This is a genomic window from Acetobacteroides hydrogenigenes (assembly GCF_004340205.1).
In the GTDB taxonomy this organism is placed as follows: domain Bacteria; phylum Bacteroidota; class Bacteroidia; order Bacteroidales; family ZOR0009; genus Acetobacteroides; species Acetobacteroides hydrogenigenes.
This window is the reverse complement of sequence record NZ_SLWB01000009.1, coordinates 1-57,671: the sequence shown is the minus strand read 5'-3', so window position 1 is coordinate 57,671 and position 57,671 is coordinate 1. Positions and strand designations below refer to the sequence as shown.

Annotated in this window: 25 protein-coding genes (1 of these 25 running past the window's edge); 12 read left to right on the top strand and 13 right to left on the bottom strand. The window is 45.7% G+C overall.

What is annotated here, in order from left to right; all coding sequences use genetic code 11:
- The 3 genes in view from CLV25_RS10080 to CLV25_RS10070 are tightly spaced (at most 22 nt apart) and all read right to left on the bottom strand, a layout consistent with a single transcriptional unit that may run on beyond the window.
- Positions 1–187: the beginning of a hypothetical protein gene (locus CLV25_RS10080; protein ID WP_131839525.1), read on the bottom strand. The gene continues 410 nt to the left of window position 1, outside the view; only the first 187 of its 597 coding nucleotides appear in the window; the start codon lies at positions 185–187; the stop codon falls past the left edge of the window.
- Positions 188–209: 22 nt separating this feature from the next.
- The gene (locus CLV25_RS10075) at positions 210–704 is read right to left on the bottom strand and encodes an RNA polymerase sigma factor (protein ID WP_131839524.1); all 495 of its coding nucleotides are present in this window, start codon (positions 702–704) and stop codon (positions 210–212) included.
- 7 nt (positions 705–711) lie between these two features.
- Positions 712–1,557, bottom strand: coding sequence for an alpha/beta fold hydrolase (locus CLV25_RS10070; RefSeq protein ID WP_131839523.1), 846 nt, complete (start codon positions 1,555–1,557; stop codon positions 712–714).
- 875 nt (positions 1,558–2,432) lie between these two features.
- On the opposite strand from CLV25_RS10070, the gene CLV25_RS10065 reads away from it, so the two are divergent.
- Positions 2,433–3,137, top strand: a complete 705-nt coding sequence (locus tag CLV25_RS10065) for a hypothetical protein (RefSeq protein WP_131839522.1) — start codon at positions 2,433–2,435, stop codon at positions 3,135–3,137.
- A 150-nt stretch (positions 3,138–3,287) separates the two neighbouring features.
- Here CLV25_RS10065 and CLV25_RS10060 read toward each other — a convergent pair whose 3' ends face one another.
- The 5 genes from CLV25_RS10060 to CLV25_RS10040 all read right to left on the bottom strand — a co-directional run bounded on the left by CLV25_RS10060 (position 3,288) and on the right by CLV25_RS10040 (position 10,768).
- Positions 3,288–4,070, bottom strand: a complete 783-nt coding sequence (locus CLV25_RS10060) for a LytR/AlgR family response regulator transcription factor (RefSeq protein WP_165877058.1) — start codon at positions 4,068–4,070, stop codon at positions 3,288–3,290.
- A complete protein-coding gene (locus CLV25_RS10055) occupies positions 4,063–5,109 on the bottom strand; it encodes a sensor histidine kinase (protein WP_131839521.1) in 1,047 nt (348 codons plus the stop codon). The genes CLV25_RS10060 and CLV25_RS10055 overlap by 8 nt, the downstream gene beginning before the upstream one ends.
- A 91-nt stretch (positions 5,110–5,200) precedes the next feature.
- Positions 5,201–6,496, bottom strand: a complete 1,296-nt coding sequence (locus tag CLV25_RS10050) for a TolC family protein (RefSeq protein WP_131839520.1) — start codon at positions 6,494–6,496, stop codon at positions 5,201–5,203.
- Positions 6,497–6,502: 6 nt separating this feature from the next.
- Positions 6,503–9,529 carry an efflux RND transporter permease subunit gene (locus CLV25_RS10045; protein ID WP_131839519.1) on the bottom strand — a complete coding sequence of 1,009 codons (3,027 nt, stop codon included), beginning with the start codon at positions 9,527–9,529 and terminating at the stop codon, positions 6,503–6,505.
- A 117-nt stretch (positions 9,530–9,646) separates the two neighbouring features.
- Positions 9,647–10,768, bottom strand: a complete 1,122-nt coding sequence (locus CLV25_RS10040) for an efflux RND transporter periplasmic adaptor subunit (RefSeq protein ID WP_243649624.1) — start codon at positions 10,766–10,768, stop codon at positions 9,647–9,649.
- Positions 10,769–11,331: 563 nt separating this feature from the next.
- Between CLV25_RS10040 and CLV25_RS10035 the strand changes: the two genes are divergently transcribed.
- The 6 genes from CLV25_RS10035 to CLV25_RS10010 all read left to right on the top strand — a co-directional run bounded on the left by CLV25_RS10035 (position 11,332) and on the right by CLV25_RS10010 (position 25,272).
- Positions 11,332–11,682 (top strand): helix-turn-helix domain-containing protein, encoded by a 351-nt coding sequence (locus tag CLV25_RS10035; RefSeq protein WP_131839518.1) that lies wholly within the window; start codon positions 11,332–11,334, stop codon positions 11,680–11,682.
- Between the two features lie 158 nt (positions 11,683–11,840).
- Positions 11,841–12,176, top strand: coding sequence for a 30S ribosome-binding factor RbfA (gene rbfA, locus CLV25_RS10030; protein ID WP_131839517.1), 336 nt, complete (start codon positions 11,841–11,843; stop codon positions 12,174–12,176).
- Between the two features lie 30 nt (positions 12,177–12,206).
- Positions 12,207–12,980: a class I SAM-dependent methyltransferase gene (locus tag CLV25_RS10025; protein WP_131839516.1), complete on the top strand. Its 774-nt coding sequence runs from the start codon at positions 12,207–12,209 to the stop codon at positions 12,978–12,980.
- Positions 12,981–13,001: 21 nt separating this feature from the next.
- Positions 13,002–14,210: an ABC transporter permease gene (locus CLV25_RS10020; protein WP_131839515.1), complete on the top strand. Its 1,209-nt coding sequence runs from the start codon at positions 13,002–13,004 to the stop codon at positions 14,208–14,210.
- Between the two features lie 179 nt (positions 14,211–14,389).
- A complete protein-coding gene (locus CLV25_RS10015) occupies positions 14,390–24,298 on the top strand; it encodes a T9SS type B sorting domain-containing protein (protein ID WP_131839514.1) in 9,909 nt (3,302 codons plus the stop codon).
- Between the two features lie 11 nt (positions 24,299–24,309).
- A complete protein-coding gene (locus CLV25_RS10010) occupies positions 24,310–25,272 on the top strand; it encodes a PorP/SprF family type IX secretion system membrane protein (protein WP_131839513.1) in 963 nt (320 codons plus the stop codon).
- 63 nt (positions 25,273–25,335) lie between these two features.
- Here CLV25_RS10010 and CLV25_RS10005 read toward each other — a convergent pair whose 3' ends face one another.
- The gene (locus CLV25_RS10005) at positions 25,336–26,715 is read right to left on the bottom strand and encodes an aminopeptidase P family protein (RefSeq protein ID WP_131839512.1); all 1,380 of its coding nucleotides are present in this window, start codon (positions 26,713–26,715) and stop codon (positions 25,336–25,338) included.
- A 594-nt stretch (positions 26,716–27,309) separates the two neighbouring features.
- On the opposite strand from CLV25_RS10005, the gene CLV25_RS10000 reads away from it, so the two are divergent.
- From CLV25_RS10000 to CLV25_RS09985, 4 genes are all read left to right on the top strand, one after another.
- Positions 27,310–27,903 (top strand): hypothetical protein, encoded by a 594-nt coding sequence (locus CLV25_RS10000; RefSeq protein WP_131839511.1) that lies wholly within the window; start codon positions 27,310–27,312, stop codon positions 27,901–27,903.
- A 638-nt stretch (positions 27,904–28,541) separates the two neighbouring features.
- Positions 28,542–29,468 carry a DUF6261 family protein gene (locus CLV25_RS09995; protein ID WP_131839510.1) on the top strand — a complete coding sequence of 309 codons (927 nt, stop codon included), beginning with the start codon at positions 28,542–28,544 and terminating at the stop codon, positions 29,466–29,468.
- A gap of 435 nt (positions 29,469–29,903) precedes the next feature.
- A complete protein-coding gene (locus CLV25_RS09990; protein WP_131839509.1) occupies positions 29,904–39,716 on the top strand; it encodes a beta strand repeat-containing protein in 9,813 nt (3,270 codons plus the stop codon).
- Positions 39,717–40,217: 501 nt separating this feature from the next.
- Positions 40,218–51,107 (top strand): hypothetical protein, encoded by a 10,890-nt coding sequence (locus CLV25_RS09985; RefSeq protein ID WP_131839508.1) that lies wholly within the window; start codon positions 40,218–40,220, stop codon positions 51,105–51,107.
- Between the two features lie 62 nt (positions 51,108–51,169).
- Here the strand turns inward: CLV25_RS09985 and CLV25_RS09980 are convergent, their stop codons facing one another.
- The 4 genes from CLV25_RS09980 to CLV25_RS09965 all read right to left on the bottom strand — a co-directional run bounded on the left by CLV25_RS09980 (position 51,170) and on the right by CLV25_RS09965 (position 55,158).
- Complete coding sequence (locus CLV25_RS09980; RefSeq protein ID WP_131839507.1) at positions 51,170–52,222, bottom strand: hypothetical protein; 1,053 nt, start codon at positions 52,220–52,222, stop codon at positions 51,170–51,172.
- A 44-nt stretch (positions 52,223–52,266) separates the two neighbouring features.
- Positions 52,267–53,214, bottom strand: coding sequence for a hypothetical protein (locus CLV25_RS09975; protein WP_131839506.1), 948 nt, complete (start codon positions 53,212–53,214; stop codon positions 52,267–52,269).
- A gap of 78 nt (positions 53,215–53,292) precedes the next feature.
- Positions 53,293–53,775, bottom strand: coding sequence for a hypothetical protein (locus CLV25_RS09970; RefSeq protein WP_131839505.1), 483 nt, complete (start codon positions 53,773–53,775; stop codon positions 53,293–53,295).
- Positions 53,776–53,880: 105 nt separating this feature from the next.
- A complete protein-coding gene (locus CLV25_RS09965; protein ID WP_131839504.1) occupies positions 53,881–55,158 on the bottom strand; it encodes an OmpA family protein in 1,278 nt (425 codons plus the stop codon).
- A gap of 326 nt (positions 55,159–55,484) precedes the next feature.
- Here CLV25_RS09965 and CLV25_RS09960 point away from each other — a divergent pair, with 326 nt between their 5' ends.
- Positions 55,485–57,065, top strand: coding sequence for a beta-N-acetylhexosaminidase (locus CLV25_RS09960; RefSeq protein ID WP_131839503.1), 1,581 nt, complete (start codon positions 55,485–55,487; stop codon positions 57,063–57,065).
- The last annotated feature ends 606 nt before the right edge of the window (positions 57,066–57,671 follow it).

Here is a 57,671-nt window from a genome sequence, read left to right as displayed (position 1 = left end):
TGGTTATTAGGGCGAATGCGACCAGCACTATCAGGGTAATTCCTAACACCATGATGGTGGCAGCATGCTTTTGGCGCGAGCTCTTCACTCTCTTTTTTGCAATGCCTGCAACTGCGGTTGCGCTATTTTTGGGGGTTGGTACGGCTTGTTTCTTCCAGCCCGATACCATATCTTCAAATTCGTTCATCTTCGTTTCTTTTAAATTGATCTTAAACGTTCTGGGCAACCTTGGTTTGGTAGGCGGTGCGGAGCTTCTCCTTTAGCCTGTGGATTTTTACCCTCGTGTTTCCCTCGCTTAATCCCAGCACTTGGGCTATTTCTGGTTGAGGCAGATCTTCGAGAATCAGCATGGCCAGTACTCTGTCGGGCTCGTCGAGCTGCGCGATGCACTGCTGTAGTATCTCCTGATCGCTGTGCTGCTTCTCTGCCGAGTCGCCCTCTGGCGCTTGGTAGTTCTGTATCCGGTTTTGGTAGCTCTTGCTTCTGCGGATCTCGGTGAGGCAGCAGTTAACCGCTATTCGGTAAAGCCACGTCGATACCTGGCTTTGGTTCTTGAATTCGTCGTGCTTCTCCCATACCCGGATGAAAACCTCCTGGGCCAGATCGGCAGCAAGGTCAGCGTTGCCCCTCACGTAGCCCAAGCATAGGCGGTATATGCTTGGGTAGTGCTGGTTGTAGATGGCTTGAAAGATATCTTGTTCCATTCCTATGCTATCGTTTTGCAGGTATAAATCCCTTTAGCTCGTTTAGCAGCACCGCGGGTTGATCGTACATTACGAAGTGCGCCGAGTTGTCAACAAACTTAACGGTTTTATTCTTTAGGTTGACGTACTGCTCGTCGTACATCTTCACGATCTGCTCCTTTGTTGGGTACTTACCTGCCGCAAGTACGAGCACAGGCTGTTGGATATCCTTAACGGTTTCGCGAAGATCGGTGCGCATCAGCTCGGTATAGCCGTAAACGTAGGTCTTGCGGTCGGCCTTCATCATCCATTCTGCAATCTGACGCTGGCGGAGCGTGTCGGCGCACATGTTGGCAACCATCTGCTTTTGCATGGCACCAAAGGCGGCATTATCCATGGCCAGCATCCGCTTATTGTATGGATTATCGAAGGTAACGTACTCTGGCTTAAAGTTCGGAATCATCACCATTCCGATGCAGGGGAGCATGTCTACCACCACCAATCTTGTAACCCTGCTTTGAGGCGCTTTGCAGAGCATCAGACCAAAGGTGCCGCCAATGCTATGTCCAACCACGGTTACATCCTTTAGCCCCTTTTCGCTGATGTAGCTCTCAATCGACTTCTCAACAGTAGGCAACCAAAGCGTGTCTACTGGAGCAACACCATCGAATCCGGCGTAGGTTACCATGTGGCACTCGTGGTTCTTCTTCAGCTCGGCTACCGTTTCGTTCCACACGCTGCCGGGGCATCCAAATCCGGGAAGCAGAATAACGGGAGAGCCCTTGCCGGTAACTTCAACGCGAATAGCGTTCTTTTGAGAGAATCCTGTAAATGCCATTAGGATGGCGATTGCTGCAAATGCTAGTCTTTTCATGGTTCTTGTTTTTTAAGTTTGCCTTTTGATGCAGCCGGCGGAGTATTGTTACAGGGCAGGATAATTTTTTTCAAAAAAAGATGATCGGGCAGATCGTCGCCTCGGTAAGTAGTACAAGTTCTTGTTTGGCAGTGGCACAACCCATAGCCGACAAAATAAGGGTATGTAATACCATATTTTAGAAAGGAAAGGATAGATATCAAGCACCAGCGCATGATTGAACCTGATTAAACCCTCCATGGGCAATGTGATCAGCTTAATAATAGATTTGCTCTTAATTTGGATGTTAGGTAAATGTCGGGATGCTACCGTTAACTGAAAATCGGTGGCTCTACCGTAGACAACGTGGCGAAGCCACTCCACCACGGTGAATATCTTGTTTGAGCGAGCGGAACTTCTATACGCACATTTAAAGCGATTTGGATGACAGCAGCACTTATTCTACAAAGGGGAATAACGCTGTAGCGCGACCGAGCGAGTTAATATTCACCAAGGGTTTTTTGCTTACTTTTTTGCCCAAACAAAAAAGTAAGAAGAGGTAAGATTTTCTGTAATTAAGGAAGTTAGATGCAACTAAGTGGCATTGCCTACATGGGTGGTGGAAGGGCAGGTGAAAATCTCCCGCTGAGTGTAGCGTCCTCGCTACACTCGGGTAGACAAGGCCTCCGGCCTGTTTTTAAAGCGGCCGAAGGCCGCAAGCAGCAAAAGCGTAGGCAGAGCCTACGCTTAGCAAGGGCAGGAACCTTCACCTAACAGAGCAATAGGGAATGACAGCCGCTTCCTTGTTCCTCTTTCGTGATACGTGATTCCCTTTTACTATATTCGAAAGATTTTTGATCGTACATCTACCTTACAAGAAAATTAAAACATTAGCCATGAAGCATCTTATCCTAGCCACCCTACTTGCCCTGTCGGCACTCCCACTAAAAGCCCAAAAGTACGCGGTGGGCACCGAGTTTGGCTTTTACGCAGCAGGCAAGGGCAGCGGCGAACCCTACTACGAGGGCATATTTGGGTTTCCCATAGGCGTCACCGCAGCCTACTACCCAACCTCTCGTTTAGCCGTAAATAGCGGATTTTCCGTTGCGAACTTCAGTAATTGGAATGGCAGCCGATTCTACAGAATCCCACTTATTTTATCCTACGCGCTGAACCAACGGGGAGCCCTTAGCGGATTGCGAGAAGGAGGCCCTAACGGTCAGCTAGGCCAAGCAATGGTGGGCATATACCACCCCTTCGAGCTGGAGGGAGGCGTCTCCCTAGGCTTTTACGATGGGCGGTATCAGGATAGCTACCAGGAAAACATAGCCATTGGTACCGGCTCCGATGGCGAAAAAACCTTCCAAGAGCTCGACTACAACGTTACCCGTAAAAACCGCCAGTACGTTCCGGCCATCACCCTAGGCGCTAAACAGTCCTTAATCGTGAGCCACGTCCAGCTATACCTGAGGCTGCAGTACTCCATTCTTTTCAACGGCGATGTTACCATCACAGCGGTGGATACCAAAACAGGAAAATCGGTTACCGATGATGCGCATCAAGCCTATAGCATCACGGCAGGGCTGGCCTACTCGTTCTAAACAAATTTGCGTTCAGCATGGCGATTATCATTCCTTACTGGGCTACATAATGTGGTGAACTGAATTTCTAAGGAATGGTGTATTTAGGCTTATTCTAGACTCGAAAAAATCGATAAATATTCTTCTTCTATTCTTTTATCAATTTATTCCTTAGTAGTTAAGCCACAGCTTAAACGCTGTAATTTTCTCCTTGCTAACCAGAATCTTATTTTTAAATGGCGGTTGAACGGCAACCGAAACCCTATTCTGAAAGTAGGGCTCAATCTTCTGTATCGCATCAATGCTCACCATTGTTTGTCGGTTTGCCCTAAAGAAGCGATCAGGATCGAGCTGCTCGCTCAGCTTATCGAGCGACAAGTCGATGATATACTCCTTTCCGCTAGTTGTAACAGCAAAAGTCTCCTTATTTTCCGAGTAGAAGTAGGCAATATCGTTTACTTGAAGAGTGAAAAGGCGATCGACACCCGAAATCAGGAACCTTGTACGGTAGCGCTTCTCGGTATTCGAAAGCGACTGCAGTACCTCCAACATCTGGCTATTCTCGTTAAAATCCTTGATGTAGCGTGAGGTCAGGTTCTCGAACTTAACAATGGCATCCTGTAGTCGCTCTTTATGTATGGGTTTTAGCAGGTAGTCGATGCTATTTAGCGAAAAGGCGCGTACGGCATATTCGTCGTAGGCGGTGGTAAAAACGATCATGCTCTCCGGTTTAGCTTGCTCGATAAACATAAACGAGTTGCCATCCGATAGCTGAATATCCAGAAAGATGATATCTGGATGAGGATTGCTATTAAACCACTCCACCGACTCTTCGATATTTCCGGGAAGTACAACCACCTCCCAGCTGGGCCTAATCGCTTCTACCATGCTCTTCAGCAGTCGAGCTGCCGGAATCTCATCTTCTATAATCACTGCTTTGGTAGTACTAATCATACAGCAATGGCGTTTTAACGGTAAAATGGGTATCGCTCTTTTCTACAACAATAGTCCTATTGCATATCAGCTGGTATCGGCTCGAAAGATTTTGAAGTCCCTTCCCCGATTTCGGCTCATCCTTTTTGGGGTGCAGCTCGTTGCTCACCATTAGCATATCATCCTCAACGGAGTACGACAGCTCTATCCTAACGGGCTTGCTAATGCTAATAAAGTTATGCTTTATCACATTCTCCGCAAGCAGCTGAAGCGTTAGCGGTGGCACCTTTCTATCGTATAGTTTTTTATCAATTTTATTATCTAATATGATGCAGTTTCCTAGCCTTATCTGATGCAGAACGATGTATGAGTTCAGGAAATCGAGTTCGTCGCCCAGCAGCGCCAACCGCTGATCCTGGCATTGAAGAATGTAGCGGTAGACGTCCGAAAGATTGCGGGTAAACTCAATTGCACTCTGAGGATTGTACTCGATCTCCGATATAAGCACGTTTAAGCTGTTGAATAGGAAATGAGGGTTCAGCTGATTTTGTAGGGCAACGTACTGGGCCTTTGTGGTTGATTCTTGCAGTATGGCCGTTTCGCGGTACAGCTTAAGCGTTTGCCGAAACGATTGGTTTACCAGCACCAAACTCACAATAACCAGCTCCACCAGCCATATAACAATAAGCAACACCCAACCCTCGCTCTTTACTCTAAAAGGAGTAGGAACTTCGATCATCATCTTTACAAAAACCAGCAGCGCATAGTTAAGCAGAAAAAGAAGTGCTGCGATCCCCACATAGTGAAGAGTAAGCATGTTCTTTCTTTTAAAGAAGAATTGCAACTTCCTATTTAGCCAGCTGTTTACCTGAAGCAGAAAAAAGCCCAGCATGTTAAAGAAAAAGATACACCCCATTAGCATCCAAATTGGCGATAAATCAACAGGACGCCCCTTGGCCATAATCACATCCCGAATAAGCAGCAGATAAGAGAAGCCTCCCAACCCCGAAAAGAGAAGAAGGTAGGCAAGTAGGCTGTATATCTTTTTAATCGACTTCATTTATTCCGAGTTTAATACAAAAATAGGGAAATAGATTTTAGAAGGGGATAACATTTCTACAGTCCCATCTAACTTCTTCTAACTACTCATTTTAATATTTCCCCAATGCTCTAAGAAACTCGGAATAGTATATCTGCGCGTTGGCACGCGAACGAATATGGTTAATCTGCGCCATTTGATGGTACAGCTGAGCATCCAGCGTCTCCAGAATAGAAAGGTTTCCCTCCTTATAGCGATCTAGGGCCATTTGCTCGTTATCCTTCGCCTTCTCAAGCGAATTCTCGGTTAGCACCACCTGCTCTACCGCTTGGCTGTAGCTATAGTAGGCGCTCTGCGCCTCCAAACGAACATTATCCGTCACCTTGTTGAGGTTCTCCTTTGCCATATCTACCCTAATGCTCGAAGCCCTTCGGCTGCTCTTGCGCTTTCCCCACTCAAAAACAGGGATGCTGAGCTTTGCATACACCGCATAGTTAGGATCCATATCCGGCTTAAAGTTGTACCCCGGCGAAGAGTAGCTCCCCTCTGCACCAAGGTAAAATTGGGGCTTATAGTACGAATCCTTCACTTTACCTGCAGACTCCTGAATGGCAATCTTACCCTGCGCCATACGTACCTCGGCACGATTGTTTAAAGCAGCCTCAACTTCGGTAGCAAAGTCCCCTGCTAAACGGAGTACAGGTATCGAAGTATCAATTGCGGTGGCAGCTTTTAGGTTGACGCCTATTTGCGAGTTGAGCGCCATACGGCTTACCTCGAAGCTGTCCTGCGCCTTCTTTCTCTGAAAGCGTGCATCGTTAAGCTTAACCTCTGCCATTAGCAAATCGTTCTTGTTTACCAATCCTGCATCAACACGCTCGCGCACCACCCTTACCAGATTCTCCATCGACTTTTCCAGCTGCTGTGTAACTGCCACCATCTCCTGCGCAGCAACAGCATTCCAGTAGCGGTAGTCGGTTCCGAAGGTAACGGTCGAACGAGTTAGCGCCGCCTGATCCTCCGATAGTGCACTTTCCTTTTGGGCAATCTTTACCTGCTCGAGGTTTCTTCCTCCGGTATATACTGGTTGAACCATCGATACCGATGTGCCGTAGTTTTCATGCTTTCCTTCAAATGAAAACGCACCAAGCGACGGTAGCGTAATAGACAGCTCCATTGGGTTGCCTACATAGCTAGCCGTAGCATTGGCTGCCACCTTTGGGAGCATATCTGCCTTAGCCGAACTTTCCATCTCCTTGTAGTAGGCAACACCTTTATCGGCAGCCTTAACATCCTGATTGTACGATAAGGCCATCGTGCGATACTTTTTAAGCAGCTCGCTCTCCTGCGCATGCAAGGCGGTAGACGACAGCAAAAGAGCTGCCGCTACGGTTATTATTTTGTTCATGGTATTCTATTTTAGCTTGTAGAAAATGGCAATAAGCGCCGGGGTAACAAATAGGGTTAGCAGCGTGGCAAAGGTTAATCCAAAAACAATGGTTGTTGCCATCCCATTAAATACCACGTCAAAGAGTAGCGGAACCATACCTAAGATGGTAGTTCCTGCAGCCATTATTACAGGTCTTGCCCTCGATACGGTAGATTCTATCACGGCCTTACGCAGCGACTCCCCCTCGCGGTGCTGTATGTTTACCTCATCGATAAGCACAATTACGTTCTTAATAATCATACCTAGAAGGCCCAACCAACCGGCAATACAAAAGAAGCCAAAGTCGAATCCCGTAAGCAGCATCCCAAACACTATACCTATGATGGATAGAGGAAGAATGAGCAGAATAATTAGCGGCTGCTTAATATTTCTGAAGAGGGCAACTAGAATTATTACCAGTAACAGAAACGCCAATGGGAAATACTTAGTAAGTGCTGCCATTGCTTCGTTCTGATCTTTATACTGCGAATCCCAAAAGAAGGAGTAGCCCTGAGGCAATTTAATGTTCTCTATTGCTGCGCGGATCTCGGCATGCACCTCCTTCATGGTATAATCTGGCTTTACATCGCACATAGCTGCCATCGTAAGCTCCCTATTGTAGGTCTTTACGAGTGGATACTCCCACTCCATGCGAATACTTTTTGTAGCCTGAGATAGAGGAGCCGATCCTTTTCCGTTCCATATTGCAAAATCGGCCAGCTGAGTCGATCCCATCTGCTTATCTTGATTTGTCTTTAGCAGAACAGGAACCTTCTTCTCTTCGTCGCGATAGATACCTACAGGAAGCCCATCATTCACCGATTTGGTAGCCTCAACTAGGTTGCTCTTGGATATGCCCAGTAATCCAGCCCTGATCGGATCAAACTCAGGTCGGGCAATCATTGTCATATTTCCCCATTCGTTACGGGCATTGGTTACCTTCGGATTGTTGCGCATTATGGTAAGGGCAACATTAGTAAGCGAGTCGAGCACTTTTGGATCGTTGCCACAGAAGCGAGCCTCGATAAGCGCCTCGGGAATAAAGTTGAGCTCGAAACGGTTTGCCCTAACAAATAGCTCGGGGAATTTATGCGGTAACGACTCATAGAGCACTTTCTGCAGCTCGCGAGCTTTTTCTGGCGTCGATGTTTTTATCAGGCAGTTGGCATAGTTAGGCTGCGGACCAAAGCTCGAGTTTGCCAAGTAGTAACGTGGCGGCGTTTGTCCCACATACGACGAAACCATCTCCACCTGATCCAACTCCTGTAGGTAGCGTACAACCTCATCCACCTCCTTATCCGTACGTTCGATGCGCGTACCTTCGGGCATCCACATATCGAGGGTAAAGTATTGCTTGTTAAGCTGCGGCATAAATACCTTCGGGATAAAACGAAATCCATACACCGATAGCGCAAGAAGAACTACCAGCGAGGTTACCACCGCATACTTTCGTCGAATTACCCTATCGAGCGTACCTCTAAACCAATCGTACAGCTTTCCCTGATTCAGCTCCGCCTTTAGGTCCTCCCTACGTGGGCGGGCAACATACTGCTCCATGTAGAAGGGCGTTTGCATCATGGCAAATATCCAGCTAAAAGAGAGCGATACGGCAATCACAATAAACAGCGACGACAGCAGCTCGCCGGAGACATGTGGCGAAAGGTAAACAGGCATAAACGTAAGGATGGCAATTGCCGTAGCAGCTAGCAGAGGCAGCGCTGTGGTTGAAACTGCACGAAGAATGGCCACACGCTTGCGCATACCGCGTTGCATATTCACCAGCGTTAGGTCGGTTACCACAATAGCGTTGTCAACCAGCATCCCCATGGCAATAATGATTGCCGCCAACGACATACGCTGTAGGGCAATCCCCGTTGCCTGCATGTAAATTAGCGTAGCGAATATCGAAAAGACGAGCCCGCTTCCTACCAGTAGCCCATTCTTTAGTCCTATAAAAAAGAGCAGAAGAGCAACAACCGTAAGAACGGATACAATGAGGTTTATGATGAAGCCATCGTTGGCAACCTCCGACTCATATCCCTGATCGTATATGCAGGAGATCGAAAGCCCATCGGGCAGCTTTGAAGAAAATGAATCCATGCACTCCTTTACGCCCTTCGACATGTTTACCACATTACCGTTTGGTGTAGTGGCAACCGCAATACCCAAGGCATCGGCTCCATTAATGCGCATAATGCTACGGGCAGGCTTAAGGTAGCTTTCGCTTACCTGTGCAACATCCTTTAATCGGTAGCTTTCACCGTTCTTCGATACAACGGTCAGGTTTTCGATCTCCTCGATGGTCGAGAAACTGCCCGTAACATCTATGCGAATTCTATTCTCTTCGGTTTCTATAGCACCGCCATCTACCACCCTATTCTGCTTATCGAAGGCAGCAGCAATATCGTTGGCGGTTATGCCTCGCTGCGTCATAGCGGCGGGCGAAACCAGCACATCGATGGTTGGAGTTTGCGCTCCAAAAATCTCCACCTTCCCTACGTCCTTTACTTTTAAGATATTGTTCTTGATGTTTTTTGCATGATCCTCCAGCTCGCGATAGCTGTAACCCTCGCCGCTAAGCCCGTAGAACACGCCCAGCACATCGCCAAAATCGTCTTTTACCAGCGATGGTCCAGCCCCCTTGGGTAGCTTGGCCTGCACGTCGCTTACCTTACGGCGCAGCTTATCCCAAAGCTGCTGCATCTTATCGGCCCTAATCTCCTTCTTTACGTAAACGGTAATTTTAGAGAGCCCCTCGCGGTTTTCGGTCTTTAGATAGTACAGGTCGTCGAGCGATTGGATAGATTCTGCCAGCACATCGGTTACCTGCTTCTGCACCTCCATTGGCGATGCCCCTGGATAGGAGGTTACCACCAGCGCCTGCTTAATGGTGAACGGAGCATCCTCGAGCTTGCCCATCTTCGTATAGGCAAAAACACCTCCAAAAAGGACCAGCACCAAAAGAAGATGTGTAAAAACTTTATTCTGAAGAAAATACTTTACAACTTTCATCTGTAATCTTGTTAATGTTTTTCAACCTCTATTCCCTAACGATGATTTTGCTATTGCCAGTGATGTATCGTCGTAGGCCATCGCCATCCTGTTAAGAAAAAGTAGTTGTACAGTCGGCTACTGTATCTTTACCTGTTTGTTCTCCGTAAGCATATTCAACCCGGTAATGGCAATAGTCTCAGAGCCATTTAACCCCGACTGCAGCTCAACCATACCACCGCCGATTAGCTTACCAACACCTACCTTTACAGGCTTCACACGGCTGTTGGCATCAACTACCCACACGTATGTACCCATAGATGGGCGGTTGCAAAGCGCGCGCTGAGGAATGGCAAGCACTCCTGTTTTTGTGGGCTTATGCGTTTCGAAGGATAGAGTGCCGGTCATCCCCCCAAGCAGCTCGTCCTTCCCCCTCGGATTGTCGAGCAATGCAGTAAGCAAAAAGGAGATATTATTGGTCATGGCACTCTTAGATACCTCTATTGAAGATGTTGTATACTCTTTGTTCGGAGCTGCCTCAAAGCGAGCCGTTACTTTGCCAATAGAGCTGGGAGCAGCAGCCACATCTTCTGGAATCGAAGCCTCAAGCTTCAGCTTGCTCATATCAATAAATGTTACAATGGGCTGCATTGGTCTTACCTCCTGGTAGCGCTGGGCGCTTACCGTTTGTATGTAGCCATCGAAAGGGGCTCTTAGGCGCGTATCTGTAACCTGATTTTCCGCCGTCTCGAAGGCTGCCTTAGCAATAGCCAAATCGGCCTTAGCCTTTTCGAAGCTGCTTTCCGAAATGTTACCCTTTCCGTAAAGGGCTGCAATACGGCCATACTCGGCCTTAGCCTGATGGTAAACGGCCTTGGCGCGCATGGCCACAACGCCATAGTCACGGCTATCTACCGCCGCAATAACCTCACCTTTTCGGTAGAACTTCCCAGGATGGGCATCAAAAACATCGAGCCTACCGCTTACCTGGAAGGAGAGTTCGGTGCTCTTGTTGGGCTTAGAGATAAACGGAAATTCGCGCTTTGCATCGTCAGCAACCTCTGCAATCTTAAACACCTTTATCGAAGTTGGCTCCTCCTGCTTGGCACCTTCCGAAGAGCCGCACGACGATAAAAGCGCCACCGTACAGGCACACCAAAAGGCTTTAATCCAAGTTCGATTTGGGCGTAGGCCAACAACAGCTGCCTGCATAATCCTTTTTGCTGATGCTGGAGCAGCGGTATAAAAAGTTCGGTTCATACTATTCTCCTATCATTTAGTTTGGCGCAAAAAAAGAGAAGAGACGAGAACCCTGCTAGAAGAAATAGTACGAAACCGACAAATCGACCTCCGAAACGGAATAGCGAGCGACGAAGTTGAAAGTACGACGATACATTAAACGGGCTTTACCTTCAGTGTAATGTCAGCACTAATCTATTGTATGTAACGGTTGTGCTATCGTTTATTTTAAAAACGCACGGTTCAATCTTTAAAACGCACGGTAAAATATTGAAAACATATAGGTAGATATTGATAAAGGGCAAGTGAGTATTGATACTGCACAAGTTGATATGTAAAACAGGGTTTTAACTATCAATTCAGCACGGGTTAGTAGAAATATCGTACAGGTTACTGTTGATATCGCACTGGTTAATGTTGATATCGCACAGCTCACTGTTGAATCAATACTGGTAAGTATTGATTCTTGATAGTTTTATATTGATTGAAAAAAGTTCACTAATGATTCTGTACAAGTATGTTTGAATTTTACACAAGTAATTTGTAGATTCAAGCAGTTCAAACAATAAACTTAACCAATCGCCATGCTAACATTTAACCTTAAGCGCATATTTGCCGCACGTGGAGTTCAAAGACCCTTTACCTATATGGTGCGTCGGGGCTTCTCCGATAACTTTTCATCCGGCATCATGAATGGGCGCAAGCACCAAATGAACCTACGCGAGGTGGAGCGCCTCTGCGAGCTGCTCAAGTGCACCCCTAACGACTTGCTGGAGTGGAAACCATCTGCCGAACAGGCTGCCGAGGAGGATCATCCTCTTAAGCCCCTCCTGCGAACCAATACGGTAGAAGGGCTAACCCAGCTGCTCAACTCTGCTTCGCTGGATAAGCTCACCAGAATCGAAGCCCTTATTAAGCGCGAACTGGCGGAGTAAGCGCTAGGTTAGAGTGTCTTTTTTATAGTACTACTACTCCTAATTTTACAGAAAACTCGTGTTTTCTGAGCTCTAAACTCTAATGTCTAGCGTCTAAAATCTAACGTCTACCTTCTAACGTCTAATATCTTTCGTATCTTTGGCCAAATTTTGGTAAAATGGACTCAACTCGACAGCTCAAGATAGGGCGGCTTCTCCAAAAGGATCTTGGAGAGCTCATTCAACGACAAGGACTACAGGCGTACGATGGCGCGATGGTTTCGGTAACCACCGTTCGCGTATCGCCCGACCTCAGCTTTGCAAAGGTGTACGTAAGCATATTTCCCTCGGCTAAGGCCAAGGAGGTAAAGGTAAAGCTCGACGAGCACACCAAGATGCTCCGCTTCGAGCTGGGGCAGCGCGTACGCCATCAGCTGCGCATCGTTCCCGAGCTGGCCTTCTACATCGACGACTCGCTCGACTACGTGGAGCGCATCGACAACCTTTTGAAGTAAGCATCCTCTATTAATTGGCTTAAGATATTCATGATAAAATACGTCATTGCGCTAGCAACACGCTTTATACCGCGCCACCAGCTACAAAAGGTTGCCCATACGTTTATGAAGGCAATTACGCCCTTCTATGCTGGCAACAATTTCGAAGACCCTATAGATGGGCGCACCTACCGTAAGCTTCTTCCTTACGGGCGATTGAAGCCCCGCCAAAATGCGCTTGCGCCATACTCCATGTCGCTGGAGCGCCATAGGCTGCTGTGGCTCTTCTTTAAGCAGAAAACCGACATCTTCAGTAAGCCGGCTAAGATGCTGCACGTCGCTCCCGAGTACTGCTTTATTCCGCTTTTTAAGAAGCAGCGCAATATTGAGTACATCACCGGCGACCTAATCTCGCCTTGGGCCGATGTGAAGATGGATATTCAGGAGATTCCATTTTCCGATAATTCGTTTGATATCATCATGTGCAACCACGTGTTGGAGCACGTTCCCGACGATAGGAAGGCCATGAGCGAGTTCTTCCGTGTGATGAAGCCTGGGGGATGGGGTATCTTCGAGGTTCCTGTAGATTACAGCAACCCTAAAACGCTCGAAGATCCTGCCATCAATACGCCCGAGCTGCGCGAAAAGCACTACTGGCAGGACGATCACGTTCGCCTCTACGGCCTCGACTACGCCGATAAGCTCCGCTCAGTTGGCTTCGATGTTACCGAGGATAACCTGCTTATGGAGCTTACTCCAGAGCAGCGCAGGCGCTATGCGCTTCCTCCACAAGAGATCATCTACCTTTGTAAAAAGCCTCAATAGAAAGTAACCTAAGAAGACGTAATGCAGCTGCCGCTCTTTTTTGCCCGACGATACCTCTTCTCCAAGAAGAAGCACTCCTCCATCAACATCATGTCGATGATTAGCCTCGTGGGAGTCGCCGTAGGTGCAATGGCGCTGGTTGTAATTCTTTCGGTTTATAACGGGTTCGACAGCTACGTTCGCTCACTATACAGCACCTTCGATCCCGAGCTAAAGATCACCCCTGCTGAGGGCAAGTTCTTTAAGTACGACGAAGCCCTAAAGGCTAAGCTAATGGCTGTAGACGGCGTCGAAACCGTTAGCCGTACCCTCGAGGAGAATGCCTTGGTGAAGTATGCCAGCAAGCAGCAGATTGTAACCATTAGAGGTGTCGACGATAGCTACTCTAGGGTTGTAGGCATCGATTCTATGATGGCTGCTGGAAGCTTCGTATTAAAACATGGCGATTTAAATCAGGCCTCGGTAGGTGCCATGATAGCCCAGTCGCTAGGAGTAGGGGTAAACTTCATGGACCCATTGTTCCTTTATCTACCCAACCGATCGGCAACCAGCATGGACTCTCCCGACGCATTTATGGAAGAGTATGTTTTTCCCACATCCGTTTTTCAGACAAACCTAGAGTACGATATGAAGTACGTGATTGTGCCCATTCGTTTGCTTGATGCTGCATATGGTTTCTCTAATGAGGCTTCTGCTTTGGAAATCAAAATAAGAAAGGGTGCCGACCTCTCGAGCGTATATGGTAGGGTGAAAGATGCGTTAGGAAACAAGTTTGTTGTTAAGGATCGTTTCATGCAGAACGAGGTGCTCTTTCGAATAATGAAATCGGAAAAGTGGATTATCTACATGATTTTGTCGCTGATTCTTATTATCGCCTCGTTTAATATTATTGGTTCGTTATCAATGCTTATGCTCGATAAGCAGGAGGATGTCTTTGTGCTTCGTTCGTTAGGGGCTTCTTCAAAGTTAATTGAGCGCATTTTCTTGCTTGAAGGTTGGCTGATATCCATATTTGGGGCCTCCATTGGCGTCGTGTTAGGGCTAGCTATTGCTCTTATCCAGAAGTACTATAAAATTGTTAAGCTATCAACCGACGGTGCTTTCGTTTTGGATGCTTATCCGGTAAAAATAGAGTTTGTTGATATGCTATCCGTATTCTTTACGGTTGTTCTTATAGGGTACTTTGCTGCTCGTTATCCTGTTTCTACGTTAAAGAAGCAGCTAGCTTAGGAATATTAAAGCTAAAAAACACATCAGTTAAACATATTGTTCGGTTTAGTTAACAAAAAATAGTGAAGATATTTTGTAGTAATGCTTATTAAAGTTAAATTCGTACGGGGAATAGTGACCTTTTTACTTTTCTCAAGGGTTTTGCCGGTATCATTCATGAAATAAATCTGTCAGTTGGAATGAGGAACTTCTATGTATTTGCCAGAATAGCATTGTTTTGCATTGCTTGGCTTGTGGGGTTTGAGGGTTTAGCACAGTCTCGCTATTGGGTTGGCGGATCAGGGAATTGGTCGGATACTAGACACTGGTCCTATCAGTCAGGAGGGCAAGGCGGAGCTTCAATTCCAGCAGCAACCGATGTAGTTGTCGTTGATAAGAATTCATTTAAATCGGAAGGAACTATAGTTCTTGAACATGATGTTGTGCTCTCTGGCCTAATTTGGTCTGATGATGTTGCACAGTCAGGCTTCGAGGGTAATTATGAGATTTCCATAAATGGAGTTCTGAATTTCGGCACGGCAAAAAGTTGGGATGGAACGCTTGTTCTTTCTTCCGCAAAAAATTCCTATGTGTCTTTCCCTAGTACTACGATCCGTGCAAATGTAATCTTTGAATCTCAGGCTTCTTACAATTTTATCACAGGCATTAATACTCTTGGCAGGTTAGAGGTGAAAGGGGATAAGGTTGATTTCATGAAGCACATCATCAAGGCTAAACCTCTTGTAGTTTCATCTTCGACAGTAAAGGCCACCGCAAAATCAGGATTCCTTAAGGCAACCCAGTCGGATGGTGGTGTTTATAAAGTGAATATTACTGTTGATAATCCTAAATGTCCAGGCGGTTCGGATGGTAAGGCTACGGTTACTTCGGTGGAGAATGGTACGGCTCCTTATAAGTATCAGTGGAAAGATGCAACCTATGTTGATATTCCAGGAGAAACATCTGCTTCGATTTCAGGTTTGTCTCAAGGCTTTTATATTGTTAAAATCACAGATTCAAGTACGCCGACTCCTAAGGTAGACTTGGTGAAGGTGGGCGTACAAGATCCTAATCCTTTAACATTTGATAACTTTACAGTGATTGAGCCAACCTGTAATGGTAGTTCTACAGGAATACTTAACTCAAGCTTAGTTGGGGGTACGCCTCAGTATACCTACTCTTTGGATAATGGAACGAATTTCACTACGGAAACTGTTCCAGGATTAGCAATTGCAGGATTGGCAGCAGGGACGTATAATCTAGTTATAAAGGATAAAAATTTATGCGTTTATAACTATCCCAACAATCCTATTGTAATAAACCAGCCTGACGCTATAAATATCACGACTTCAAAAACAGATGTTACTGGATGTTTTGGAAATAGCAATGGAACACTTACCATAACAGCAAGTGGGGGTACTGCTGCTAGTCCTTTGGAGTACTCTATAGATGGTGCTGCCTTTGGGATACAGTCTTCTTTTACTAACCTTTTAGCTAAAACATATACAGTTGCAGTTCGTCGTGCTAATGATCACAGCTGTGTGAGTACGGCTGATGTGATAATAAACCAACCAGCCCAACTCTCGGCTACTGTTGTGGCAAATCCCGTTTCTGGCTGTAGCGCAACTCCTGATGGGCAAATTATTATCTCTGCAGCAGCTGGAGGTTCTGGAGTATTTGAGTATTCTATTGATGGTGGTGGTAATTGGAGCACTTCTGGCTCTTTTACAGGGTTAACCGCGGCAACTTACAATGTTCAGATTCGCGATGCAAATAATCCAACCTGTATCAGAATTTTGGATGCTGCGCTTCAGGTTACTGCAAAACCCGAACTTACCGCTACGGTTTCTTCAACAAATGCAACATGTAAAGGCTCTAATAACGGATCTATCAACATTACGACCCCACAAGGAGGTTCTGGAGTCTACGAATATTCTATAACTGGCACTTGGGTCGCAAATGGGGCGTTTACTAATTTGGCTCCTGCAACTTATACCGTAAAGCTTAGGGATAAAAATAATCCTACTTGTTCAAAAACAATAGCAACCATAACTATAACTGAACCAGTAGGCTTAAGTGGAACTATAGCTAAGGTTGATGTAACAGGATGTAGTAATGCCAGCAATGGTAGCATTACTATAAATGCTGCCGCAGGTGGCTCCGGTCAGTATGAGTTTTCTATTGATGGAACAACCTGGGTTAGTACATCTTCGTTTACTAATCTTATTGCTAAAACATATGCGGTTTCTATGCGCGATAAGCAGGCTCCTGCATGTGTCAAACCATTGGGGAGTGTAACTCTTTTATCTCCAGCTCCACTTGTGTCTACATTTACAAAGGTTGATGTTACTGGATGTGCTGGTAATAATAATGGTAGCATTACCTTTACAGGAACTACTGGTGGCGGTGGTGTATACGACTTCTCCATTAATAATGGTGCTACTTGGCAGCAGAGTGGTTCGTTTCTTAGTTTAGTTGCAGGAAGTTACACACTGGTTGTTCGTGATAGGCTGGCTCCAACATGTACTGCTGCCGTAGGTTCAGCTAACATAATAGAACCCGTAACATTAGCGGCAACGGTAACGACTGGGAACATTGCTTGTGCTGGAACTTCTACAGGAACAATTACTGTCTCTGCTGCAACTGGAGGTTCTGGTACTTTCGAGTACTCGAAGGACAATGGGGCAACATGGCAGGCTAGTGGATCATTTACGAATCTTCCTGCAGCTACATATCAGGTTGTAATACGCGATGCTGGGAATAAGACATGTGCAAAAGTACTTGGAAGCTACACCATTTCTCAGGCCGCTGCAATAACTGCTACCGTAAGTGTTGTGAACGTTACAGGATGTTTTGGATCTCTTAATGGATCTCTTAATATTACTAATCCTCAGGGGGGAAGTGGTGGATATGAGTACTCTAAAGATAATACTACTTGGGTAACATCGGGCTCATTTACCAATCTTGCAGCAGGAAGCTACACCTTATATATAAGAGATGTGGCTAATAAAACTTGTTCAGTAAAGTTGGGGGATTATACGGTTACTCAACCGGCTAATATCAGTATAAACTCAGTTGTTCCAGTCGATCCTAAATGCTTTGGAGATAGTAATGGTTCTATTACTGTTAATGCGACAGGAGGTACGGCTCCGTTAACCTACTCTATAGGAGGGCTATTCCAATCCCAAAACTTATTTAGTAATCTTGCTGCAGGATCGTTTACGGTAACGGTAAAAGATAACGCAGGGTGTACAAAGCAGTCGGATGTAACGCTTAATGCTCCGCAAAAGATCGTTCCAACTGCTACGAAAACGGATGTAACTTGTGCAGGTCCTAATACTGGACAGATTGCAATAACCGGTGTAACGGGCGGAATTGCACCGTACCAATATTCCATTCAAGGAGGTGCTACAGGAACATATTTTTCTACTACTACTTTTTCTAACCTTGCAGCAGGAACTTATAATGTAAGGGTAAAAGATGCTAACGGTTGTGAGTCGGATATTATTTCGTTAGTAGTGAAAGGAGCTGTTACTCTCGATGCTGTCGCTGTGCCTGTTGATGTTCGTCCTTGTAATGGGGATAAGAGTGGTGCTATAAATTTAACCATTAATTCGGGAACTGCACCCTATCAGTATAATATTGGAGCTGGCAATAAACCTCTAGTGGGAACTTCAATAATAGGATTAGGAGCAGGGAACTATAATTTAACCATAACAGATGGAGCGGGATGTGTAAAGAATTTAGGTGTGGTTGTTATTAGTGAACCTTCACCTATTCAAATTACAGGTATAACACCAGCCAATGTAACCGGTTGTGCTACCACTCCGAACGGGAGCATATTTATTGCAGCAGGTGCAGGTGCCGATCAGCTTTCTTATTCCGTGGACAATGGCGTTACCTATGTTACCACTAACAATATTACCGGTTTAGGCGCTGGTACATATCATGTTAAGGTTAAAAATAATTACGGCTGTGTTGTCGATGGTGGAAGTGTGACAATAACTGCACCAAATCCTCTTACAATTGATCTTAATGCAACTACTGCTACCAATGTTAAGTGTAATGGAGATGCTACGGGTGCTATAGTTGTTGTTGCTACAGGTGGTACTGCACCGTTAACCTATTCAATAGGCGGAGCATACCAGGCGGACAATAAGTTCAATAGTTTACAAGCAAACACCTATACCGTAAGCGTAAAGGATAATTCTGGCTGTCTACAAACAGCTCCGGTTACGGTTACTCAGCCTAATCTAATCAAGCCTAACTTACAGGTCTTTAATGTTAGCTGTAATGGGCTAGCAGATGGGCGTATTTTGGTGGCCCCAACAGGTGGTGTACCTAACTATACGGTAACGCTGAATCCTACTGCTACTTTTGTAAGTGGGGCATTTAATGGTTTGACAGCCAATACTTACACCGTTACTGTAAAAGATGCAAATAACTGTCTGGTTACAGAGCAAGCATCTATTACTCAACCAGCCCCAATTAGTATAACATCAAATAAGTTTACTAATCCAACTTGTACTGCTGCAGGAACAATAACTGTGACTGCAACAGGAGGAACTAATCCTCTAAAATTTAGTTTGATGCAGGGCGGTGCTGCAATTGCAACTAATGCAACCGGTGCATTTACAAATGTTAGTGCAGGGTCTTATACTGTTGAGGTTACCGATGCAAATAACTGTACTAAAGCGGTAACTCCAGCGATGGCGCTAACTTCTCCGTCAACAATTAAGTTTAGCAATATTGCTGCATCTGCGATTACTTGTAATGGAGGAACTTCAAATATATCTCTAACAGTTTCCGGAATTGTAGGAACGCCAACAGTAACCTTCACAAAGGGTGGTGTTGCCGTAATTCCAGCACCAACGGTAACCAAGGTTGGTGCCGACTATACCGTTGCTGCAAATAATTTGACTGGAGGGGCATATATTATTACTGTTACAGATAGCAATGATCCTACCTGTTCACAAAGTCAATCGATTGATATTGTTGAGCCAACCGCATTAGTGCTGGGTGCTCCTACTGTTGTTCCTCCAACATCAGGTAATAATGGGAGTATCTCTATAATTGCTAGTGGTGGAACTCAACCATATACCTATACGCTGAACCCAGGAGGCGTAAATAACACAACAGGAATATTTAGCGGCTTAGCAGCAGGAGCGTATACTATTGCAGTTGCCGATAAGAATGGCTGTGCTGCAGCTCCTGTCAACGTTGTGCTTTCTAATCTTAGCGCTACGTTGGCTGTTAAAAATGTAAGTTGCTATGGCGCTAAGAATGGGGAGATAACGGTGGATATCCTTGGTGGTGTTGCCCCTTATTCTGTGAAGGTAACAGGGCCAAATAGTTATAATCAGACATTCGTAGTTGCAACCTTGCAACAGGTTGTAACAGGTTTAGATAAAGGTGCTTATTCTGTTGTTGTAACGGATAATAATGGGACCTCCGTTACGAAGACTGCAACTTTAACCGAACCCGCAGCGCTTACAATGGCTCTTCAAAATGGAACTGTAAGCCTATGTGCTGGTGCAACCACTGGTAAAATTGATGTTGCTATTAATGGAGGTACTGCTCCATATACAATTACGTGGGTTGGCGACAATGCAGGTACTCCTGTACTAGGAGGAACTCTTGTAGGTCAATCTATAACTGATTTGGTAGCGGCTCATTATGTAGTTACGGTTACAGATGCTAATGGGTGTGCCCAAACTGCCGAACATACAATTGCAGGAAATCCTGTTTTAAACTTGACTGTAACATCTACCAACCCTCAATGCGGGAATCCTACATCGGGAACTATTACGCTTACTGCAGCTGGAGGTAATGGTGTATATAGTTATACTAGTGATGGCGTTACATTTAATAATACTACAGGAGCTTATACAGGACTTACTGCTGGAACATATAAGGTTGCTGTAAAGGATGGTCTAGGTTGTCAATCTTCTACACAAGATGTTACGCTCACTGCTCCAACAGCCATAAATATAGTGTCGGTTGATAAAACGGATACCAAGTGCTCCATTGGAGGTACTGTAACCGTAGTAGCTGCTGGAGGTAGTGGTGTGCTAACCTATAAGTTGCTTCGTGCAGGCAGCAAAGTTCTAGTTACTTCAAATACAACCGGACAGTTTGTTGATGTTGCTCTTGGAAATTATATAGTTGAAGTTACCGATGGTGGAACATGCCCTGCTACTTGGCCAAATACCATTTCAATTGTAAGCGGTGGAGGAACAACCAATATAAAGGTTATAACCTACACGGTAAATAATATTAAGTGCTTTGGCGATAAGGGAAGCGCATCAATTTCTGTTACGGGTGTTCAAGGAACGCTTTCGTGCGTCTTTGTTGATAGAAAAACGGGCATTACCCTTACCGAGGGTGTTGATTACTTATTTAAGGCTACAGCAGGAGCTAATCCTGGGGATTATCTCATTGAAGTAAGTGGCTTTAATGCGGGAAGCTACAATATGTTTATCAGCGATGATAACGCCTGTCCTCAGAAGTTCCCATTTGGAATTTCTGCCCCAACCAAGCTCGTGTTTGATTCGTTGACTAAGGTGGATCCAGCATCTAAGACTTCTGCTAATGGCTCTATTACCGCTGTGGTCTCAGGTGGGATGGCGCTTTATACCTATTCGCTCGAAGGAACCGCCATTAAGAACACTACGGGAATCTTTACTGGTCTTAACCCAGGTAAGTATAGAGTAGTGGTAGAGGATAAGAATCACTGTTTAGCAACAAGCGATGAAATTGAATTAGTTGCTTTGTCCAACCTAAATATCGATGATATTATTATCACCAGTCCTAAGTGTCATGCCGAAACAAATGGTTCGATAGATATTTACGCTTCGGGAGGAACTGGTGCAATGAAGTATTCTATTGATGGTGGAGCAACCTTCCAGAATGAGCAACTCTTTAGCAATTTGAAGGCGGGTGTTTATGAAGTGGTTGTAGAAGATGCTGCTGGTGTACGAGTTACTCAGCAGGTGACTCTTGCCGATCCTGATCCTATTGTTGTAAAGGTTGTGAGGATTAAGACACCATCTGCCGATGGGGCAACAGATGGAAGTATTGTTGTTATTGCAACAGGGGGAACAGGCTTATATTCCTACTCCTTAGTAAACGAAAATACAGGTCAGGAACTTTCTAATGCAACAACAGGAAGCGTGGAGGTGAATTTCAACAAGCTTCCTAGTGGAACCTATCGTATTATAGCTACTGATGAAAATGGCTGTATTGGAGAGGTGGGGCCAATTGCACTAGAGGAACTCTCGCTAGATGTCACAGTAACAGATGTAGCTTGTAATAATGCAGCTCTTGGTAAACTCGATATCTCTGTTGTAGGCGGTGTTGGGCCATTTAAGCTGACCTGGCAGCCTAAGGGTGGAGAACTTAAAGGTCCTTTCGATCTTGCCGAAAGAACTTATGCTATTCCAGACCTAGCTGCGGGTGATTATGTGCTATCGATTTCTGATGCTACTAATTCGGTTTACACAACAACGATAACCGTAAAGAGCCCTGTAACAGCGGCGGTAAGGGTAACAAAGGTTCCTTTAAATAAGGAAGATGCAACAGGCGAAATTTCGGTAACTCCATCTGGAGGTTCTGGAACCTATAAGGTTACTCTTACGAGTGTTGAAACCGGAACAGAGTATGCTGGAGTAGGAGCATCACCAGTGCTATTTAGTAAGCTATTGTTGGGTTCTTATAAGGTTGTAGTTACCGACGTCCTAAATGGCTGTACTTACGAAGAAACAGTTGTTATAGGTACATTAGGTGTCGAAGCAAAAGGCATTAGCGGTAACTGTAACAATCCAAAAGGCTCAATCGAAGTTACCGTGACAGGAGGTGTTAAACCGTACACGGTAACCTATACCCGTAAAGGGGATGTCGCTCAGCTAGGGATGGACCTAGATGCTGATTTGGATGGTAAGGTTGTCTTTGCCGATGTGGATCCTGGCGATTATACTGTAAAGGTGGTAGATGCCAGCAATGTAGAACGTACGATTGATGTAACCGTTTCTGCATACACAGCACCAACAATATCACTAGTCGCAAAGTGCTTCATGAACAACGATTACTACATTGAAATTGCGGTGCCTGAAGGGCTTAAGGATTATACAGTGAAGTGTACAGATGCTGATGGAGTAGAGTATAACTCTTACGATCCTGTTACGCATCGTATTACCAAACTGCAACCCAATAAGACATACTCGATTAGAGTGATTGATGCTGTTGGTTGTGCTTCGGATGTGCTAACCGTTGAGATTGCTACTTTGCCCGAAATGAAGGTTGAAGATCCTTCTATTGCCAATGTGCTTTGTCATGGAGGTGCTACCGGGAAAGTAGAACTTAAGGCTACAGGCGGAACGGAACCTTTAAAGTACAGCCTGACGCTTGCCGACAATCTTGCTGCCGAAACCTTCCAGGATTCTCCAGTATTTGATGGGCTGCTTGCCGGAAAGTATGTGGCTCGAACCGTAGATGCTGCTGGATGCTACTTTAAAGCCGAGGTGGAGATTTCTCAGCCTACAGAATTGGTGTTTGCGTTGGATGCAGGAAATAGCAGTACAAGCCTTTGGTGTGCTGCTAATGCAGAAGGTAAGCTTGCCTTTAATGTGGCCGACGCATCGCCGGGCTACACCATATCGCTTTACGATGCCGGAAATAACTTGGTTGGTGAACCAAAGAATTTGGATGCTGCAGGTAATGGCGCTTTCGAGGCTTTAAGGGTAGGAAACTACAAGTTGGTAGCTATTGATAAAAATGGCTGTGAAAAGGCGGTAGAACAAGCAATAGATGGGAAACACATCGTGGTTGATTATTCTACATCACCTTCGGAGTGCCGTAGATTTGTAAATCCAGATGATGCAAAAACTTCGGGTGGCGTATTCACGCTAAAGTCTATTAGTGGAGAATTTGATGCTGCTTCTACCTACTACTTTAAAAAGGGTGCTAACCTGCTTTCTGAACCGGTAGAGCCAACAGCAATGCCAGGTCAAGACGGCTACTATACCTTTGAGGCAGGGAAACCTCGGACTATTTCTCAGCTTCAGGGTGTTGGCTATTCGATTTTTGTTAAGGTTGTTGATCCTCTAAAGGGGACTTGTGAAGAGGAGGTTCCATTTAAGGTTGGGGTTAAGCCGCAGAACGATTTTACAGCCATTGCCGATCCCGATAAGACTGTTTGTATTAATACTACTCTCGATTTTAATGCTCAAATAAAGGGCAATACCGACGAGAGCAAGTACGAGTTCGAAAATGGCGTAATCAAGCAGGATAACAACTTCAATCCCGTTCCTAAAAGGTATTTTGGCGAATGGACGAATGTTGAAAATTCTAAGCTGGACGTTGAGTATACGGATGGCGTACTGACTGGATTTACGAAAGCAGAGAAACTTTCGCCGGATAAGGTGATGACAAAAGCCCCTTATAAGCTTCTTCATCCTTACATCTTTAGGGTAATCTCGCACGATAATCGCTGCTACGATGTCGATACTGCTAAGGTTTCGGTTCATCCATACTCGAGTCCATACTTCTCTGGACCACTTGTTAAGGAGGTCGAAGGTGTTGGCTACTTTATGCGAATGCCGTATGGCGCTACGCAAAGCTTGCAGCTTAAGTATGGTGCATCTGGATTCTCACCAGCACTTGTGTGGAATCCTGCAGAGTCTGAGTGGTTGGACGTTGACGCTGATGATAATACAAAAATTACCATTAACGATAAGTTTGGAGAAGAGGCGAGCCTGATTGCGACAGTAAGCTATAAGGTTAACGAAACCGAAACCTGCGAAGAGTATGCAGGTTTAAAGATAGTGCCAATGAGTACTATCTATCCTCCTAATGCCTTTACTCCTAATGGCGATGGATATAACGATACCTGGAGGGTGATATACGACGAAGAGATGGTTGAGTATCCTAACCTTGAGGTTGAAATATACAACCGCTGGGGATCGCTGGTTTACCATTCTAAACCATATAAGAACGATTGGAACGGCAAGCATAATGGAAAGGACCTACCCGTGGGAACCTACTACTACGTAATCAAGCTGCATAAGGGTAAGCTGCCTAATATCAGCGGATCCGTATCAATCATACGCTAATTAGAGTCAATATGACGATGAAACGATTTGCCTACATATTGTGCACAACAGTAGTGATGTTGTTGGGGGTTGATGGCGCTAGAGCGCAGCAAGATCCTCAGCTCTCGCAGTACATGTGGAATCCTTACATTCTGAATCCTGCTGTTGCTGGAACGTTGGGTAACTATCAGGTTCGATTTAACAGCCGCTTTCAGTGGGCTGGCATTAACGATGCTCCTCAGACGTACCAGATATGTGCATACGGACCTGATGTGCGTCGGCGTATGGGGTGGGGTGCACAGCTCTACAGCGATATTTTAGGACCGATAAGCTCAACGGGCTTCTTGGCTTCGTATGGCTATAACATTCAGCTGAGCGAGATGTTTTCGTTATCCGGAGGCCTTTCCATCGGTGGGCTGCAGTATAAGGTTGATGGAACTAAGCTCGATGCTGGCGATCTGCAAAACCACCCCGAACTTTTTGACTTGTGGCAAAACGATCCGTCGTTGCTAAAATCTACCATTAGCGCATTTGCCCCTGATGCAAACCTAGGGCTTTACCTGTATGCTTCTAATATGCACTTCGGAATTTCGGCACAGCACCTTTTTGGAAGTAAGCTCAACTTTAACAACGAAACAATTGGCGTTAACCGTCTCCGCCAGCACCTATACCTGTCGGGTGGCTATATTTTGCCAATTAACCGGGAGTTTGCAATAGAGCCTACCGTGTTGGCGAAGTTTATGAGTGGAGCCCCGTTGGTTCCTGAGCTCAACTGTAAGGCCAAGTATCGTTTAGAGTATCGCCGTGTTGAAAGCGAGCTGTGGGGAGGAATTTCGTTTAGGTATGGCGATGCTGCTGCGCTGATGTTCGGCATCGTGTACGAGAAGAAGTACCTCTTTGGTTACTCTTTCGACTGGTCGTATACGCAGCTGGGTCGCTACTCGAATGGAACCCACGAGGTGATGATTGGAGTTCTCTTTGATAAAATTAAGTAGATTGATATCTAAACTTAAAAAAGGCGGGCTGTTTTTTGCCCGCCTTTTTTATCTCTATTAGTTTTAGCGCATGCTTTCTACCTCCTCTATGGTAGTAGGAACATGCTTGCCGAGGCGACGAGCACCATCGGGGGTAATCAGGTAGTCCTCCTCGTTGCGTAGTCCTCCGAAGTTTCGGTACTCCTCCACCTTATTGTAGTTGATAAATTCGGCAAAGCGCTTTTCGGCCTTCCACATATCGATTAGTTCGGGGATGAAGTAGATTCCGGGTTCGATGGTAAGTACAAAGCCTGGCTCGAGCTTGCGGGCAAGCCTTAGCGATTTTATGCCGAAAAGCGTACTTTTTTGGGCGCCATCATATCCTACCCATACTTCGCCTAGGTTTTCCATGTCGTGCACGTCTAAGCCCATCATATGGCCTAAACCGCACTGGAAAAACAGCGCATGGGCTCCCGCATTTACCGCTTCGTGGATATCGCCCTTCATTAGGCCAAGATCTTTCATGCCATTAGCGATGGTTCGTGCTGCAAGAAGGTGTACTTCCTTAAAAGGAATGCCGGGTTTAAGCGCTGCAACCGCATTCTTATGCGCCGCAAGGGCAATTCGGTAGATTTCCTTTTGACGTTCGGTAAAGCGCTTGCCTACCGGGATGGTCGATGAAAGATCGCCTGCATAGTGCATCCTGTTTTCGGCGCCGGCATCAAGCAGAAGCATATCGCCCTCCTTTAGAACATTCCCGTGGTAGTGGTTGTGAAGCGTTTGGCCGTTGATGGTGGCAATAACAGGGAAGGAGAGGTTTCCTTCGTTGGCCAGCGCTATTTCGGTAACGGCCGCTGCAATTTCGACCTCCTTCATTCCTGGACGGGCCATTCGCATGGCGTGGATATGCATATCCGCGGATATGTTAACGGCCTCTTCAATTTGTACGATTTCCTCTTCGGTTTTGTAGCTACGCTGGTTGACTACCGCCTTGATGAAATCGACGGAGGCTGCTCCTGCTTGCTGGCTGGGCGCTATCCCGAGCAGATCCATTAGCTTTAGCTGATGCTCGGCCCTGTAGGGCGGTAAGTAGTGAACTTTTCGTCCTTTGCGGATGGCTTCACCAAGAATTTCGCGAAGACGGACGGTGGTTTCTGTACGATTAACGCCAACCTGCAAGCTTTTTTCTCGAATTGTAGGCTGTGTCCCCATCCAAACGATATGATCGATGGTAAGCTCATCGCCAAAGATAATCTCCTGGTTGTTGTCGATGTCGATAATGGCCGATAGTCCAGCGTAATCGGAGCCAAAGAAGTAGAGGAATGTCGAATCCTGACGGAAATGGTAGGTGTTGTCGGCATAGTTCATGCCGCAGTCGTCGTTGCCTAGGAATAGTAGTATGCCCGATGCAACATCCTGTTGCAGGCGCTTACGCCTGTCGATGTAAGTTTTTGCTGAAAACATGAAAGGTTTAGGTTTACAGGTTTATAGAAACGTAGTAATGCACGAAGCTAAGTACGAAATATGCGCACGCGAGGGGAGAACTAGCAAATCCAGCACTCAAATAGCCCTTTGTATGAGGCGTTGTAGCGGAGTAAAAAACGATTGTATAGAATCATTTCGGTGCACTTAGGTTTCAAATATATAATTATTACTAGCATGATGTACATATTCAACTTGTATTTTATTAGTCTAACATCAGCTCGATAGCAGTAAGCCTTATAAATGGCTGTGATAAGCCAATCGCAAGTTTATCCTCTACGAGGAGAATAGGTGGTTTACGGTTGCTTTACTACACACCTTAATGTCCTACGGACAAATGTAGAACAGCAAGAATACCGCATAGCGGTTATAGCCTTGTCGCATATCATTCCTGCCCTGCTTTTTTCTTCGTAGGCGATATTCAATGATATTATCGCCTTAAGTCGAACAGACGTTAATCTGAGGTTGCCTGTAGATTAACCATAGATTGTTGTTTGAAATAGTAAGCCTTTCTTTTAACAAACCATTAACGCAATAATATCCTACACAGGGCGTTATGATAGAAATTATATGCCTATGCTTCGAAAAAATATTGGTGCTACAGCTCTGCTTACCCTAGGTTCTTTTTCGCTATTTGCCCAAGAACGAATTGTTGATACGCTTAAAAATAGGACTCGTATCCTTAATCTAGATAAGATGGTAAAGTCATCGAGTCCGATTAGCCTTCCCAAACGTTTGGATGTCGAAGTTGCAGGAGTTTCTTATGGGGTTATCCGCAAGCGTCCTCGCTACGGTACCTACTACTTCGACTATAAGTTTGACATTCCTGTAGACTATACCAAGGCTAAAAGGGATAGCGCCATAATGAAAGGTTTTATTGTCCCAGACACCCTCCAGCATCTAGTGCATATTCCCGATCCCGATTCGAAGTGGAAATACTACAAGAATACCCCTGCCGAGGAATTTGTCGAAAAAATCATTGCTCCCCACGTTCTTAAGTACGATCAGCTGATCTACGTGCAAATGAGAAATCCGGTAAAAATTCCAGAATATAGGAAGCCTATTTTTCAGGTATATCGATATAAAAGAACAAGACAAGAGGAGATTGAGGATAGTGTTGAATGTGCGCGAAGGATAAGGATGGAACGGAGGCGAACAAGCATACGGTAGCTGCTTACAGGTGCCGATTGCTAGCACCCGATATTAGGGAAGGGCATTAGGCAGCGCCGTATTTAAACGCTGAGCTTCTTCTTTTAGCATTTAGCCGCAGAGATTCAGCTTTCCGAAGTTCAGAACCCTAATTTGATGGCATCAATTCCCATTTCCGAAATTCGGATTTAGCTTTTAGGGGCATCGAAGCTGTTTCCCGAATCTCGGAAAGCGAATTTGGTGGCAACGATTTCAACTTCCGAATTTCGGAAATGCGATTTGTCTTCACTGATAGCTAATTCCGAAATTCGGATTTAGCTTTTTGAGGCGCAAGAGCAACTTTCCGAACTTCGGAAAACCATATCGGAGACACCCAATATGGCTTCCGCTATATGGTAAAAATCAGTTACAGAAATGCTTCGTTTTCTTTTTTATTCGGTTAATATGGTTGTTTAGCAAAGAAATGCATTTGTATTAGGGTTTTCCTAAAGCTTTTTGACTATGGGGCGTTTTTTATCACCAAAGGATAATCACTCGGCTTTCACCAGCTAAATATGGTTAAATATCAAGTTAAAAGTAAATTATTTTAAAACATAGGCTTGCGCGTTAATTAGTGTTCTATTTAAATTTATTGCAAATAATAACTAAAAGAAGTGACTATGTCGGAATTTACACATTTAGACTTACGAAAGCTAACCAACGACGAGGCTATAACCTATGTGTCCGAAATGCGTTCTACCATCCTCCTATATCCTACTTTGGAGAAGACCTTGGAGAAGGTAGTTACCCCATTTGCTGCTGCCGTTGCCTTGGCAACAAGCTCGGCCGTAAAGGTTGATCTGTCGAACCTAATACTCTCGAAAAACGAAAAGAACAAGATACGAGCCGACTGCTACCTCTACTTTAGGGGCATTGTAAGCTCGGCGGTAAGGAGCTCCGATGCGGCAGAGCGGCAGGCCGCCAACCTGCTGGTTAGCACCCTTAAGCTGCACGATTGGAGAATGCAGGCGCTGCCTGCCGACAAGTTTTCGAGCAAGCTGAATGCTACCATTACGGCATTCGAGAGCCCGAACCTAAAGGCGGCAATTGCCACTATTGGAGCTGATAAGGCTTTTGCCAAGCTGGTTGCGGCCCATCAGCAGTACGATGCTGCCGAAAAGCAGTGCACCGAGGCCAAGGCTGCCCTCAACGAGGTGTCGCCAAGCGAGGCCATGAAGCTGGTTTACGACGAGTACGGTAAGCTGAACACCGCCATAGAGGGGCTAATCCTAACCTCGGATGATCCGCAGGTTAAGGAGCTGGTGGCTCGACTTAACGTGCTCACCGAGGCCAAGAAGCAGACCATAAAGGCCAAGGCTACCCGTGCCGAAAACGCCAAGAAGGAGGCCGAGGAGAACGGTAAGGATAAGCCAACCCCAAAGGCAGCCAAGCGGAAGCCGCTGGCTCAGGAGGTGCCCTCGCAGCCCATTGCTGAGCCCGATGCCGATCAGCTGGTTGGGCAGCAGCTGCCCAATGCCGATCAGCTGGCCATAGAGCCGCTACCTCAGGAGAAGAAGGCGTTAGGGGATACCAGCACTACCGAATAGACGTATACTTTACAAAATATAAAAGCGGGTGGAAGCTAGCATTTACTTTAGCTAGGATGGATAGATCGCTGTTTGTTTTTTTTGAGTTATTTGACTTTAAGGGGTACCTGCATAAGCGGGTACCTTTTTTTGTTGCATGGTTTTGGTCGTTTTAGAATTAAACGTTCAGATTAAAAGGGAGCGACTGCAGGGTAAGCCTTTCCCTTGCGGTAGCAGTCGGAGGATCGTAGGCTGGCTATGATGTTAATTTTTAGGATGTAGTCGCCTATTCTCTTGGCGGTATTAAAAAAAAGGTTAATATTTGCAATTAAGATGGGGGTGGTGTACTTGTCCGGCTTGTCGGCTCAGGGCCATTCTCCATGCTGCTAGCCTTGTCTAACGCCTGCAGCTATAGTATATACGCTTACTTTCTTTTTTTTATATACCATTACGGCCATGGGTAAGGGATACATTTTTACTACCACTCAACGACGCTTTACGCGTGTCGCTCTTCTTCTGATTGCTCTTCTACTCGCTCCGGGCATGGGGTGGGGGCAAACGCTATCACAGTATACTTTTTCTGCAAGTTCGGGTACGTTTAGTGCTTTAGGTGCTGGTAGTACCCAATTGACTGGAGGAGACGATGAAGTGAGTAACTCAATCCCAATAGGTTTTACCTTTAGGTATTGTGGCGTTGATTATACTTCGGTGTCTGCATCTACTAATGGGTGGATGACATTTGGTCAAAATATTACTGATGCTGCAAGTAATAATGGTTTGGCAAGTAGAGGTACACGACCAGTTATTGCACCTCTATGGGACGATTTAGACATGACATCGGGGACTATGAATTCGGCAACTACGGGTGTGTATCCTAACCGGGTCTTTACTCTCGAATGGTATGGGGCTGAATGGAATTGGAAAGCAAATAGCCAAGTTATCTCATTTCAAGTAAAGTTATATGAGACATCGGGTAAGATAGAGTTCATATATAAGAGGGAGGCAGCTGCTGTAAATTCGGGAACTGCATCAATTGGCATAACAAATGGATCGACTGGCAACGGGAATTTTATATCCTTACAAGATGTTTCTGCTTCGCCAACAACAAGTACGACGAACGAAATTACTAATATTAGCACAAGACCTGTAACGGGTCAGGTTTATGCCTTTGTACCTCCTGTTTTCTTTTCACAAGGGTCGGGTGATCCCAATGTGTTAGGTAATTGGAAAACAATGGGAGGCTTATCTCCTACAAGTTTTACTCTGCCTAATCAAATATTTATTGTACAGCCTGGCCATACCATGACTACTACAGCAGCTGGTTGGTCTGTCTCTGGTGCTAATACTAAGGTACAGGTACAAGGAGGTGGAGTGCTAACGGCTACCAGTGGAGCAGTTACCCTATCAGGCAACACCACCTTCCAGCTCGATGCCAACGCTACCTACAACCACAACGTAGCCAGCGATGCTATCTGGTCGGGTACAGAGGTGTTAGATGCTGCCTCAACGGTTGTTTATGGGGCAAGTGGGGCGCAGAATGTGGCGGCTTTGAACTATGGCAACCTTACCATAGAGGGTGGCGGAACTAAAACCATGCAGGGAAGCGTTACCGTGAACGGTACGCTAAACCTTAGCAACGGAAGCATCAGCCTTGGCTCAGGGACAAACAACCTAACAATTGCCGATGGGGCAACCCTATCCGGCAGCTTCGACAGCAACCATATGGTGATTTGTGATGGAACCGGAAGCCTCGTTAAGCAGGGAAACTCAGCTGCAGATTTTGTTATGGTGTACCCAGTGGGTACTGGAGCATACTATACCCCATACGAAATAACATCGCTTACGGCTACGGCAACGGCTACCAGCAGCGTTGCGGTTAGGGCTGTAGCATCGAAGGCTACGGGTGCTAACGATACCGACCTAACGAAGTACTGGGCTGTAGCAACCTCTGGCCTATCGGGCATTGCCGCCAACGTAAGGATGGCCTACAACAATAGTGAGGTAGGTGCAGGTGGCGATCAGGCCAACTATATACCCTGGTACTATAATGGTACTACATGGAGCGTGCCTACTACGGCAAGCGGCCCCGGTGCAAACCCTATGGCGGTAACCGGTGCAACCAGACTAACAGGGCAGTGGACTGCGCGCGAGCAGCCCAAGTACACCACCTACTACTCGTACCAATCGGGCGATTGGAATGTTGCCACCACATGGACAACCGACCCCTCGGGTACGCTGTCGGTGGCACCAGCGATACCAACTCCTAACGATAGGGTGGTTATCCTTAACGGTAGAACGGTAGCGACAACCGAGAACAACTACAACGTACTATCGGTACAGGTGAACGAGGGTGGTACCCTAGACCTTGGCAATTTTACTACGCAGTCGTTTACGGTGGTTCGTGGTCAGGGTTTGGTACGCCTTAGCAATTCCGCATTTCCAACCGCCGATTGGTCTAGCTTTGTTTCGGCAGGTGGCGGTACGGTGGAGTACTACAATAGTGCTGACTTCAACTTTGGGCAGCTAATCTACAATAACCTTATTCTAAATCTTTCGGCGAATACTAATGTTGCAACGTTGGTAGGCAATATGACTGTAAACGGCAACCTAACGGTAACCCGAGGTAAGCTACAGATAAATAGTAATACCTCAACCACCAGCCGGAACCTTACCGTAATGGGTAATGTGTATGTTTCGGCTAATGGTAGCATAGGTATTGGTACGGGTAATGCCAAGCACCGAATTGAGGTTAAGGGAAACTTTACCAACGATGGGGTGGTACGATTTACCAATCAAGCTGCTCCTCAGTACACTGCTACGCCTGCTAACGGTCGTTCTGATGTTGTTTTCAATAATGCCACTGCCGACCAAAGCCTGCTCTGTAACGGACAGAGCGATTTCTACCGCATAGAGATTGATAAGGGCTTCGACCAAACCTATGTGCTGAATATTGATGCAAGTGCTTCTGCTAACTTTAAGTTGTTTGGAAGGAATGATCAACAGCATTATCTGCCTAGCGAAACGCCACCAAATCTGCCAAACCTCAATGCGCTTGGTCTTCTTGCTGGAACTGTACGTTTAGGGAATAATGTTTTAATTCCATGCTTAGGAACAGACAATTGGGATGGAGACCATGGTGTATACAATATAGATGAAGATGCAAGGTTGTGGTTGGATGGTGCAACAGTAATTTGGAATGCTAATAATCAGAATTTTACTCCAGTAGTATACGGAACGCTTCGAATTTCAGAAAATTCTTATTTTGACATAAAGAATGGAACCAATGGTCTAGTAATGAGAACTACAGGCCTACTAAGTGTTGAAGGCGGTCAACTTGATATTACGTCTCTTCGTGTTTCATCACAGGATGGTCTTGGTGCACACCGTGGGGCCTATTATCAGACGGGAGGTACTGTTAATGTAACAGGAGGTAAGACTGACTTTGCGGCTAGTTTTATGCTCCCATACAGTGCAATGGCTTTTAAAATGAGTGGGGGCACAATTAACATTTTGGCACCCTCTTCTGCCACAGGTCGTGGAAGAAATTTTAGTCTTATTATAGGTGCTAATCCAAGTAATATTAATGTTACAGGTGGTACAATTAATATTACTACACCAACAGGAGGGCAGGGAAACATAAATTCATCCGCTCCTTTTTGGGATTTAAATATTCAGGGAGCAGGAACTGCCTACTTACAAGATTATTTACAAAATGGAAGTTTGCCCTACGTTCCAGCAATTACAGCTCCTTCTTTGATTGTTCTTCATAATCTATCTTTAAACGGATCCAGCACATTAAATACAAATAGTAAGGATGTACTTATTGGTGGTGATTTTCTTCTTAATACAGGAACGTACTATCTTTCTGGAAGTAATACAACCACCTTTAATGGTTTGTCTGGGCAGCGTTTTACAAATCTTGGAACCGTAGGAACGGGTGGTAATGGTCTTTATAACCTTACAGTTGCTGGTAAGTCCAACCTCGACATTTACTCGAATAACCTAATAGTTCGTAACAACCTAACCCTCGATTCGGGTTGCTTCCTAAACGATGTGGGGCATACCATAAGTGTAAACGGGAATGTTACCAACTCGGGGACGCATACCAGCCAAGCGTCAGGGGCAATACTATTAAATGGTACTGCCAACCAAATAGTAGGTGGAGATGGCAACGGCATATTTGGCAACCTAAATCTGAACAATGGGGCAGGCGCTAAGCTTACAGCAAACCAATCGGTAGAGGGCAACCTTAGGCTTGCTGCTGGAGTGCTTGATATCGGCAGCTATAACCTTAAGCTAGGTAGTGCCAGTAACGTGTACGATGCGCTTACGGGTACTACTACGGCAAGCTTCGGTGGAGCTAAAATGATAAAGCTTGCCGGTTTGCAGAGCGATGCTGGTGTCACTAAGGCGTATAGCACGACAGCCAACTTCCTATACCCAATTGGTACGGCAAGCGACTATACCCCTGCCAATATTAGGATAGGTACAGCCCCAGCGGCTTGGGGGGCTGTAACGGTACGCCCTGTGGCACAGATACAGCCATTTGCAACATCTACTAATGCGCTAACCTACTACTGGAAGGTAACCAGCTCTGGTTTTGGAGGCTTGCAGCCCAGTTCGGTAACGCATAGCTACCAGTATGTAGATGCTGATGCTACCAATGGTGTTGAAGCAAGCTATATTCCAGCAGCCTACCGTCCATATAGCTGGGTGCCAATTAACGACCCATCGAAGGTTGTCGACAATACTAATACTATCAACTTTAGTGGCATTAGCTATGTTGATGGCGACTATACTGCAGGAGAACCAAATGCATTTATGCCTGTGAAGGTATTCTATAGTAGGGTTGATGAAGGTGAATGGGGCAATAGCGATACATGGTCTACTGATTCGGTAGGAGGTGCTGCGGTTGCTACAGGATCGGTGGAAGGTGTGAATATCCCAGGTCCTAACAACCCTGTTGTAATTGGTGATGCTACACACAACCATAAGGTTACTGTTCCTGTTGGGTACAAAACTATTACAACTGGAGGTTTGCAGATTAGTTCTGGCTCTACGCTCGATCTTACCACAACAACTGGCCATAACTTTGGAGCCATTCCCGATTCTAAGGTGTTAGGAACAGGAACATTGCGAATATCCTCTTCTGCAGCAACAGCCGAATTCCCCGGGGGAGACTTTGGAAACTTCCTCTCAAGTGGAGGTGGTACGGTAGAGTACTATAGTACATCTACGCTTGGCAGCTCGTTTGTGCTGCCTACTACCTATGTGTCGGCTGGTACAACCGTGAATATTGCTACCTACAATAACCTCGTTACGGCTCCTGCTGGAGGTAACACAGTTACACTCCCTAATTCCGAAGTTTTGGTATACGGTACCTATTCGGCTGGTGGAGCAGGTGTTTCGCAGTTAAATAGTACGGCTACTTCTCGAACTCTTACAGTGAACACGTTGCTCGAAGTGAAGGCAAGCGGAACCCTCCGATTCGTCAATGGTGGTGTGCAAAATGTTGTAGCTAATGGCAATGTTGTAGTCGATGGAACATTTGATGTTAATAACGGAGGTAGCGCCTTAAACAAGATGACGATTCAGGGTAACCTTACCAACAATGGAACCTTCGATATGTATAAAAGTTCAACTAGGCTGTGCGATGTAACCTTTACGGGCGATACGGATAAGGAGATAAACGGTACTGGCACTACGACCAACTTTAATACGATAACGGTAAACAAGGGAACCTCGCGCAATACGCTCCTAGAGGTTAAATCAGCTGCGCTATCGCTAAATACGTCGTTGCCAACAGCGTTAACGCTCACTAGCGGTACCTTTAGGCTTACAAGTCCTATTACCTTGGGGCTAACGAACTCGGGTAGCTTTACGATTCCTATTTCGGGATGTCTTTCGGCTAACGGTGGCACCATTAATATTGGAGGAACTGCTGCTGATGATGCAACCGACCTTAAGCTCGATGGTCGTTTAGAGGTACTGGCAGGTGCTGTAAATATTGGTACATTAGGTAATAATCTTAACAACGACATAGAATACTCTTCAGGAGGTACTCCCGAAATTATTGTAGGCGGTACAGGTAAGCTATTTGTCAATGGACAGATCAGAAGGGTTACTACGATTAACACCGGATCGCTTAACTACTCGCAATCGGGGAGTAGCGAGGTTACCATAGCAGGACGTAATGCCAATAATTCACGATCGATGCTCGAGATCCTGAATGCCGGCAGTAAGTTCGACATGAGCGGGGATAGCAAGCTAACCATTACGGGGAACTTTAATAGTTCGAGCTCTCCCGATCTTTACCTTGCTCCCGAAAATAGCACGGTAACGGGTGGTACCGTCGTTCTTGGATCTGGTGTATCCGCTGCAAATTCTACCTTTAATATAGTTACATCTGTTCCTCTATGGAATTTAACCGTAGATGGAACCACCAGTAGCAAGAAAGGCGCTCTTAATATCTATCCGTTAGTTCTGAAGGGTGATCTTACCATTAATGGGAACTCATCCTTTATGGCAAATGGTTTGGATGTTACCATTGCAGGAGGCTTAATCAATAAGAATGGCAATGCTGCAACGGGGGTTACAACGGGCGGCTACCAAGCTGGTTCTCTAACCCAAACAACAACCTTTAACGGCACCAATCAATCCATATCGGGTAACGGAGCAAACCTTACGAACTTCGCCAATTTGATAGTTGCCCCATCGGGTACCCTTACCTTAAATCCAAACTCGAATATCCGGGTTAACGGTAATCTTTCGTTAAATTCGGGTGTTTTAAGCGATGGCGGTAACTCCATTACCCAAATAGGAAATGTTTACAGCCAGGCAAAGCATGTAAGCCCTAGTGGCGATGGAGGTATTAGCTTCGAGGGAGGACAGCCTCAGGTGGTGTCAGGTAACGGGGCTGCAATCTTTGGGAATGTTATCGTTAATAATTCTCTAGGGTTGGTTATTAGAGATAATTTTGGAATAGACGGTAAGCTTACCTTTACTACAGGAAGCATCTACCTCGACGATTACCTGCTAACGCTAGGTAAGGATGCTACTATTGCTGGTACTAATGACAGTAGTAGGATGATTATCCTTAATGGTGTGATTTCCGATGCTGGAGTAAAGAAGATATTTAATGCTGGTGCTTCAACGTTTACCTATCCGTTTGGAGTCGCAGGGAAGTATACGCCTGCTACTTATAGCTTCGCTACAAATGCAAATAGTGCGGGCGAGCTAACGGTAAAACCTGTAAACTATGTGCATCCTGCGGCGCTTGCTCCTGAAGGTGACCAGCTGAAGTATTACTGGAATGTGGCTGTAAAGAACTTCTCCAGCGCTTATTCTGTAACCCAGGCGTACAGCTACAAAGCATCTGATGTATTAGGCAATGAGGCGCAGTACAAAGTAGGCCGTTATCTAAATGGAGTTTGGATTGAGGAGAATGGGGTTGCTGCTAATGCAAGTGTTAGTAGCGCATTGCATACAATCAATCTGACAAATGTAGGCTACCTAGATGGAGAGTATACCGCTGGACTAAAGGAAAACTTTTGGAATAAGAAAACATTGTATAGCATAAAAACAAATGCTAACTGGTTCGAAAAGGGAACATGGTCCTATTCTCCTACTGGAACCACCTCTTGCGATTGTATTCCAGATGGTAACCCTGTTGTTATTAAAGCAGAACACCGTGTTTACCTAGGTAGCAACGAGGCAAAAGCTTTTTCGGTAGATATTCAGGGTACTTTAGATGTAGGCTTGACGGTTTACCATAGTATTGGTCATGTTACTGGTGGTGGTAAGCTGGTTTTAACCTCGACTAATGATGGAATTTTTGTATTTCCTGGAGGTAATTTTGATGTCTTTACGTCAACTGCAGGTAGTACAATTGAGTTTACTGGCAATAATGAGGCAACACTGCCTCTAAAGCCTGGTAATAACTATAAGCCTTACCAGAATGTAATATTCTCGGGTACGGGTAAAAAGCTGATTACTGCGGAGGATTTAAAAGTGCTGGGGAATCTTACTATAAATTCAGGTGCAACCTTAAGCAACGAACTCTTTAATCGAACTATTACCGCTTTAGGTAATTGGATCGATAACAATACGTCTGTAACGGGGGGCTTTATTCCTGGTAAGGGACTTGTAAACTTCAACGGAACAACCGCTCAGACATTAACTGTTGCGAATGGAACAACTACCGAGCAGTTTTACAACCTTAAAATAGATAATGCAGCAGGTTTGACTATCGCTGGCTCTGGTAAAGCGGCTGTTGCAAATTTGCTTTATCTTACCAAAGGTAATATAACAACCTCTACCACAAACTTGCTTAGCATTACCAACACCAGCTCTAGTGCAGTGGTAGGTGGCAGCTCGTCATCATTCGTAAATGGTCCGCTCCAAAAGAAGATGAATGCAGGTGGAAGCTTCGCATTCCCCGTTGGTGATGCTTCCGACTCTAGAATTGGTAGGGTTGTGCTTTCTGAAGTTTCAGTATCTGGGTATTATACCTCTCAGTACTATAAGCAAGATACGAAAGCAGCGGGATATGATCCTGAAGCAAGAACCGCACCTGTTGACAAGGTAAGTACGAATGAGTATTGGAAGGTTATAGGACCTGGAGGTGCAGCTGGCAATGTGACTCTTAGATGGGATGATGCAAGTGGTATTATTCCTCCAACAGCAGGTTCGCGTAGTAAGCTGCGCGTGGTAGAGTGGGTAACCTCATCGTGGGTAAATAGGGGGAATGTTGTAACCGATGGAGGACAAACCAGCGGTACAATTAAAACATCGCCAACAACCTCTTTGGATGGAAATCATATTATGACAATAGGGGTTGAGAGCTTGCCTACTGCAACAATCACGGGGGGCACGACAAGTATTTGTAACGATGGTTCCACTACCTCTATCCCTATAGCCTTAACAGGAACTGGGCCTTGGACTATTAAGTATAAGATTAATGGAGGGAATGAGACTACAGTGGCAAATATTGCAACTTCGCCTTATAGCTTAGTTGTTTCGAATGCATTGCCTGTGTTGGCAAGTGGTGGCCCTAGCAACTACGTGTTTACCATCTCATACGTTCAGGATAATACGGGCAGTACTGGTGTTAGCGATTTTACAACATCAGCAACCATAACGCTTAAGCCATCACCAACACCTGCAATTACAGGATTAACCACAACTCCTACAGGTTCTGTTGTAGCATATAGCACTGCTAGTAGTGGTAATACTTACTCGTGGACGATAACAGGAGGTACGCCAACTTCTGCAACTACCAATTCTGTGAATGTTACTTGGGGAGCAGGACCAACAGGAACGCTTAAACTAACCGAGACAATTAATGGATGTAGCGTAACTACGCCTGAGTATAAGGTGTCTATTACTGATATTCCAGAACCGAAGGTTAGTGGGAATAGTTCGGTTTGCTTAAATTCTGTAAATACCTATTCGACTCCAATGGTTGGTACGCATACCTATACTTGGTCTGTTGTTGGTGGTACCTATACTAATGGGGCAACATCAAATGTTATAAATGTTACTTGGACTACTGCTGATAATACTGGTAATAATAGTGTAACTGTGAATGAGAAAGGTTCCTCTATTGTTCCAAATACTTTGGTCGTAACTGTTAATCCTCTTCCTTCTGCTATAAATACTGTATCCGATCCATCGGTTTGTGCGGGAGCAAGTGGGAATGTGGTTGTCGCTGCTGCTGCTCCAGGTATTGATTACCAGCTACGGCTTTCTGATAATTCAAATGTAGGGAACGCGGTAAGCAGTGGTCCTGGAGGTGACACTAATTTGCCATTTACTGCAGGTACATCAAATGTAACTTACAACGTATGGGCAACTAACGAGTATAATTGTAGCGTAGAGCTTACCGATAAGGGGAACGTTACCGTTAATAATCCTCCTACTGTTACTATCGAGCAGGTGTCAAAGCCCACAGATGCAAGTCCATACTCAGCTTGTGCTGGAGGTACAATTAATGTTCAGGTTAAGGAAAGTGGCTATTCATATAGTTGGAGCATCGATGACGCCTCCTATAATCTTACCGATGCCGATAAACAGATATTTGGAGTTACAGCGCCAGCCAATAATACTCTCTTTCCTGATGCTGCCTCAGGTACGCTTAAAACACCAACGGTTAGCGTTAAGGTAACGGATGCGAATGGGTGCTCGAGTACTGCTACTCAAATGCTGAACTTTTTCAGGATACCTATTACCGGTCCACCCTACCACGTTGGCAACAACGTGTCAAAGTAAGTATATGTAGGGCTACCCAATGGGTGGCCCTATGATTTATTATACCTTTATTCTATAGACAAGAGGGTTGTTTGTATTGCATATTTTATGTTTAAGGCATATGAAATTGTTAGTAATGCCTATTAGCTTTTCAGATAAAAGGTTGATATTTGTAGGTAAAATGGGGGATGTTCCATGGCTGTAATAGAAATGGGCATTCAGGCTGAAATTACTTTTGAATAATTTAATTGGATTAATAGGAGGGAAAATAGCAACTAACTGATTTAGAATTGAAGATTGCAATAGCACATGGCTTTGCATTGGTTTTAATCAAACCTTACCTATACAGTTTAAATTAAAGAGGTTTTTGTTAGCAGCATCTTACAGATGTTGGCTGATTGGCGTATGCGTATACGTCGTTGTGCCGCTATCGCAGTATTTTCAGAATCCCCCCGTTTGAGCAACGATCCGGTTGTTCGCTGATTGTACTTATTCGCTTTCTACTTTATACACTCTTTGACCATGGGTAAGGGAAACATTTTTACTGCCGCTCAACGACGCGCTACGCTTGTCGCTATTTTACTGCTATTTGCTCTTGTGCTCGCTCCGGGTGTGGGGTGGGGGCAGAATGTTGGTGATTATCGTACGAGAGTAACAGGGACGTGGAATTGGAATAACGCAGCAAACTGGCAGCGATGCGTTACTGCAGGAACATGGGCAGGGGCTACAACAACAACATATCCCGGACAACATGCAGGAACAGGAAACATAACAATCAGAAATAATACAACAGTTAGAGTAACTGCAGATGTTCCAAATAGTATAGGATCCCTCACCATTAATGGAGGTGGTAACGACTCTTACCTTCAGTTTAATTCAGGATGTAGTTTGCAAGTTACTGGTGGAACCTATCTAAATTCTGATAGTGATGATGATGAAAAGGCAATACGTGTAGATGCAGGATTATTTAGGACTGGGTCTATTACTCTTAGTTCAGAAGGTACTGGTAATACACGTGATGCTTATGTTCGAATAAGTTCAGGTAGTGTAACCGTTGATGGAGATGTGACTCTAAATAGTTCTAATCTTAGAACCTATATCTTATTCACAGGGGCTGGTACGCTTAATGTGGGAGGCGATATGTTTGGCGGTACTATTACTAGTGCTACAGGCGGGGGATCATCAGCCCCTACCCAAGGTGCCGTTAACTACAATGGTGCGGGAGCGCAAAGTGTTGGGGCCTACACCTACTACAACCTTACCACTTCCAATATAGGGGCTAAAACTATGCAGGGAGACGTTGCTGTTAATAATGACCTCGATCTGCAGCAAGGATCCCTTGCAATTGCTGACAATACTCTTAACCTATCGGGGACAGCTACCCGAACGGGAGCTGCGGCCGGAACCCTAATTGGTGGAGCTGCCAGCAACCTAAGTATTACTGGTAGTGGAGATTTGGGAACTTTATACTTTGAGAATGGAGCACAGCTGCTGAACGATCTTACGCTTAATCGGGCAACTTCGGGTACTGCAACTCTTGGAACTCCGCTTACCATAAATGGAGCATTCACGCTAACCAGCGGTAAGCTGGTGCTGGGGGCTAACGACCTAACTCTGGGTGCTGCTGCCTCCGTTGTGGGAACCTTTAGCGGCACCAGCATGGTTGATGTTGGTGGTGGCGGCGGCATGGTAAAGCAGGGAAATGGCAGCCCCGATTTCGTGATGACCTATCCGATAGGTATCGGTAGCGCCTACACCCCAATGCAGCTGGGCAGCCTATCAGTTGCAACGGTTGCACCAGATTCGTGGGTAAGGGTCGGCAGTTCTGCAACGCCAGCAGTAGGAGTTACGGGTAATACCCCCCTACTCCGCTATTGGATTACCAGCACCAGCGGTTTTGGAGGATCAGTTCTGGCCGATGTAAGCTTTCCCTACCTTGGAGGAGACGCTCCTATAGGTACATTTGGTACACACGATATGGTGTACAAGCCCGTGTTGGGGAACTGGGCTTACCCTAGAGGTGTTAGCGCTACTGGGGTAAACCCGTTGAGGGCATCGGCTGCTGCAACCCTTGATGCTGTTTGGACGGCAACTGTACCCGATAAGAAAATATTCTACTCGCTTAAGAGCGGCAGTTGGGACGATCCCACTACTTGGACGCTCGATCCTTCGGGAACCCAACCGTTGAATCCCAACAACCTGACCCCAACTACGTCGGTGACTTCAGACTTCGACGAGGTGTTTATTCTATCGGGTCGTACGGTTACTGTTCCAACCAATGGGAAAATCAACAAGCGCATTAACGTAGTAGGTTCGCTAGACTTTGGTCTTACAACAGGGCATAGCTTTACTTATATAGATGGTACGGGTCGTATCCGCTTGGCAGGGGATAACTTCCCCGCTGGCGATGCCACCGATTTTATAACAGCAGGCCAAGGTACCGTAGAGTACTACGGCGATACCCGCAGCATAACCACTCCAAGAACTTTTTATAGCGTGGAGGTTAATATGGATGCGGGTAAGGTGCTTACCTTGCTGGCCAACCATACCCTAAACGGAAACCTTACCGTTGCCAACGGCACCTTCAGCATAAGCGATGCTGCTGCTACTACAGCGCTAGCTATTACGGTTAAGGGTGATGTTATTGTGGCTGCCTCGGGTAAAATAGCAACGGGTAAGGCCAATGCTCGTCACCAGATGAACCTTTATGGGAACTTTACCAATAGCGGGGAGGTTCGTTTTACCAACCGTGCAGCTTCAAACTATGCCGCCGAGGCCACAGATGGTATTGTGGACGTTAACTTCTTGAATACAGCAGCCAGCCAAAGCGTACTCTGTAAGGGACTAACCAACTTCTACCGCATAGAGGTTGATAAGGGGGTCGATAATACCTATACCCTTAACCTCGATGCTACAGCTCCTGCCAACTTCAACCTGTTTGGCTATGCCAACGAGGATCATGCACCAGTAGCGCAGCTCACTGCCAACAATAATGCTCTTGGTTTGATACGTGGTACGGTGCGTATAGGGAATAGCATTGTCATCCCAACGCTATCAACAGCCAACCGTTACAACATTTCGGAAGCGGCCCAGCTGTGGGTAAATGGAGGAACGGTACAGAAGAATAGCGGGCAAACCATTGCCGTTTATGGCAAGCTTAAAGCTACTACTGGGCTACTTGAAGCTAAAATACAGAATGGTATTACCCTTTGCAGCAACGGCTCGTTGAACGTAGATGGTGGAACGGTGAATATTAACCAGCTGCGCACCTCCGACGAGACGGGGGGGCCACATAACGGCGCATATGTACAGTCGGGTGGAGCCGTAAACGTATTAGGTGGAACCGTTAACAACGACCACTACGTGTTTAGCCTGCCCAGCACAGCCAGCGTTTTCAATATGTCGGGTGGTACGCTTAAGGTAAATACAGCAGCAGGTAATGGGGCCATACTTATAAACTCCGATCCCGAAAACGTGAAGGTTGTTGGAGGTACTGTAGTTGGCGAGACTACAGCCGCTGACAATTTCCGTATCACCTCGCGTGCTCCTTTCTGGAACTTGGAGATGAAGAGTACCGCTGCCGGTAGTGGCTTCTTTACCCTTGGTGCTGCTAGCAATATTGGGGCCGCGAATATAAATGTAGGGGTGCAGCCCCTAAGGGTGCTTAACGACCTTAAGCTATGGGGAACAGGCGAAGTAACCTCTAAGGCCATCACCTTCGATCCTTCTACCAACGACGTATATATTGGAGGTTCGTTTATTGTAGAGAAGGGGGCAACCTATAGGCCAATAAGCGGAGGTGCCGCTCCGTACGATGCTACCGCCAGCCAGCCAACCTCACGCAATACCACCTACTTTAATAAAACAGCGGGTACTGCTGCCGTAGAGGAGCTTTACTGGGGCGAAACTTCAAGCCCGCTAGAGCTGGGGAATATCGTTGTCGATCGTACAACCGGCTACGAGGTTAAGGTTACCTCGGGCTCGGGACGTGCCAACGAGTCGGTTGCCGTTGATGTAAACGGTACTGCCTCGGTGCTGTCGGGTACGCTTAACCAAAACCTTTATACAATTAGAACATGGGGAGCCATTGAGAACAAAGGCCGTATGGGTACCTGGTATCCGGGTGTAACGCCTAGCCGTGCGCAGATTCAGATAATGGAAAACCCCTCGTTAATCCTTACTACCAGCAGCGATGCCGTCTTTGGTAACATTCAGGTTAACGTTACCCCTCCTGCTATGCTGTCACTTACTAGCGATACCTACGTGGAGCGTATGGAATACGTAAAGGGGCTTATCTACCTAAAGGGCTACAACCTTAAGGTAGACTACATGTGGAACTTTAATCCGGGGCTATTCGAAAATAGTACCGCAAACAGCTACCTGTCGGTAGCCAATAGCGGAGCATCTGGTAGCTCCATGATAATTACCGATGGTAAGGCCAGCGATGGTGGTTTGTCGCTTAAGGTTACCGCCAATTCCCTTGCCGAAAATCAGAATAATATCATTAACAACTTTGGTCCACTAACCTATCCGGTCGGCTTTACCACCGATGCTGGTTCAACGCTCTACTTCCGTCCTGCGCAGATGGTAGTTAAGGGCTATGCTGATGATGGCTATGTAACCATTCGCCCGGTGTTCGGATCTCTACAAACCACCAATCAGACTGGGGGCGAGGTACTGCAGCACTACTGGCGCGTGTCGCATAGCGGGTTTGCTACTAAGCCTACGGTGTCGTACCGCTTCTACTATCGTAACCAGAAGACTGTTCCCAACGTCGATTTAGTAGCTGGGGCTACCAATGAGGCAAGTTACGTTCCCGGTAAGGTACTAGACGAAAGCCCCTACACCCGCTTGTATGAAACCTCCGATGATATTTACAAAACGTTTGGTGGAGGTAACTCTCGCTTTATAACCATTAATGGTACAAGCACGGGGGCGCTGTTTACACCTTCCGCGGCAGGAATTACCCTCGAAAACGCCAACTATACAGCAGGGGTGCAGAATAGGTTCACGGGTAGCGTGCTTATATACTATACTAGAGATGTAGAACAACAAGCACAGTGGACAAATCCAAATGCTTGGACACGAAGCGATAAACTCAACCCTCTATACAAGCCACATGATAGCCGACAGCCTGCTGCTGGTACTATACCTGGCGCAGGTGATGTTGCCGTTGTCGGTTGGGTTCCTTGGGATGATGCTGGCCGACCCACCTTGTTAGGGCAACCGCACTGTATTTGGATTGGCGGGGTAAGCCAGCAAGTGGCAGAGGTTGTATTTACAAAAATGACAGATGCTGCTGGCAATCCAGTGCCAAGGAAGTATCGATCGAACTTCCAGTTTAGGCCAACGCTTTGTATTGATCAACCTGCCGGACAGTTGGTAGCCAAGTTAGTTAAGGGTGAGGGGCTATTCTGGAATAGGCAGAGCGATCCCGACTATACCAAGATGGATATTGGAGACTTTGCTCGTCAGGACTCTTCGTATGTCATCTACGAGAACTTTAGCGACAATAGGCATATCTCAAAGACTCCGGCATTGTTCCCAAACTTGTACATCTCAAATGACAACTGGGGTGGACAGAATTGGAATTTTACTTTTGATAATTCGTTAGAAACAACGGGTAATATAGAGTTGCTTGGGAATGTTAACCTCGTTCTGCCAACAGGCGCAACTGGTGATCTAACCATTGGTAGGAACCTTATCATGTTCGAAAATGGTTCTGGTGGTGGCGCTCAGGTAAACTATGGCAATACGGGTACCCGCCGTAAGATTGTTGTTAGAGGAGACTTGCTGATGAAGAATAGCAATAGCATTATACAGGTTCTGAATCCAAATGCTACAGCACCCCTTGTCGACCATGAACTGCATGTTGAGGGTAATATCGTTCAAGGAACATCAACGCTATCCTCTACAGGTTTGGACCTATGGAGTGGCGACAACAACGACCGTATTACGCTCTACCTCGATGGCCCCAATAGCATGACGTATAACCGGGTAAATGGGACTGTTCCCGATCTGTACCGCTTGGTCGTTAGCAAGGGGAATAACCAATCTACCACGGCGCAGTTTAATACGGATTACAACCTTAATGGTCTAACTTCGGGCGTTGGGGTAGCAAAGGCGCTGGAGTTGAGGAATGGTACCTTTATCTCCAACCCGAGCGCTGGGCATATCTTAAACCTAACAACAGGGAATGATTACTTTGATATACCCTCTACTGCAGGGCTCGAGATAAAACGGGGTACTGCACGTGCTATAGGGAATTCGGGCATTTCTCTCGATGGTACGCTAACCATTAGCGGCGGTACGCTCGATATGGTTACTGGTGGAGGCGAGAACTCCATAGAATACTCGGCTTCGGGTAATGCAACCATTGATATTTCAGGCGGAAACCTAAATGTTGGCGGGCAGATTCGTCGCAGCCTTACCTCCGATGCGGGTATTCTTAAGTACAAGCAAACTGGCGGTAGCGTTGTGGTAGGGCAGAATGCGGCAACAGCCAACTCTCGTGGGGTGTTTGAGATTCTTAATGCGGGAAGCTCGTTTACCATGACGGCGGGCGATCTCTACATCGCCCGTGCGCAAGTTAGTCCTGAGATTGCTTCTTTCTACTTTAATCCGACAACCTATAACATTGGTGGAGGTGCTAACATTAATATAGGGCACAGCACTACACCAGCAGGGCAAACTATTGGCATTTATGCTGGCAAGCCATTCCCATCGATAAGGGTAAACAACCAGAGTGGAAATAAGCCTACGGCTCAGCTGCTGGTTGTACCCGCAACCATATCCAGCCTGCTTACGGTTGATGCTGGTGCAACCTTCGATGCCAACGGCCTTGGGCTTACGCTTAATGGCAATATGAACTGTCAGGGAACGTTTATTCCGAAGGGGAATACCACTTACTTTTCGGGAACTGGCACGCAAACCGTATCAAGTGGAGGTGGTACTATTGATTTCTACAATCTTGATAAAACATCCTCCAGTAATGTAACGCTAGCTATAAATACTCCGTTGCTGGTTAGCAATGAGCTTCTGCTACGTGCGGGCACTTTTACTACAAATGCTAATACAGTAGAGGCAAAAGGTAATGTGCTAAATGATGCGCTACATGTAAGTTCGTTGGGAGCAACCAATGGTATTATTCTAAATGGTACCGTAAATCAGATACTAACAGGTAATGGAACATTTGGGAAACTAACCATAAATAACCCTAGTGGGGTAGATATTCCGGTGGGCAACCAACTAAAGATTACCAATTCTCTTAAAATGCAGGCTGGTGTATTAAACATAGGAAAGAATCTGCTCGATTTATTGTCGGGGGCTGTTATCGAGCAGGCATCAACCTTCTCAAAGAGCAATATGATTACCACCAATATTTCGTTTACCGATAATGGGGTGCGTAAGTTTTTCCCCTCGGGCGCACAGTCCAGCTTTATATTTCCTGTGGGGTCGGCTGATAAGTACACCCCAGTAGCTATAAAGGTTGATGGCAACACTAGTAGTACAGGTAGTATTACCGTAAAGCCTGCCAATGAGGTTCATCCAAGCATTGTGGAAGATTCCGAAACGGGTACCCAAATTGTAGATAAGGATAATGCGCTTCAATACTATTGGACCCTAAAGGCCGATAACTTGAGCAGCTTTAGTGGTACCGCAAGAATGAGGTACATTGATGCCGATGTGAAGGTTACATCGCCCTATACGGTGGCAGACTACATTACCGCACGGCTTTTATCGGATGGTTCGGGGACATGGAATAAGTTCACTGTAGATGAATTTGATGAAAGTACCAAAGATTTGATTTTTTTATTCTCTAATACTGATGCTGCTGGAGTAAGCGGCGACTATACTGCAGGAGCCTGCGATGCCACTAAGAATGGTGCAATACCCGATAAGGTAGCTAAATATGAAACTATAGATAATGGTGATTGGACTACAGCAACAGTTTGGACTCCCAATGTAGCAGGTGGCCCTAGAGGTGCTATTGCTAAGATTAATGCACCCCATACAGTGGACGTTTCTACTAATAACCTTGCTGGCTACATGACTGAGGTGTACGGTAAGCTGATGCTTTACTCCACCTACGGACATCGTTTGGGTATTGTAAACGGTAATGGTACCATTTATAGTGAGATTGGCGAAATACCTGCAGCTGTTTACGATGACTTCTTCTCTACAGCAGGAGGAACGCTAGAGTTTGGAGGTACCAACAAAAGCTACGAGTTTTTGGGGAACATCTTTGAGGTAAACCACCTCTTGTTTACCGGAAGTGGCGTGCGTCGCTTCCCTAATAATAACCTAACGCTAAATGGCAATCTTATTATTGACGGTGATACTGGATTAGATTTGGTAAACTACTACAACCGAACCTTGAGTGTTAAGGGCAATATAGAACGGGTTGGAGGGACTTTCGATGCGGGAAGTGGTGTGAATGCTACTGTTGCTATGGTTGGGAGCCTACCTCAAACTATTAAGGGAACTTTTGTAGATGGAAATGCCCTAAATAATCTTGTGGTAAATAATTTGAATGGGGTGTCGGTGGTTAACAATATTGAGATTGATGGAGACCTAAAGCTTACTGGTGGGTTAATTACGGTTCCTTCTGGAACTCAGTTTAAGCTCAACTATGGCGCTACCGCTTCTCCATCCGCAGGAATACCATTGTCGTTTGTAAATGGTGTGCTTACTAAGGCTATGATGACGGGTAATAACTTTACGTTCCCTATTGGTAACTTTTCTGACACCAAAGCACATGGTCCTATATCGTTGCTTAACGTGTCGGGTCCTGCCGGAATAACCGACTGGAGTGCCTCGTATTCTTATGCCGATGCGACTAACGTAGGCTTGCCAACTGATAGTTTCGAAGCGCCTATCTCTACCGTTAGCCACTCTGAGTACTGGAAGATACAGGCTCCTAATGGAGGTCAATCGCAAATTAGTATAGCTCTCGACGGTTCGAGCGATGTTGCGAGTACGATTCCTGATATGAGCAACCTAAGGGTTGTGGGATGGAATGCTACTACATCAAAGTGGGAGGTGGTTGGAGATGGGGCTGCTGTCTCCGGGTCTAGTACCAACGGTACAGTAACCACCACCTCGTCGGTAAGTTTTGGGAGCTATACCCACTTTACCCTAGGCTCTGTGATGCCATTGTCTGCTAGTTCGGCATCGTTTACTAGCCCGGGTACGGTTAATCTTTGTAGCGGTAGTTCTACCACTATGACAGTAACCTTTTCGGGAACTCCTCCTTGGGTCCTTACCTATAAGGCTGGGGCAACAACCATAACAACTCCCCCGTTGGCAACCAGTCCATACAGCATTACCGTTACGCCTGCAGCCTCTACTACCTATACGCTTACAGGAATTACAGCTAATGGAATTGCTGGTACCATTACAGGTACAACATCGGTTGTCGTAAATGTGAACCCTATGCCTACCGTTGTGGTGTCGAGTAACGATGCCGATAACACCATCTGCGAAGGGTCTAGCATTACGTTTACAGCTACAAGTGGTTTAACCAACTATACCTTTAGGGTAAACGGTGCTGTAGTGCAAAATGGAGGAAGCAATACTTATACTCCACCGACTACATTATTACCTGCCGGAACTCAATCTGTTGATGTTATTGCAACCAATTCTGGGGGCTGCTCGTCAACCAGTAGTGCCGTTGTGGTTACGGTAAACCCAAAGCCGGCTGCCGCTGGGTTGATTGGTGGCGATGTGTCGGTTTGTAAGAATACTACGGTTGTATATACTGTGCCAGCCATTGATAATGCATCATCATACGAATGGAAGGTAAACGGGGTGGCGGTTGGCCCTACGGGGGGGGCGGCATCTCTTTCGTTTAGTGTGGCAGGTCCTACAACAATCTCGGTAAGCGGTAAGAATAGTTGTGGAATCGGAACAGCCTCTACGTATGCTATCAATGTATCGAATGGAGGTTCGGTAACCGAAAAGAAAAATATAAGTAGCGGAGCGCAATCGGTGTGTAAAGGTGATGTTGCCTATACCTATACGGTTCCTGTAATAGCGAATGCTTCGGGGTATAAGTGGTACTATAGTAACGCTGGTGCGGTAGAACATACCACAGGTTCGGATATTCAAGGGGGATTGGTTACTGCTACTAATAGCATAACCTTAAGCTATTCACCTACGGCTTCGTCTGGATACTTAACAGTTAGAGGTGTAAGCGGTTGTACGGCAGGTGATGGTCCTCTTTCTGATGCTTATTCTGTTGCCGTCAACACTCCACCAACGGCAACCATATCTCCCCTTGCGCCTTCTGTATGTAGTGGGTCTTTAGTCGTTATTACGGCAGCACCTGCTGGCGGAACAGGTACCTATACCCACAGTTGGACAGGTACAGGCGCAGGATCGTTATCAAGTACGACGGAATTAGCTCCATCGTTTGCCAATGCAACAGGAGGTTCTTACGACCTTACTTATAAGGTTACAGATAGTAAAGGGTGTGTTGGTACAGCAACTACCACAGTTGTTGTTAACCAGGCTCCTGTTGCTAATGCTGGTCCTGATGCTTTAGGTATTTGTACAGGAAAATCACCAATACAGATGTCGGAGGCTACCGCTACAGGTTCATATAGTGGTACTCCTACATGGAGTGGAACTGGTGGTACTTGGACACAAAGTCCCGATCCTGCGTTGGCAACCTTTACCCCTTCATCGCCATCGGGTACTGCAACGGTAAGGCTTACGCTTACAGGAACTAACGGTTGTAGTGATGTATACGACGAGCGTGAGATATCGTGGAATAAAATACCCGATCAGTTGGGTGCCTTTACAGTGAGTGATGTCTCGGTATGTAAGGGCGAAACTGGAGTGACTTATACTGTTCCTGCTGATGCGCTTGCAACCAGCTACGAGTGGAGTTATACGGGAACTAATGCTACCATTAACGGTACTGGCAATAGCGTTACACTAGATTTTGCTGCAAATGCAACAAGTGGTACGCTAAAGGTAAAGGGAGTAAATAGTTGCGGGAAGAGTTCGCTATCGCGCGATATTAGTATTACGGTAAACTCGTTGCCTCCGGCTCCTATACTTTCGGAGATTAGTAAGTGTGCTGGTGACGCTCCAGCTCTTAGCATCACGAATGGGGCAGTTGGATACACCTACCAATGGTCGGTAACAACTTCCAACTATTCTATTTTACCTGCCGAGTTAAACAGCGAAACTCCAGTATTGCATACTCCAACTAACGATCAGCTATTCCCTGCTGGTAATACTGATTTGGTTTCGTATCCTGATGTTAAGGTTATAGTTACAAATACCAATGGCTGTCAGAATTCGGTAACGAATGGCAGTACAGAAGTTGACGCTAAGATTAAGGTTCATCGTATTCCACGTACCGGCCCACCCTACCACGTTGGCAACAACGTTGCAAAATAATATAGAAGGCTGCACCTTGTTGGGGCAGCCTTCCTTTTTGTTGTTTTATGCGAGGGGTGATACTATTTTACCAGTGCAAATATCCGAGCCCATATGGTAGGGCTATTGTATAGCTCGGCTATTTTGTTGTCGGAAAGTTCGTACCCAATATTCTGTTTTGGAGTATATAGGCGGGGCGATGATTCGTTCTCTATTACCTCAGTTTTTATGTTCCATCTCATCACCATTAGCTGTATGGTGCCTTTGCCCTTCTCAATTAGGTTGTAGTTAGGGCGTACTAGGGGTTCGCCCTGATCCTTGTCGCTTTCGGGAACCAGTCCCGAAAAGTTGTCGTATTTTTCCATCGCACCCAAGGCATAGTAGGCTTGCTGCTGGCGTTCCTGGGCTGATAGGTTCTGTAGTTCCTCTTTTAATAAGGAAATCACATCTGGGGTTTTGTTGCTAGCAGCGTACTCTTTTACCACACCTTCCATCTCTTTCTTAAACTCGGCTGCTGCCTGTTTGTCCGTTTTCAACAGTTCTCTGTAAGTCTTATCTATCTCTTTTTGGTATTCGTCGGCAGTCATTGTTTGTCCGTAGCCTTTTTGCTTTTTTTCTTCTTCGGCTATTAGCGCTTTAAGGTATTCTTCTCGTGTAACCGGAACGAACAGCGGCTTGTGGGATTTCCCGATAATGGTGGTTTCAAAATACCCGTTGTAGTAAATAGGGTAACCGAAAAATTCGGCTACCTTCAGAGGCTTAATGTAGATATCAGCAACCACCGAACTACGGAATATCTTTAAAGGATCGTTGAAGTAAACGTTTAGCGAGGCTCCTCCGTTGGTAAGGGTTATCCCATCCTGCGAAAAGTAGGGCTCGACCATTACTTCTAATTGGGTGTTGTCCCCGTGGGCTGTTAGCTTAAAGCCTTGTGGAGATATGAATGGTTGCCACGAGGAGATAACCGAAAATATCTTTGCTGCATTGCTACTGGGGATGCCCGATATCTTATTTACCACTTCGCCTTTATAGTGGGGTAGAAAGGTTACTCCATTTTCTTCCTCGTTTGTGTCCTGACCGAAGGATGGCATATGCATAAGCGCAAATGCAACGATATAGAGGATATGCTTTTTCATTCGAGAATGATTAGGGGTTGTTGGTTTGATGGAAATTTCCTATTCTACCTATAGGGATTTGCTATGGGCAAGAATACATCGTACATATCCTTTGCAAATTCTTTTACCAATGCCAGTGCTGCCACCTCGGGTGTTTGGGTTGCATTTAGGTTGATGCCGGTTTGCTCGTTCAGCAAGTTATTCTTCAGGGTTTGTATCTGGGTAATCAGTACAATCATTTTGGGCAGGTCTGCTTCTTTTTTGGCGATAAGCAGCTTTTTCTTAGGAGTCATGTGGCTGCAGTATGCTTCGTAGCAGGGCTGCTCGTTTTTAGCCAAATACTCTTCTATAGCTTTCTCGTTAATGCAGTGTTCTCCCTGATACCTAGGTTCAGGAGCGTTTCTGCGCACTTTTTCGAGACAGGTGTCGAGTTTGGTTTTTGCTAATCTTTCTTGCTTGTCGAAGTCGAGCTGCATGGCCGACCAGCTGGTGGTATATGCGGCAAACTCTTTTTCTAGTTTGCTGATTTCTTCGCTATTGTTGTAGAGTTTTTTGTCCTGAGCCTGTTTCTGCTTGGCTTTCCCCGTTTTTGCGTAGGCTTTGGCCCACTGCTCTTGCTCGGCTTCGCTCATGTTCTCGATCTTTTTTATATCCTCTACGCTCATGCCGTATTGCTCGAGTACTTTTTGCTGCATCAGCTTTTCGCCTTCGGCCTCATTGTCGGAGTTCGAAAGCTTATTTAACTTTTGCTGCGATATGCCGGTCTTCTTAGAGAGGCTTTGCATCATCTGGTTTTGCGTGGGTTGTAGCTGCTCAATGCGTTCAACATCGACCTCTATCGCCTCTATTACCATTAGAATGAGGGATCGATAGCTGTCTTCATCTGCGCTCGAAATGCTGCAGATGTTCTCGGGTAGGGGTGGCAGCTGCGATAAATGCTTTTGTGCTAGATTCTGAGCTAAGAGGGTTTGGCTCCAAAGCAGCGTGCAAACAATGATTAAGGTGGTTTTCATCTGAAAAAATTGCTAGTGCATGAAACACCCATATGATTGCTTCATTTTAAAGGGCTTTTTATATGGGTGTTTCCTGTTTTATTTTTTGAATTTTATTCCTTTCAGTATTATAGGAATGTCTTTGGCTAGCATGCCAAAGCTGTCGGCCGTGCTTCCAAACGATATGTTCTGGCACTTCCCGTTTACCATTACGTAGATGCTTTGCATCTTCATCTTTAGTACCATACCTCCTGCTTTTGCTGTGTAGGTATAGGTTGTGCTTTGGGCGTCTTGTCCGTCAACTTTTAGGAATTCATCTTTTGCAAAGGATGCATCGGAAAAGTACTTGCCAATTTGCTGTTTGGCAGTATTTACGGCATTACCCAGCGTTTTCCCGTTTAGTTGAGTTTCCTCCTTAATCATAAACGATGCCCCATTCTTTAGATATTGGTGCTCGAGCACCGATCCTTGTACCTTGGCCCATCCTGGAGGTGTGGTAACTGTAATGTTACCTTTGCTCCGTTGTGCAAATACCCCAAGGGTAAGCACAATTGCGCATAGAAGAAGTAGCGTTTTACGCATGGCTATCAATTTAAAATTAAACATTGAATAGCCACCGGATTATACTATTACCTTGTTGCTTGTGTATACCCGGTGGTTTGTTTATACGAAAAAATGGAGTGTAAGCTACTGCTTCACAAACTCCACCCTGCGGTTTTTCGCGCGGCCTTCGGGGGTGTCGTTGTTATCTATGGGCTTGCTCATTCCATGTCCCTTAGCCGAAAGACGACTGGCGCTAATTCCCATTTCCTTCAGTTTTTCGCACACTGCCTTAGCGCGTGATTCGGAAAGAGTTTGGTTTTGGGTTGTGTTGCCAGTATTGTCGGTGTGTCCTTCCACGGAGAATCTCAGGTCTGGGTATTTCTGGAGAATGGAAAATATCTCGTTGATGGTTCCCATCGACTGTGGCTTGATGGTTGCCTTGTTTACGTCGAATGTGATGCCGTAGGTTACAATTTTACCATCGGTAAGCAGCTTGTTATACAGAGGCACGGCGCCTTTGGCGATGCGAATGTTCTTAATGTGGAAAACGCTATTGTCTTCCGGTCCGCGGGCAAATAATTTTATTTTTACAGGTTTTTCGGTAATGTTCGGGATGTTGGCTACACGCTTGGCGTCCATATATACCTTCATTGCCCGTTTGTTGAACGACAAAGCGTAATGATGCCATCCTTGACTGTTGTCGTATGTGTCTTCGCTTGTTCTTTCGTTGGTATTGTTGTTCCAGTTAAACAAGAATCGGGTGTTGTCTTTCCAAAATTGCGAATTGGCGATTACTTCATCACTGTTGTTTATAAACTCAACGGCGGTTTCACCTTCCGCCCCGTCGATGAGCAAATCAAATTCCAATGTAAATTCATCGGGAAGTTTGAAAGATTTGTCTCTAAAAAGAGGCGTGATATAGGTAAAACCAACAATGGCAAGTGTATTCTCGCCGTTGACTTGGGCAACCTCGGCATTCCCTTCCACTAAGTCCCATTTGCTTGGGAATTCGCCCTTCTGTTCTCCTTTTAGGTCGTCTTCAAAAATCACCTCGTTGCCGGGTACAAAGTCGTATTTTGTATAGGAAACATCAGCTCGTTGCTGTGTGGCTTTTGGCGATGATGCCTCCATTTCTTCGTTGCTTGTTTCTCCACCTTTTTGGGTAGAAGCACCTTTTTTCCCTTTTTTAGCCGACTTCTTTACGGCATCTTCGGTTTTATCAAGCCCTTTGTCTATGGCTTCTTCGCTTTTGTTCTCGATGCGCTCTTCAACTTTTTCGACAGCCTTTTCTTTTACCCGGTTGCCCATTTTTTCGATCCAAGTTTGGGCCGATAGGCTATTGGAGGTTCCAAATAGGAGAAAAGCCACAACAATTAACGGTAATGCGTTTTTTGTTAGAATTGTAGTTCTTTGTTTATTCATAATATCCGGTTTTAATTGGCTTAAAAATAGTAAAAAAGAAACAAAGTGTACAAAAAGTGTGCTGGTTTTAACTAAACCTCTTTTGTTCGTAGTTTTTATTCATGATATCATGACGCACGACAAATGCGTCACGAGAGGCCTCGGTAAGGTTGGTATAGTCTGTTAAGTGCAGTTGATATACGATGCAGGGCTAGGCAGTTTCTCTGTTTTTCTGTTGGTTTGATTATTGCTCCGAATGGTTATATTTATTGCAAGGCATTGTCGAATACAAAAAGCGTGTTACTGAATTTGAGGATGTATGCCCTAATCGTTTTAATCTAAACATTATGAAGAAACTACTAATCTGTGCGCTGCTTTTAGCCATGAGTTTTGTCTCGTTTGGGCAGCAACCCTACACCATTATTCCCTATCCCAACCAGTTGGATAAGCTGAGTGGTGCTTTTGAGTTTAAGCAAAATCTTAGCGTAACTCTTCCTCGTTCTTTTGCCTCGGAGTTAAAGTGGCTGACTGCAACTTTTAAGGACGAATATGGTATTGCTATAGCCACGAGCGCTAAAGGACAGGTTGTCTTTAAGCAGGATAAGACGATGGCAAATGAGGCTTATCGCTTGACAGTGGCTTCGGATAAAATAGCCATCGAGGCAGCAACACCTACTGGCTGTTTTTATGCGGTACAGTCGCTACGTCATCTTATGCAGCTTACCGGCACAGGGAACTACCGCATTGCGGCTTGTAAGATAGAGGACAAGCCTGCCTTTGGGTGGCGCGCTTTTATGCTCGACGAGTCGCGTAACTTTAAGGGTAAGGCTGTTGTTAAGCAGATGCTCGATCAGATGGCGCTGCTTAAGATGAACGTTTTCCATTGGCACCTAACCGACGATCAGGGTTGGCGTATCGAAATAAAGAAGTACCCTCTACTTACCGAGGTCGGCGCTTGGCGAGATAGCACCCAAAGCGGCATATGGCCTACCGGATGGAAGAGCACAACGTTCGACCCCAACGCCCACGGTGGGTACTACACCCAAGATGATATTCGCGAGATTGTAGCCTATGCTGCAGCACGACATATTACCATTGTCCCCGAGATAGAGATGCCCGGACATGCTTCGGCTGCTGTTGCCGCTTACCCTTGGTTGGGCACTACAGGCGAAGCCATTAAGGTGCCTAGCAGCTACGGTTTCCTTAAACCGGTAGTTTACAATATTGCCGACGAGCGCGTATATACCTTTATAGAGGATGTGCTTAAAGAGGTAATGGCGCTTTTCCCCAGCAAAGTGATTCATATTGGAGGCGATGAGGTTAACTACGATCCATGGAAGCAATGTACAGCCATAACCCAGCTCATGGAGCGCGAGGGCTTTAAGAACTACTCCGATGTGCAAATCTACTTTACCAATCGCGTGTCTAACTTTATCGATAGCCAGAAGCGCAGCATGATGGGATGGAACGAGATCTTAGGTAAGAATGTGCACGAATGGTCGAGCGAGAGCGACGCTACCGGCTCCTTGGCTAAGAGCTCCATTATTCACTTCTGGAAGGGCAAATCGGAGATGCTAAAGGATGCTATTACCAGAGGATATAGTGTGGTTAATTCCGATAATCCTTATACCTATCTCGATTACGACCATAAGGCAATTCCTTTGTCAAAAGCCTATTCGTTTAACCCCGTACCTCAAGGCATAAGCGAGAACGAGGCTAAGCAGGTATTGGGTCTTGGATGCCAAATGTGGTGCGAGTTTATCCCTAAGGTTACTGATCTTTACAGCCATGTTTTCCCTCGTATTGCCGCATATGCCGAGGTTGGTTGGACACAAACCGCCAATAAGGACTACGATCGCTTTACTAAGTCGCTTACCACGCTAAAGCGCTATTGGGATAGCAAGGGTATTACCTATTATACCGAGTAGTAGAGTTACAAAAATGAGTTGTTGGCGAGTCGATAGAGTGAATTCTGGGGCTCGCCAATTTTTTGTTCCATAACGAATAGGATGGCAGTAGAACCTGTGGATTGCTGCATCTTGTAGAATACATTTAACCACGTCGTGGTTGTTTATTCCGGGCAAATGCATTTAAAAATATAGGAGCGTTAAACAAGTAGGCTCACATAGTACCTCCCAATGTTTTGAAAGTTGAACATCGAAACTAGGTGAAAATAAAAAACAAAACACGGATACACTGAGACTCTGAGACTCAGAGTTCACGGAGGGAGTTTTTCTGGTTTGAGGTTTTTGATCCATTAATACTTTAGAACACAGAGTGCAACCTTCGGCTGCGAGAGGCTGTCCAAAAAGTATCAAGACAAACGTATCACGTATCAATAATACTTTTAAACCAGCCCCAGAGCATATTCTAAGGAGTGGGGCGTTTTCGTGATACGCATATCGTGCTACGTAATATTCCTTTTTGGACACCATCATTCCTCGTATGTTTGCATGCCCAAAAAAGAGAGGACCAATTGTACTCTGAGAGTTGTATTTTCGGAAGACGATTGGAGAAGGATAGAGAGCAACTGT

Excerpts from the sequence above, each read along its gene's own strand:
- CLV25_RS10075 (WP_131839524.1), bottom strand. The coding sequence starts at position 704 with ATGGAACAAGATATCTTTCAAGCCATCTACAACCAGCACTACCCAAGC.
- CLV25_RS10070 (WP_131839523.1), bottom strand. The coding sequence starts at position 1,557 with ATGAAAAGACTAGCATTTGCAGCAATCGCCATCCTAATGGCATTTACA.
- CLV25_RS10065 (WP_131839522.1), top strand. The coding sequence starts at position 2,433 with ATGAAGCATCTTATCCTAGCCACCCTACTTGCCCTGTCGGCACTCCCA.
- CLV25_RS10060 (WP_165877058.1), bottom strand. The coding sequence starts at position 4,070 with ATGATTAGTACTACCAAAGCAGTGATTATAGAAGATGAGATTCCGGCA.
- CLV25_RS10055 (WP_131839521.1), bottom strand. The coding sequence starts at position 5,109 with ATGAAGTCGATTAAAAAGATATACAGCCTACTTGCCTACCTTCTTCTC.
- CLV25_RS10050 (WP_131839520.1), bottom strand. The coding sequence starts at position 6,496 with ATGAACAAAATAATAACCGTAGCGGCAGCTCTTTTGCTGTCGTCTACC.
- CLV25_RS10045 (WP_131839519.1), bottom strand. The coding sequence starts at position 9,529 with ATGAAAGTTGTAAAGTATTTTCTTCAGAATAAAGTTTTTACACATCTT.
- CLV25_RS10040 (WP_243649624.1), bottom strand. The coding sequence starts at position 10,768 with ATGAACCGAACTTTTTATACCGCTGCTCCAGCATCAGCAAAAAGGATT.
- CLV25_RS10035 (WP_131839518.1), top strand. The coding sequence starts at position 11,332 with ATGCTAACATTTAACCTTAAGCGCATATTTGCCGCACGTGGAGTTCAA.
- rbfA (WP_131839517.1), top strand. The coding sequence starts at position 11,841 with ATGGACTCAACTCGACAGCTCAAGATAGGGCGGCTTCTCCAAAAGGAT.
- CLV25_RS10025 (WP_131839516.1), top strand. The coding sequence starts at position 12,207 with ATGATAAAATACGTCATTGCGCTAGCAACACGCTTTATACCGCGCCAC.
- CLV25_RS10020 (WP_131839515.1), top strand. The coding sequence starts at position 13,002 with ATGCAGCTGCCGCTCTTTTTTGCCCGACGATACCTCTTCTCCAAGAAG.
- CLV25_RS10015 (WP_131839514.1), top strand. The coding sequence starts at position 14,390 with ATGAGGAACTTCTATGTATTTGCCAGAATAGCATTGTTTTGCATTGCT.
- CLV25_RS10010 (WP_131839513.1), top strand. The coding sequence starts at position 24,310 with ATGACGATGAAACGATTTGCCTACATATTGTGCACAACAGTAGTGATG.
- CLV25_RS10005 (WP_131839512.1), bottom strand. The coding sequence starts at position 26,715 with ATGTTTTCAGCAAAAACTTACATCGACAGGCGTAAGCGCCTGCAACAG.
- CLV25_RS10000 (WP_131839511.1), top strand. The coding sequence starts at position 27,310 with ATGCTTCGAAAAAATATTGGTGCTACAGCTCTGCTTACCCTAGGTTCT.
- CLV25_RS09995 (WP_131839510.1), top strand. The coding sequence starts at position 28,542 with ATGTCGGAATTTACACATTTAGACTTACGAAAGCTAACCAACGACGAG.
- CLV25_RS09990 (WP_131839509.1), top strand. The coding sequence starts at position 29,904 with ATGGGTAAGGGATACATTTTTACTACCACTCAACGACGCTTTACGCGT.
- CLV25_RS09985 (WP_131839508.1), top strand. The coding sequence starts at position 40,218 with ATGGGTAAGGGAAACATTTTTACTGCCGCTCAACGACGCGCTACGCTT.
- CLV25_RS09980 (WP_131839507.1), bottom strand. The coding sequence starts at position 52,222 with ATGAAAAAGCATATCCTCTATATCGTTGCATTTGCGCTTATGCATATG.
- CLV25_RS09975 (WP_131839506.1), bottom strand. The coding sequence starts at position 53,214 with ATGAAAACCACCTTAATCATTGTTTGCACGCTGCTTTGGAGCCAAACC.
- CLV25_RS09970 (WP_131839505.1), bottom strand. The coding sequence starts at position 53,775 with ATGCGTAAAACGCTACTTCTTCTATGCGCAATTGTGCTTACCCTTGGG.
- CLV25_RS09965 (WP_131839504.1), bottom strand. The coding sequence starts at position 55,158 with ATGAATAAACAAAGAACTACAATTCTAACAAAAAACGCATTACCGTTA.
- CLV25_RS09960 (WP_131839503.1), top strand. The coding sequence starts at position 55,485 with ATGAAGAAACTACTAATCTGTGCGCTGCTTTTAGCCATGAGTTTTGTC.